This window comes from Streptomyces sp. NPDC007856, from assembly GCF_042868225.1.
Taxonomy (GTDB): domain Bacteria; phylum Actinomycetota; class Actinomycetes; order Streptomycetales; family Streptomycetaceae; genus Streptomyces.
The window spans coordinates 1-56735 of sequence record NZ_JBIAEC010000014.1; the positions used below are offsets into that span (position 1 = coordinate 1).

Annotated in this window: 49 protein-coding genes and 1 pseudogene (1 of these 50 running past the window's edge); 22 read left to right on the forward strand and 28 right to left on the reverse strand. The window is 71.4% G+C overall.

Going from position 1 to position 56735, the window contains the following annotated elements; genetic code table 11:
- The coding region (locus ACFYOH_RS29800; RefSeq protein ID WP_388631747.1) for a hypothetical protein at positions 1-199 on the forward strand (199 nt) is incomplete at its 5' end.
- Positions 200-402: 203 nt separating this feature from the next.
- On the opposite strand, the gene ACFYOH_RS29805 is transcribed toward ACFYOH_RS29800, so the two are convergent.
- Entirely contained in the window at positions 403-1410 is a 1008-nt protein-coding gene (locus ACFYOH_RS29805; RefSeq protein ID WP_388631750.1) for a stage II sporulation protein M, read from the reverse strand.
- Between the two features lie 143 nt (positions 1411-1553).
- Between ACFYOH_RS29805 and ACFYOH_RS29810 the strand changes: the two genes are divergently transcribed.
- Positions 1554-2564, forward strand: coding sequence for an RDD family protein (locus tag ACFYOH_RS29810; protein WP_388631752.1), 1011 nt, complete (start codon positions 1554-1556; stop codon positions 2562-2564).
- A gap of 96 nt (positions 2565-2660) precedes the next feature.
- Here the strand turns inward: ACFYOH_RS29810 and ACFYOH_RS29815 are convergent, their stop codons facing one another.
- Both ACFYOH_RS29815 and ahcY read right to left on the reverse strand, forming a co-directional pair.
- Entirely contained in the window at positions 2661-3275 is a 615-nt protein-coding gene (locus ACFYOH_RS29815) for a hypothetical protein (RefSeq protein ID WP_388631755.1), read from the reverse strand.
- 194 nt (positions 3276-3469) lie between these two features.
- Positions 3470-4927: an adenosylhomocysteinase gene (ahcY, locus tag ACFYOH_RS29820; RefSeq protein WP_388631758.1), complete on the reverse strand. Its 1458-nt coding sequence runs from the start codon at positions 4925-4927 to the stop codon at positions 3470-3472.
- Positions 4928-5398: 471 nt separating this feature from the next.
- On the opposite strand from ahcY, the gene ACFYOH_RS29825 reads away from it, so the two are divergent.
- Positions 5399-7660 (forward strand): fructose-specific PTS transporter subunit EIIC, encoded by a 2262-nt coding sequence (locus ACFYOH_RS29825; RefSeq protein WP_388631761.1) that lies wholly within the window; start codon positions 5399-5401, stop codon positions 7658-7660.
- Between the two features lie 140 nt (positions 7661-7800).
- Complete coding sequence (lepB, locus tag ACFYOH_RS29830; protein ID WP_388631764.1) at positions 7801-8493, forward strand: signal peptidase I; 693 nt, start codon at positions 7801-7803, stop codon at positions 8491-8493.
- 9 nt (positions 8494-8502) lie between these two features.
- On the opposite strand, the gene ACFYOH_RS29835 is transcribed toward lepB, so the two are convergent.
- The 6 genes from ACFYOH_RS29835 to ACFYOH_RS29860 all read right to left on the reverse strand — a co-directional run bounded on the left by ACFYOH_RS29835 (position 8503) and on the right by ACFYOH_RS29860 (position 14303).
- Entirely contained in the window at positions 8503-9483 is a 981-nt protein-coding gene (locus tag ACFYOH_RS29835; protein WP_388631767.1) for a cation diffusion facilitator family transporter, read from the reverse strand.
- A gap of 147 nt (positions 9484-9630) precedes the next feature.
- The gene (manA, locus tag ACFYOH_RS29840; protein WP_388631771.1) at positions 9631-10782 is read right to left on the reverse strand and encodes a mannose-6-phosphate isomerase, class I; all 1152 of its coding nucleotides are present in this window, start codon (positions 10780-10782) and stop codon (positions 9631-9633) included.
- Between the two features lie 102 nt (positions 10783-10884).
- The gene (locus ACFYOH_RS29845; RefSeq protein ID WP_388631773.1) at positions 10885-12012 is read right to left on the reverse strand and encodes an SIS domain-containing protein; all 1128 of its coding nucleotides are present in this window, start codon (positions 12010-12012) and stop codon (positions 10885-10887) included.
- Between the two features lie 60 nt (positions 12013-12072).
- Complete coding sequence (locus ACFYOH_RS29850) at positions 12073-12243, reverse strand: Trm112 family protein (protein WP_351032664.1); 171 nt, start codon at positions 12241-12243, stop codon at positions 12073-12075.
- 131 nt (positions 12244-12374) lie between these two features.
- Entirely contained in the window at positions 12375-13739 is a 1365-nt protein-coding gene (locus tag ACFYOH_RS29855; protein WP_388631776.1) for a phosphomannomutase/phosphoglucomutase, read from the reverse strand.
- A gap of 141 nt (positions 13740-13880) precedes the next feature.
- Positions 13881-14303, reverse strand: coding sequence for a DUF3499 domain-containing protein (locus tag ACFYOH_RS29860; RefSeq protein ID WP_388631778.1), 423 nt, complete (start codon positions 14301-14303; stop codon positions 13881-13883).
- Positions 14304-14737: 434 nt separating this feature from the next.
- Here ACFYOH_RS29860 and ACFYOH_RS29865 point away from each other — a divergent pair, with 434 nt between their 5' ends.
- Positions 14738-15190 carry a metallopeptidase family protein gene (locus tag ACFYOH_RS29865; RefSeq protein WP_388632357.1) on the forward strand — a complete coding sequence of 151 codons (453 nt, stop codon included), beginning with the start codon at positions 14738-14740 and terminating at the stop codon, positions 15188-15190.
- Positions 15191-15305: 115 nt separating this feature from the next.
- Here ACFYOH_RS29865 and ACFYOH_RS29870 read toward each other — a convergent pair whose 3' ends face one another.
- From ACFYOH_RS29870 to ACFYOH_RS29880, 3 genes are all read right to left on the reverse strand, one after another.
- Positions 15306-16832, reverse strand: coding sequence for a DUF5719 family protein (locus ACFYOH_RS29870; RefSeq protein WP_388631781.1), 1527 nt, complete (start codon positions 16830-16832; stop codon positions 15306-15308).
- Positions 16829-20527: a glycosyltransferase gene (locus ACFYOH_RS29875; RefSeq protein WP_388631784.1), complete on the reverse strand. Its 3699-nt coding sequence runs from the start codon at positions 20525-20527 to the stop codon at positions 16829-16831. Before ACFYOH_RS29875 ends, ACFYOH_RS29870 begins: the two co-directional genes overlap by 4 nt.
- A 193-nt stretch (positions 20528-20720) precedes the next feature.
- Positions 20721-20984, reverse strand: a complete 264-nt coding sequence (locus ACFYOH_RS29880; RefSeq protein ID WP_003975777.1) for a WhiB family transcriptional regulator — start codon at positions 20982-20984, stop codon at positions 20721-20723.
- A gap of 622 nt (positions 20985-21606) precedes the next feature.
- Between ACFYOH_RS29880 and ACFYOH_RS29885 the strand changes: the two genes are divergently transcribed.
- From ACFYOH_RS29885 to ACFYOH_RS29900, 4 genes are all read left to right on the forward strand, one after another.
- The gene (locus tag ACFYOH_RS29885) at positions 21607-22101 is read left to right on the forward strand and encodes a cysteine dioxygenase (protein WP_388631787.1); all 495 of its coding nucleotides are present in this window, start codon (positions 21607-21609) and stop codon (positions 22099-22101) included.
- Between the two features lie 33 nt (positions 22102-22134).
- Entirely contained in the window at positions 22135-23094 is a 960-nt protein-coding gene (gene cofD / locus ACFYOH_RS29890) for a 2-phospho-L-lactate transferase (RefSeq protein ID WP_388631789.1), read from the forward strand.
- A complete protein-coding gene (locus ACFYOH_RS29895) occupies positions 23091-24398 on the forward strand; it encodes a coenzyme F420-0:L-glutamate ligase (protein WP_388631792.1) in 1308 nt (435 codons plus the stop codon). Before cofD ends, ACFYOH_RS29895 begins: the two co-directional genes overlap by 4 nt.
- Before the next feature lie 88 nt (positions 24399-24486).
- A complete protein-coding gene (locus ACFYOH_RS29900) occupies positions 24487-25506 on the forward strand; it encodes a DNA-3-methyladenine glycosylase family protein (protein WP_388631795.1) in 1020 nt (339 codons plus the stop codon).
- Positions 25507-25840: 334 nt separating this feature from the next.
- Here ACFYOH_RS29900 and ACFYOH_RS29905 read toward each other — a convergent pair whose 3' ends face one another.
- Entirely contained in the window at positions 25841-26923 is a 1083-nt protein-coding gene (locus ACFYOH_RS29905) for a sugar phosphate nucleotidyltransferase (protein WP_388631798.1), read from the reverse strand.
- 186 nt (positions 26924-27109) lie between these two features.
- The gene (locus tag ACFYOH_RS29910; RefSeq protein ID WP_388632359.1) at positions 27110-28498 is read right to left on the reverse strand and encodes a peptidoglycan recognition protein; all 1389 of its coding nucleotides are present in this window, start codon (positions 28496-28498) and stop codon (positions 27110-27112) included.
- A 122-nt stretch (positions 28499-28620) separates the two neighbouring features.
- Here ACFYOH_RS29910 and ACFYOH_RS29915 point away from each other — a divergent pair, with 122 nt between their 5' ends.
- The 3 genes from ACFYOH_RS29915 (at position 28621) to ACFYOH_RS29925 (ending at position 32687) form a co-directional block, all read left to right on the forward strand.
- Positions 28621-29376 carry a TIGR03089 family protein gene (locus ACFYOH_RS29915; protein ID WP_388631800.1) on the forward strand — a complete coding sequence of 252 codons (756 nt, stop codon included), beginning with the start codon at positions 28621-28623 and terminating at the stop codon, positions 29374-29376.
- A 138-nt stretch (positions 29377-29514) separates the two neighbouring features.
- On the forward strand, positions 29515-30696 hold the full coding sequence (locus tag ACFYOH_RS29920; RefSeq protein WP_388631803.1) for an LCP family protein: 1182 nt from the start codon (positions 29515-29517) through the stop codon (positions 30694-30696).
- A 230-nt stretch (positions 30697-30926) separates the two neighbouring features.
- A complete protein-coding gene (locus tag ACFYOH_RS29925) occupies positions 30927-32687 on the forward strand; it encodes an LCP family protein (RefSeq protein ID WP_388631805.1) in 1761 nt (586 codons plus the stop codon).
- A gap of 117 nt (positions 32688-32804) precedes the next feature.
- Here ACFYOH_RS29925 and ACFYOH_RS29930 read toward each other — a convergent pair whose 3' ends face one another.
- Entirely contained in the window at positions 32805-33833 is a 1029-nt protein-coding gene (locus ACFYOH_RS29930; RefSeq protein WP_388631807.1) for a glycosyltransferase family 2 protein, read from the reverse strand.
- A 251-nt stretch (positions 33834-34084) separates the two neighbouring features.
- Between ACFYOH_RS29930 and ACFYOH_RS29935 the strand changes: the two genes are divergently transcribed.
- Complete coding sequence (locus tag ACFYOH_RS29935; RefSeq protein ID WP_388631809.1) at positions 34085-35473, forward strand: LCP family protein; 1389 nt, start codon at positions 34085-34087, stop codon at positions 35471-35473.
- Positions 35474-36046: 573 nt separating this feature from the next.
- Here ACFYOH_RS29935 and ACFYOH_RS29940 read toward each other — a convergent pair.
- A complete protein-coding gene (locus ACFYOH_RS29940; RefSeq protein ID WP_388631812.1) occupies positions 36047-36607 on the reverse strand; it encodes an acyl-CoA thioesterase in 561 nt (186 codons plus the stop codon).
- Between the two features lie 119 nt (positions 36608-36726).
- Between ACFYOH_RS29940 and ACFYOH_RS29945 the strand changes: the two genes are divergently transcribed.
- Both ACFYOH_RS29945 and ACFYOH_RS29950 read left to right on the forward strand, forming a co-directional pair.
- Positions 36727-38049, forward strand: coding sequence for an LCP family protein (locus tag ACFYOH_RS29945; protein ID WP_388631815.1), 1323 nt, complete (start codon positions 36727-36729; stop codon positions 38047-38049).
- Positions 38050-38668: 619 nt separating this feature from the next.
- Positions 38669-40294, forward strand: coding sequence for an LCP family protein (locus ACFYOH_RS29950; protein WP_388631818.1), 1626 nt, complete (start codon positions 38669-38671; stop codon positions 40292-40294).
- 111 nt (positions 40295-40405) lie between these two features.
- Here the strand turns inward: ACFYOH_RS29950 and ACFYOH_RS29955 are convergent, their stop codons facing one another.
- Positions 40406-40876: a DUF2690 domain-containing protein gene (locus ACFYOH_RS29955; protein WP_388631820.1), complete on the reverse strand. Its 471-nt coding sequence runs from the start codon at positions 40874-40876 to the stop codon at positions 40406-40408.
- Between the two features lie 189 nt (positions 40877-41065).
- On the opposite strand from ACFYOH_RS29955, the gene ACFYOH_RS29960 reads away from it, so the two are divergent.
- Entirely contained in the window at positions 41066-41785 is a 720-nt protein-coding gene (locus ACFYOH_RS29960; RefSeq protein ID WP_388631823.1) for an ABC transporter ATP-binding protein, read from the forward strand.
- A 228-nt stretch (positions 41786-42013) separates the two neighbouring features.
- Positions 42014-42172: a hypothetical protein gene (locus ACFYOH_RS29965; protein ID WP_388631826.1), complete on the forward strand. Its 159-nt coding sequence runs from the start codon at positions 42014-42016 to the stop codon at positions 42170-42172.
- 58 nt (positions 42173-42230) lie between these two features.
- Here ACFYOH_RS29965 and ACFYOH_RS29970 read toward each other — a convergent pair whose 3' ends face one another.
- Together ACFYOH_RS29970 and ACFYOH_RS29975 are read right to left on the reverse strand one after the other, a co-directional pair.
- Complete coding sequence (locus ACFYOH_RS29970) at positions 42231-42593, reverse strand: four-helix bundle copper-binding protein (RefSeq protein ID WP_388631828.1); 363 nt, start codon at positions 42591-42593, stop codon at positions 42231-42233.
- A 163-nt stretch (positions 42594-42756) separates the two neighbouring features.
- On the reverse strand, positions 42757-43914 hold the full coding sequence (locus ACFYOH_RS29975) for an acyl-CoA dehydrogenase family protein (RefSeq protein WP_388631830.1): 1158 nt from the start codon (positions 43912-43914) through the stop codon (positions 42757-42759).
- A 181-nt stretch (positions 43915-44095) separates the two neighbouring features.
- Between ACFYOH_RS29975 and ACFYOH_RS29980 the strand changes: the two genes are divergently transcribed.
- Positions 44096-45439 carry a UDP-glucose dehydrogenase family protein gene (locus ACFYOH_RS29980; protein ID WP_388631833.1) on the forward strand — a complete coding sequence of 448 codons (1344 nt, stop codon included), beginning with the start codon at positions 44096-44098 and terminating at the stop codon, positions 45437-45439.
- A gap of 108 nt (positions 45440-45547) precedes the next feature.
- Here ACFYOH_RS29980 and ACFYOH_RS29985 read toward each other — a convergent pair whose 3' ends face one another.
- Positions 45548-46054, reverse strand: a complete 507-nt coding sequence (locus ACFYOH_RS29985) for a CGNR zinc finger domain-containing protein (RefSeq protein ID WP_388631835.1) — start codon at positions 46052-46054, stop codon at positions 45548-45550.
- Positions 46055-46152: 98 nt separating this feature from the next.
- Here ACFYOH_RS29985 and ACFYOH_RS29990 point away from each other — a divergent pair, with 98 nt between their 5' ends.
- Together ACFYOH_RS29990 and ACFYOH_RS29995 are read left to right on the forward strand one after the other, a co-directional pair.
- Complete coding sequence (locus tag ACFYOH_RS29990; protein ID WP_388631837.1) at positions 46153-46512, forward strand: VOC family protein; 360 nt, start codon at positions 46153-46155, stop codon at positions 46510-46512.
- Positions 46513-46532: 20 nt separating this feature from the next.
- A complete protein-coding gene (locus tag ACFYOH_RS29995) occupies positions 46533-46925 on the forward strand; it encodes a VOC family protein (RefSeq protein WP_388631839.1) in 393 nt (130 codons plus the stop codon).
- A gap of 10 nt (positions 46926-46935) precedes the next feature.
- On the opposite strand, the gene ACFYOH_RS30000 is transcribed toward ACFYOH_RS29995, so the two are convergent.
- From ACFYOH_RS30000 to ACFYOH_RS30020, 5 genes and pseudogenes are all read right to left on the reverse strand, one after another.
- The gene (locus tag ACFYOH_RS30000; protein ID WP_388631842.1) at positions 46936-48030 is read right to left on the reverse strand and encodes a dipeptidase; all 1095 of its coding nucleotides are present in this window, start codon (positions 48028-48030) and stop codon (positions 46936-46938) included.
- A gap of 125 nt (positions 48031-48155) precedes the next feature.
- A pseudogene (locus tag ACFYOH_RS30005) lies at positions 48156-48436 on the reverse strand (MerR family transcriptional regulator); the annotation flags it as partial.
- Between the two features lie 333 nt (positions 48437-48769).
- Positions 48770-49957 (reverse strand): dipeptidase, encoded by a 1188-nt coding sequence (locus tag ACFYOH_RS30010; RefSeq protein WP_388631844.1) that lies wholly within the window; start codon positions 49955-49957, stop codon positions 48770-48772.
- A gap of 6 nt (positions 49958-49963) precedes the next feature.
- The gene (purE, locus tag ACFYOH_RS30015; protein ID WP_388631847.1) at positions 49964-50485 is read right to left on the reverse strand and encodes a 5-(carboxyamino)imidazole ribonucleotide mutase; all 522 of its coding nucleotides are present in this window, start codon (positions 50483-50485) and stop codon (positions 49964-49966) included.
- Positions 50482-51621, reverse strand: coding sequence for a 5-(carboxyamino)imidazole ribonucleotide synthase (locus ACFYOH_RS30020; RefSeq protein ID WP_388631850.1), 1140 nt, complete (start codon positions 51619-51621; stop codon positions 50482-50484). The genes purE and ACFYOH_RS30020 overlap by 4 nt, the downstream gene beginning before the upstream one ends.
- A 182-nt stretch (positions 51622-51803) precedes the next feature.
- On the opposite strand from ACFYOH_RS30020, the gene ACFYOH_RS30025 reads away from it, so the two are divergent.
- Complete coding sequence (locus tag ACFYOH_RS30025; protein WP_388631852.1) at positions 51804-52310, forward strand: GtrA family protein; 507 nt, start codon at positions 51804-51806, stop codon at positions 52308-52310.
- 6 nt (positions 52311-52316) lie between these two features.
- Here the strand turns inward: ACFYOH_RS30025 and ACFYOH_RS30030 are convergent, their stop codons facing one another.
- Both ACFYOH_RS30030 and ACFYOH_RS30035 read right to left on the reverse strand, forming a co-directional pair.
- Positions 52317-53588 (reverse strand): ATP-binding protein, encoded by a 1272-nt coding sequence (locus tag ACFYOH_RS30030; protein WP_388631855.1) that lies wholly within the window; start codon positions 53586-53588, stop codon positions 52317-52319.
- A 53-nt stretch (positions 53589-53641) separates the two neighbouring features.
- Complete coding sequence (locus ACFYOH_RS30035; RefSeq protein WP_020940464.1) at positions 53642-54319, reverse strand: response regulator transcription factor; 678 nt, start codon at positions 54317-54319, stop codon at positions 53642-53644.
- 503 nt (positions 54320-54822) lie between these two features.
- On the opposite strand from ACFYOH_RS30035, the gene ACFYOH_RS30040 reads away from it, so the two are divergent.
- A complete protein-coding gene (locus ACFYOH_RS30040) occupies positions 54823-56328 on the forward strand; it encodes an oligopeptide:H+ symporter (RefSeq protein ID WP_388631858.1) in 1506 nt (501 codons plus the stop codon).
- Positions 56329-56418: 90 nt separating this feature from the next.
- Here the strand turns inward: ACFYOH_RS30040 and ACFYOH_RS30045 are convergent, their stop codons facing one another.
- On the reverse strand, positions 56419-56735 hold the 3' portion of the coding sequence (locus ACFYOH_RS30045; RefSeq protein WP_388631861.1) for a hypothetical protein. The gene runs 961 nt beyond the window's last position; only the last 317 of its 1278 coding nucleotides appear in the window; the start codon falls outside the window, past its right edge — the gene reads right to left on this strand; its stop codon occupies positions 56419-56421.

Below are 56735 nucleotides of genomic sequence, written 5' to 3' on the forward strand. Positions count from 1 at the left end.
GCTGTTGAGTTCTCAAGGAACGGTCGCTTCCTTTGTACTCACCCTCTCGGGCTTTCCTCCGGGCGCTTCCCTTCGGTGTTTCCGACTCTATCAGATCTTTTCTCGATCCGATTTCCTCGGTGCTTTCCAGGTTTCCGCGCTTTCTCGCGGTTTCCTTTCCGGCGGTTCCGACTTTATCAGAAGTTCTTGGCCGGTCTGACCGGCCGCTCATTTCTGAGTAATCGGGAGACGCTTCTTCGAGATGTCGTTCACGACTTCTCTCGAAGCTCGTAGAGTCTAACCTTCGCCGGTGAACTTGTCCAGTTCCAGGCAACTGTTTGAATCTACCTCCCCACGCGACCCGTGTCAACGGGTCTTGCGGAGCGAAGAGGAGACTAGCAGCTCACAGGGGTGGAACGCACATCACGCCGCGGTGGGCAGCGAGGCGCTGCGGTCCGCCGCTTCTAGATCGCCGGTCTCACCTCCGCGTGCCGCTCGGCCGCCCAGGACGTAGACGTACGTCAGGAAGGCCAGCTCGGCCAGGACACCGATTCCGATGCGGGCCCAGGTGGGCAGGCCGGACGGCGTGACGAAGCCTTCGATGGCGCCGGAGACGAAAAGGACCAGGGCGAGTCCGATCGCCATGCCTACGGCCGCGCGTCCTTCTTCGGCGAGAGCGGTGCGCCGACTGCGGGGGCCGGGGTCTATGAGTGTCCAGCCCAGGCGCAGTCCCGTACCCGCGGCGACAAAGACTGCCGTCAGTTCAAGCAGGCCGTGCGGAAGTACCAGTCCCAGGAATGTGTCGAGTCGGCCGGCGGAGGACATCAGGCCGAAGCCGACGCCCAGGTTGAGCATGTTCTCGAAGAGGATCCAGAGGACAGGCAGGCCCAGGAAGACGCCCAGGACCAGGCACATCGCGGCTGCCTGCGCGTTGTTCGTCCACACCTGGGCGGCGAAGGCCGCCGCGGGATGGCTGGAGTAGTACGTCTCGTACTCGCCGCCGGGGCGGGTCAGGTCACGCAGTCGGCCGGGCGCCGCGATCGACGACTGGACGTCCGGGTGAGTGCCGATCCACCAGCCCAGGAGAATCGCGATGGCAGTGGAGACCAGTGCCGTGGGAACCCACCAGTGGCGGGCGCGGTAGACCGCGGCCGGGAAGTCCTGGCCCAGGAAGCGGCTGACGTCACGCCATGAGGCGCGGCGGGTGCCGGTGACGGCGCTACGCGCGCGTGCCACCAGTTGGCTGAGCCGTCCTGTCAGCTGCGGGTCCGGGGCGCTGGACTGGATGAGGGACAGATGGGTGGCGGTGCGCTGGTAGAGGGCGACGAGTTCGTCGGCCTCGGCGCCGGTGAGGCGGCGTCGGCGGCGGAGCAGGGTGTCGAGGCGGTCCCATTCGGCTCGGTGTACGGAGACGAAGACGTCCAGGTCCATCGGGTCTGCCTGCTCCTCGGCTGGTCGTCGACTGCTCGTCGGGGATGCTCTCGATCGCGGTCAGATAGTCGCACTGGGGCGCGATGTGCCCACAGCTTGGCAGACTTGCGCTTCCGGGGGCAGATCAGGGAAGGACGGCGGGCGTGAGTGAGCTGGTGACGGGCGAGGCGGTGGCGCTCGAACTGCGGCCGGCAAAGCTGCCGAGCAGGGCGCTGGCCGTGTTGCTCGATCTCGTGGTGGCCGTGGTCGCCTACGTCGTCGTCACCATCGTGGTGGTGATGTCGACGGCGTCGCTGGACGAGGCCGCGCAGGTGGCCCTGTCGATCGCGACGTTTCTGCTGGTGCTGGTCGGCGGGCCGATCGCGGTGGAGACCCTCAGCCATGGGCGTTCGCTGGGGAAGCTGGCGTTCGGGCTCCGCGTGGTGCGGGACGACGGCGGGCCGATCCGGTTCCGGCACGCGCTCGTGCGGGGCGCGATCGGTGTGGTCGAGATCCTGCTGACGTTCGGTGTGATCGCCTGCATCGCCTCACTGGTCTCGGCACGCGGCCGAAGGCTCGGTGACGTGTTCGCGGGCACGCTGGTCGTGCGTGAGCGGATACCGGCCGGTCGGGCCGGCTTTGTTCCACCGCCGCCTCCGTGGCTGGCCGGGCGGTTCGCCGAGCTGGATCTGTCGGCGGTGCCGGACGGGCTGTGGCTGGCGGTTCGGCAGTACCTGACCCGGCTCGGGCAGCTCGATCCGCAGGTCTCGGCAGGGATGGCCCAGCGGCTCGCCGCCGACCTCGCGGCGCGGACGGGGGCTGCTGTGCCGCGGGATCTTCCGGCGGCCGCCTTCCTGGCCGCCGTGGTGCACGAGCGGCAGTCGCGTGAGGCCCGGCAGGCTTTCGGCGCGATGGGATTCGCCCCACAGGCAGCCGCGCCCGGCGCACCGGCCGCTTTTCAGCCCCCGGTTTCCGCCCAGCCGCCATTCGCTGCTAAGCCGCCGGTTGCAACTCAGGCGCCCGCTGTGGCGGCCGGGTCGCAGAATCCCTCTCAGCCGGACCGGCCTCAGGGATGGGCTCAGCCGCCGCAGGCGCCGCTTCCGCCGTCGGCCGTACCTCCGCGGGACGAGCCGTCTGCGGACCGCCCGGCCACCGGTTTCGCACCACCGGCGTAGGAGGCGTTGAAGCGGCGGGTCCGCTCCTCTCCTTCCAGTCCTTCCAGTCGTCTTGTCGGGCGGGGACTGGCCCGGCGGTCTCTCGGGTCCCGGCGTTCAGTCGAACCTCGAGGGCGGTGACTGGAGGTCCTCCAGCTCGATCCCGGGTGCGGCCAGGACGACGTCCCCGGCGATGTGAACGGTGTGCCGCTCACCCGTGTCCAGGGCTGTGACCTGGTATTCGTCCACGGCCAGAGGGCCATTGTCAGTGGCGTGTGCTTCGCTGTTCACCAGGGCCCAGGACTGGTCCACGGTGCGGGGGGCGAGGACCGGGTCAGTGAAGGCGACCAGGCGTACACGGGTCGCGGCGGACGAGGGGGTGAGGCGCAGGAGACGGGCGGTGGCGATGAGGAACGCGGGGGACGTGCCGGTGAAGGCGTGGGCGCGCACATTGCCTTCGGTGGCATGGGTTCCGGTGGGATCGGTGCGGACCCAGGTGACGCCGTCGAGGGCGGCTCCGCGCACCTGCCACTCCCCGGCGTGGAGTTCGAGGCGGATGGGGCGGCCGAGGTCGTCCAGGGCGAGGTCGACCGAGCCGCGGTGATCGCCGGCGGGGCTGGTCAGCCGGGAGACATAGCGCCAGCCGGAGGGACCGGGGGCGCACTGGAAGTGTTCTTCGCCGAGGGGGGTGTGATCGTGCGGATCGTGGAGCGAATAACGGCCGCGGGGCATGGGGGTCCTGGGTCTTCGACGGGCTGACGGGTCCGGCCGGACCGCCGGTTCCTCCGGTGCTGTCCGGGCGGGACCCGCCAAAGGGGCAGGCCCCCGGCACGGGGGTGCGGGGGCCTGCCTCGGGGTCCTGCTGCCGGGGAGCACGCTGGTGCACCGGTGTGCTCCCCGGCGGGCGGGACTACGGAGTCGCCGGCTCAGTAGCGGTAGTGGTCCGACTTGAACGGGCCGTCGACCTCCACGCCGATGTACGCGGCCTGCTCCGGGCGCAGCTTGGTGAGCTTGACGCCGAGCGCGTCCAGGTGGAGGCGGGCGACCTTCTCGTCGAGGTGCTTGGGCAGCACGTAGACGCCGGTCGGGTACTCGTCGGGCTTGGTGAACAGCTCGATCTGGGCCAGGGTCTGGTCCGCGAAGGAGTTGGACATCACGAACGACGGGTGACCGGTGGCGTTGCCCAGGTTCAGCAGGCGGCCCTCGGACAGCACGATGATGACCTTGCCGTCCGGGAACTTCCAGGTGTGGACCTGCGGCTTGACCTCGTCCTTGACGATGCCGGGGATCTTGGCGAGGCCGGCCATGTCGATCTCGTTGTCGAAGTGACCGATGTTGCCGACGATCGCCTGGTGCTTCATCTTCGCCATGTCCGACGCAAGGATGATGTCCTTGTTGCCGGTGGTGGTGATGAAGATGTCGGCGGTCTCCACGACCTCGTCCAGGGTGGTGACCTGGTAGCCGTCCATCGCCGCCTGCAGGGCGCAGATCGGGTCGATCTCGGTGATGATCACACGGGCGCCCTGGCCGCGCAGCGACTCGGCGCAGCCCTTGCCCACGTCGCCGTAGCCGCAGACGACGGCGGTCTTGCCGCCGATCAGGACGTCGGTGGCGCGGTTGATGCCGTCGACCAGGGAGTGGCGGCAGCCGTACTTGTTGTCGAACTTCGACTTGGTGACGGAGTCGTTGACGTTGATCGCCGGGAAGAGGAGGGAGCCCTCGCGCTGCATCTCGTACAGGCGGTGGACACCGGTGGTGGTCTCCTCGGTGACACCGCGGATCTCCGAGGCCAGCTGGGTCCACTTCTGGGGGTTCTCGCCCAGGGTGCGGTGCAGCAGCTGGAGGATGACGAGGTGCTCGTCGGACTCTGCGGTGTCCAGGGCCGGGACCTCGCCGGCCTTCTCGTACTCGACGCCCTTGTGGACGAGGAGGGTGGCGTCGCCGCCGTCGTCCAGGATCATGTTCGGGCCGCCGGTGACGGTGTCCGGCCAGGTCAGCGCCTGCTCCGTGCACCACCAGTACTCCTCCAGGGTCTCGCCCTTCCAGGCGAAGACCGGGACGCCCTGCGGGTTGTCGGGCGTGCCGTTCGGGCCCACGGCGATGGCGGCGGCCGCGTGGTCCTGGGTGGAGAAGATGTTGCAGGAGGCCCAGCGGACGCGGGCGCCGAGGGCGACCAGGGTCTCGATGAGCACGGCGGTCTGCACGGTCATGTGCAGGGAGCCGGTGATGCGGGCGCCGGCGAGGGGCTGGGCCTCGGCGTACTCCTTGCGGATCGCCATCAGGCCGGGCATCTCGTGCTCGGCGAGGGTGATCTCCTTGCGGCCGAACTCGGCCAGCGAGAGGTCGGCGACCTTGAAGTCCTGTCGGTTGTCGACAGTCGTCATTGCGAGCTGCTCCTCGGTGTCGGATCGAGGTGGGGGTACGGCTGGTCTGCGCGGCGGCGGACACACGGGTGCCCGAGATGAGGACACTGGCATGCCCACGTGCGCGCAGCGCAGTCCGTCGGAGGCCCTCTCTCCCTCGGTCGGTCCGCGAGGGACCGCCCGACCGCCATCAGCAGCGACGTCTGGCTCCGTCCCAAGCTACACCGGACGGCCCGTTCGGCCCCAGTCCGCCTCCGTGCGGTTCGAGCCGTCCGGAAGGCGGTTTCGGAGGGTGGGGAGAGGGCAGGAGCGGGCTGGCGGAGGTGCGAATGACCGCGGGGCGGGAGTCCAAGGACCGTAACAAAAGGGGACTTTCACGCCCTTGGGTCTGGGGCGGGGTGGTGCAGGATGCAGGGGACCGGGGCCGTCCGGTCCGCTCGCGGGAGTGTCCGGGACGGTGCCTCGTAGCGACGAAGGTGTGAGGAGACAGACGTGACGAGTCCGGCCGGCCCTCCCTCCACGGGTGGCCGCGATGACGAGCGGCGGCAGGTGAAGCTGCTGGCGGTGACGGCATGCCCGACCGGCATCGCGCACACGTACATGGCGGCGGAGAGGCTCGCGCAGGCCGCGGCGAGCCGTGGCATCGAGATGAAGGTGGAGACCCAGGGATCCATCGGGGCCGAGAACGTCCTCGACGACAACGATGTCAGAAGCGCGGACGGGATCATCGTCGCCGCCGACAAGGACGTCGACCTGAGCCGTTTCGCCGGCAAGCGGGTGCTGACGGTCGGGGTCGCCGAGGGCATCCACCATCCCGAGCAGCTGATCGAGCGGGTGCGGTCGGCGCCCGTGCAGGCGCCCGACGGTACCGTGAGCGGTTCGGCGGCGGTGACCTCCGGTGGTGGCCGGGAGCGGGGGCCGGTGTACAGGGCGCTGATGAACGGCGTGTCGTACATGATCCCGTTCGTGGTCGTGGGCGGTCTGCTGATCGCGGTGTCGCTCGCGCTCGGCGGCCATGCCACGTCGAGGGGCTATGTGATCCCGGACGGCACCTTCTGGGCGCATGTCAACGCGATCGGCGGGATCGGCTTCCAGCTGATGATCCCGGTCCTGTCCGGCTACATCGCCTATGCGATCGCCGACCGGCCCGCGCTGGTGCCGGGCATGATCGGCGGCTGGATCGCGAACACGGGCGCGCTGTACGACTCCAAGGCGGGCGCGGGCTTCATCGGGGCGATCGTGACCGGGTTCCTCGCCGGGTATCTGGTGCTGTGGATCAAGAAGGTGCGGGTGCCGAAGTTCGTGCAGCCGATCATGCCGATCATCGTGATCCCGATCGTCGCCACGACGGTGCTCGGGCTGTTCTTCGTCTACGTCATCGGCAAGCCGATCTCCTGGGTGTTCGAGCATCTGACGAGTTGGCTCGGCGGGATGACGGGGACGAGCGCGATCCTGCTCGGCGCGATTCTCGGGCTGATGATCGCGTTCGACATGGGCGGGCCGGTGAACAAGACGGCGTTCCTGTTCGGGGCCGGGCTCATCGCGAGCGGCAACCAGACGGTGATGGGCATGTGCGCCGCCGCGATCCCGGTGATGCCGCTCGGGCAGGGACTGGCCACGCTGATCCGTCGGCGGCTGTACAGCGAGCAGGAGCGGGAGACGGGGCTCGCGGCGCTGTTCATGGGGTGCTTCGGTATCTCGGAGGGCGCGATTCCGTTCGCGGCGGCGCGGCCGGCGCAGGTGATTCCGGCGAACATGCTGGGCGGGGCGGTGGCCGGTGCGGTTGCGGGGCCGGCCGGGGTGAAGGATGCGGTGCCGCACGGGGGACCGATCGTGGCGGTGCTGGGTGCGGTGAGTGGGGTGCCGATGTTCTTCGTCGCCGTGGTGATCGGTTCTGTGGTGACCGCGCTCGTGACCGTGGGTCTGGTTGGGGTGAGTGGGCGCCGGGGGCGGGCTGTTCCTGTCGGCGCGGGTTCAGGAGTGGTGGGGATCGGGTTCCCGCCTGCACCACTCGTGCGGCAATCGTCGTCGGGTACGGGTGGCGCCGGTGGGGGGTTCTCGCCGTCGACGGGTGCCGAAGGCGTCGGTGAGGGGCCTCCCGGGTCGGGGCAGGTGCCTGCGGGGGTGGTCGTGGCTGGGCGGGCCGGGGCGGGGGCCTCGGGGGGCGGTGCTGGTGCCGTGGTCTCCGGGGGCTCGGTCCGGGTGGGCGCCGTTGACGACTCCGAGGAAGCGGAGCAGCCGGAGGGAGCCCAGGGCGCCGGGCAGGCTGGAGATGCTGCGGCTGAGGGGGATGGGTCCGTGGTGCTGTCCGGCTACCTCGGTGAGCGGACCGTGAAGGGCGCGCTCCGGGCGGTGGAGAAGGAGGCCGCTGTCCGGGAGATGGCGGAGTTGCTCGCGCGGAGCGGGCGGGTCTCCGATGTGGACGAGCTGGTGGCGACCGCGCTGCGGCGGGAGGAGCAGGGGACGACCGGGCTCGGTGAGGAGATCGCGATCCCGCACGCCAAGACGGACGCGGTGACCGCCCCGGTCGTCGGCTTCGCGCGTTCCGCCGAGGGGGTCGAGTGGGGCTCGCCGGACGGTACGAAGGCCCGGCTGGTCTTCATGATCGCCGTACCGGAGGCGGCCGCGGGCGACGAGCATCTGCGGATCCTCGCGCTGCTCTCCCGCAAGCTGATGGATCCCGGTTTCCGGGAGCGGCTGCTGGCGGCGCCGGACGGGCGCGGGGTGCTCGACGTGCTCGGTGAGGCCGGGTGAGCCGACGCGGCTGAAGGGAGCGGTGGGGGCGGGAAAGGGTGCGAGTATCCCCCACCGACAAATCCCCCCGCCGCACAGCCCGTTCACGAGGTGGCGCTATTCTCCGCGGCCTTGGATGGGTCGCTCGGGGAGGAAGAGGCATGGCGGGCGGAAGACGGGGGCGGGGGCTGGGGATGGCGGCGGTTGTGGTGGGGGTGTTGGGGCTGGTGCTGGCCGTCGGGGGCTTTGGGTGGCTGCGGGAGGCGTACGGGGTCTCCACCGTGGGTGGCAACAGCATGAGGCCGACGTACGGACGGGGTGACCGGGTCGTCTGGGAGCGCGTCGGCGGGAGCGAGGTGCGGCGCGGTGACGTGGTGGTGTTCACGCCGCCGGAGTCCTACGGGTTCGACGGGCCCCTGATGAAGCGGGTCGTCGGCGCGGGTGGGGACCGGGTGCGGTGCTGTTCGGTCGCGGGTTCGCGGGAGCGGATGACCGTGAACGGGAAGCCGGTCGAGGAGCCGTATGTGTACGGCGGCGACGCCGACGGCGTGCACCGGCCGTATGACGTGAAGGTCCCGGAGGGGCGGCTGTTCCTCCTCGGTGACTATCGGGCGGACTCCCAGGACTCGCGTTTCCACCTGGACGAGCAGGGCGGGACGGTGTCCGCGGACGCGGTGCTGGGCCGGGTGACGGACGACCGCACGGTCCCTGCCCTGCTGGTGGCGGCCCTCTTGCTCGGCGGGGTGCTGCTGCTCACCGGCATCGGCCTGGGCATCGGCTTCCTCGCCGTACGGCGGCGGAGGGTGCCGGAGCTGCCGCAGATGCCCTGGCCGGTGTCGCCGAGCGGGAGCTGAGGTCCCGGCTCAGTGGCCGGCGGCGTGCGGGGTCGGGCCGCCCGGGGTGGCCTCCGGGTCCGGGCCCTTGGCTGCCTCGGCCTCGCTGTAGATGTCCGGTTCCAGGTAGATGACGCGGGCGATGGGGACGGCGGCGCGGATGCGGGCCTCGGCGGCGTTGATGGCGCCGGCGACCTCGGCGGCCGTGTCGTCGTGCTGCACGGCGATCTTGGCTGCGATCAGCAGCTCCTCGGGGCCGAGGTGGAGCGTGCGCATGTGGATGACGCCGGTGACCGTTTCGCCGTCGACGGTCGCCTCCTCGATCTTCTTGATCACGTCCAGGGCCGCCGCCTCCCCGAGCAGCAGAGACTTGGTCTCGGCGGCCAGGACCAGGGCGATGCAGACGAGCAGGACACCGATGCAGACCGTGCCGATGCCGTCCCAGACGCCGTCGCCGGTGAGGACGGCGAGACCGACGCCGAGCAGGGCGAGGACCAGACCGATGAGCGCGCCGAAGTCCTCCAGCAGGACGACGGGCAGCTCGGGGGCCTTGGCGCGGCGGATGAACTGCGCCCAGCTCAGTCTGCCGCGCAGCTCGTTGGACTCCTTGATGGCCGTGCGGAAGGAGAAGCCCTCGGCGATGACCGCGAAGATCAGGACGCCCACCGGCCAGTACCAGTGCTCCAGTTCGTGCGGATGGCTGATCTTCTCGTAGCCCTCGTAGATGGCGAACATGCCGCCGATGGAGAACAGGACGATCGAGACGAGGAAGGCGTAGATGAAGCGCTCGCGGCCGTAGCCGAAGGGGTGCTGCGGGGTCGCCTCGCGCTGGGCCTTCTTGCCGCCGATGAGCAGCAGGAACTGGTTTCCGGAGTCGGCGAGCGAGTGGACGCCCTCGGCGAGCATCGAGGAGGAGCCGCTGAACGCGAACGCCACGAACTTGGATGCCGCGATCGCGAGGTTGGCGCCGAGTGCCGCCACGATCGCCTTCGTACCGCCTGACGCGCTCATGAGTCCGCGTTGTCCCTTCGCCTCTGAGGCCCTCGGAGCCCCCGTACGTCCACGCCGCCGGGCGCGCCCCGGCTTTGCCCGGCCTTTGCCGTGGGCCATTCTTGCAGCCCGGCCGGGCTCCGCCGCGTCAGGTATCCACAACCCCGGTCATACGATCACAGTGGCACGGAAGAGTGTGCCCGTGCCCGAGATCTCCGCCGTCTCGCCGGCCGGGACGAAGACCGACTGACCCGGGCTCAGCTCGTGTTCGCCGGCGCGGACCGAGCCGGCCGTGCAGAGCAGGATCTGCGGGGTGTCGAGGGTGAGGTCGTGGGCGGCGCCGCCCTCGGCGAGGACGTACCGGGAGAGGCGGAACTCGTCGATCGGTGTGTCGTAGACCTCCTCGCCGGCCGGGGAGGCCTCGGGGCGCAGTACGCCCGGGTCGCCGGCCTCGAAGCGGACGACGCGCAGGAGTTCGGGGACGTCGACGTGCTTGGGGGTCAGGCCGCAGCGCAGGACGTTGTCGGAGTTGGCCATGATCTCGACGCCGAGGCCGCTGATGTAGGCGTGCGGGATGCCGGCGCCGAGGAACAGGGCCTCGCCGGGCTGCAGGCGGACGTGGTTCAGCAGCATGGCCGCGATGACGCCGGGGTCGCCCGGATAGTGCTGGGCGAGCTCGGCGTAGGTGGTGTAGTCACCGCCGAGGCGGGCGCAGGCGGCGCTCGCCTCGGCGACCGTCTGCGCCATCTCCTCCGGGTCGGCGGTGAGGATCGCGGTGAGCACCTCGCGCAGGGCCGCGTCCTCGGGGCGTGCGTGCAGCAGGTCGACGTACGGCTTGAGTGAGGCGACGCCGAGCCCGTCGAGCAGGTCGGCGGACCGGACCGGGTCGCGGAAGCCGCACAGGCCGTCGAACTCGGTGAGCGCGCAGATCAGTTCCGGCTTGTGGTTGGCGTCCTTGTAGTTGCGGTGCGGGGCGTCGACCGGGATGCCGCGGCGCTCCTCGTCGGCGTAACCCTCCCCGGCCTGCTCCAGGTTGGGGTGCACCTGGAGGGAGAGGGGCGCGCCGGCGGCGAGGATCTTGAGGAGGAAGGGCAGGCGCGGACCGAACTTCGCCACGGCGGCCTTGCCCAGCTCTGCCTCCGGGTCCGCGTCGATGACCTCGACCAACGTCCCGCGAGCGGTGCGCGAGGGGGCTCCGGGGTGTGCGCCCATCCACATCTCCGCCTGCGGTTCACCGGTCGGCTCGACGCCGAGGAGGTGCGGGATGGCGGTGGTGGAACCCCAGGCGTAGGGCCGGATGGTGTTGTCGAGGCGGTCCATGTGTCTTCTCTGTCTCCGTACGTACGGCTGCCCGGCCGGCGTCGGTGACGGCGCCGGTTGCCGTGCTGATGGTGGGCGCGGGTCTTCCGGCCCGTAGCCAGATCAGGCCCTCGAAGCGAGCGCCAGGTAAACGGCGGCGAAATCCGTGACGGCGATCAGTTCAGCGAGGGACTCCAGTTCGCCGCCCTCCTCAGGTTCGAGTTCGCTGATCGGCGTGTCATGGCTGAGGGCCACGTCACGGGCGGCGGGGGCGGCCGTGAGGCCGCTGATCGGGCGGTCGCGGAGCAGCACCACGCGCGCGTGCAGCGCGGGCGGCTCCTCGACGCGGTCGCGGAAGAAGTCGTCGGGGTCGGCGCTGGCGGCCAGCGGGCCGGCCAGCAGGGCGCTGTGCGCGGAGAGCGCCTCGGGGAGTTCGGCGACGAGCGCGGGGCGGCCGGCGAGTTCGGCGAGGGCGGCGGCGAAACGGTGGCCCGCGGGGCCCGCCGAGGGCCCTTCCGTCCACACCACGGGGAGCGCGTCGGCGAGTTCGGCGGCGAGGGTCTTGGCCGGGTTGCTGTAGGTCGCGATGGCGGGGCCGCAGCGTTCGGCGATGTGGTCCAGGCGGTCGGCGACCTTCTCCAGGGCGTCCGGCGGGGCGCTGATCAGCCCGACCCGGTCCAGCAGCGCCAGCAGCGGGGTGAGCAGCGCCCAGAAGACGCCCGGGGAGGACGCGGCGAGCGGTTCCTCCTGGTCGTACGGCGCCGTCGCCATCGGTACGAACAACCCGTGGGCGCCGGTGACCGCCTCCGCGAGCGGGGTGCCGGCCGGGGCCACGGCGACGACCGAGCAGCCGCGGCGGTAGGCCTGGTCGGTGAGGAGGGACAGGCTCGGTTCGGTGCCGTCCGGGGTGGCGACCAGCAGGAGGTCCACGGAGCCGGCCCAGCCCGGGAGCTCCCAGCGCAGGGCGCCCGCGGCCGGGGCGACGCCCGTTGGGGCCAGGCGGACCACGGGGCTGCCGACGCCGGCCAGGGTGCCGAGCAGGTCGGCGGTGTGGGTGGCGGCGGCGCCGGGGCCGGCGATGAGGACGGCGCGGGGGCGGCCGTCGGGCTTGAGGTCGCCGACGCCGGCCTCGATGGCGTGCCGGGCGGCGGTGCGGACGCGGGCGCCGGCCTCGGCGGCGCCGCGCAGCAGGCCTCGGCGGTCGGCCTCGGCGAGGCCCTCCGGGGTGTCGAGCAGCGATTCGTCCAGCATGGGCGGTTGCCTCCGAGCGCCGGGGTCCTGTGTGGGTTGTCTACGCCGTGAGAGGCGTCGTCACTGGGGGCGGCGGGCCTCGTCCACGAGGAGGACCGGGATGTCGTCGCGGACGGGGTAGGCGAGGCCGCAGTCCTGGCCCGTGCAGATCAGCTCGGTGTCCTGCTCCTTGAGGGGGGCGTGGCAGGCCGGGCAGGCGAGGATCTCCAGGAGGCCGGCTTCGAGCGGCATGGGCTGTCCCTTCGAGGGCGGGTGTCTGTCTGTGGATGTGCCTGGTCAGCGTACCGCTGGTGGACGGGCTGAGCCGGGCTGCCAGTACCGTCCAGGGGGCACCGCCCCCTGGACGCCCTTTGCCCTGCGGCTCAGCCCCTGATGATCGACAGGGCCTCGTCCCTGATCCTGGTCATCGTGGCCTCGTCCTTCGCCTCGGCGTTCAGGCGGAGGAGGGGCTCGGTGTTGGAGGGGCGGACGTTGAACCACCAGTCGGCGGCGGCGACGGTGAGGCCGTCGAGGTCGTCCAGGGTGACGTCGGCGCGGTTCTCGTACGCGGAGCGGATCGCGGCGAGGCGGTCGGCCTGGTCGGCGACGGTGGAGTTGATCTCGCCGGAGCCGACGTAGCGGTCGTACTGCGCGGTGAGGGCGGACAGCGGGCCCTCCTGGCCGCCGAGGGCGGCCAGGACGTGCAGGGCGGCCAGCATGCCCGTGTCGGCGTTCCAGAAGTCCTTGAAGTAGTAGTGCGCGGAGTGCTCGCCGCCGAAGATCGCACCGCTGCGCGCCATCTCGGCCTTGATGAAGGAGTGGCCGACGCGGGTGCGGACCGGGGTGCCGCCGTTCTCCTTCACGACCTCGGGGACCGTACGGGAGGTGATCAGGTTGTGGATGATCGTGCCCTTGCCGCCGTTGCGGGCGAGTTCGCGGGCGGCGACCAGCGCGGTGATCGCGGACGGGGAGACCGGGTCGCCGTGCTCGTCCACGACGAAGCAGCGGTCGGCGTCGCCGTCGAAGGCGATGCCGAGGTCGGCGCCCTCCACCGGGACGCGCTTCTGCAGGTCCACCAGGTTGGCCGGGTCGAGCGGGTTGGCCTCGTGGTTGGGGAAGGTGCCGTCCAGTTCGAAATACATCGGGACGAGGGTCAGGGGCAGGCCGGCGAAGACCGAGGGGACCGTGTGGCCGCCCATGCCGTTGCCGGCGTCGACCACGACCTTCAGCGGGCGGATGGAGGTCAGGTCGACGAGCGAGCGGAGGTGCGCCGCGTAGTCGTCCAACGTCTCACGGGTGGTCAGGGTTCCCGGCTGGGCGACCGGCTCGGGTGCGCCCGACTCCAGCCACCGCTCGACCAGTTCGCGGATCTGCGTGAGGCCGGTGTCCTGGCCGACCGGGGCGGCGCCCGCGCGGCACATCTTGATGCCGTTGTACTGGGCCGGGTTGTGGGAGGCCGTGAACATCGCGCCGGGCAGGTTCAGGGCGCCGGAGGCGTAGTAGAGCTGGTCGGTGGAGCACAGCCCGATCTCGGTGACGTCCACGCCGCGGTCCGCCGCGCCGCGCGCGAAGGCGCGGGTCAGGCCGGGGGACGAGGGCCGCATGTCGTGGCCGACGACGATGGCCGCCGCACCCGTCACCTCCGCGAAGGCGGCGCCGAAGAGCCCGGCCAGTGACTCGTCCCACTGATCCGGAACCACTCCACGTACGTCGTACGCCTTCACGATCTGCGACAGATCAGCAGCCACGGCCAACCCTCCTGAAAGTCCTATGGGTGCCCACAAACTACCCGTCCGGGGTAAGGGCCAGGTGTGCGGACACCAGGTGGAGGCCCAGTCGTAACCAGGGGCGGGGTGCCGTGCGCCGGCTTGACGGGCGGAGCGGTGGGCTCAGTTGTCAGGGGAGCGCAGGACCCGCAGGTGGCCGCGGCGGGCGACCTCCATGGGGTCCGCCGTACGGCCTCCGCCGCCCGCCCCGGCCGCGCGCTCCTGGGGACGGGCCGCCTCGCGCACGGCGTTCGCGAGCGCTTCCAGGTCGTCTCCGCTGGGCCGCGCGGGGGCGGAGCCGTCGAGGAGGCGGACGACCTCCCAGCCGCGGGGGGCGGTGAGGCGTTCGGAGTGCTCGGCGCACAGGTCGTAGCAGTGCGGCTCGGCGTAGGTGGCGAGCGGGCCGAGGACCGCGGTCGAGTCGGCGTAGACGTACGTCAGCGTCGCGACGGCAGGTCGGCCGCAGGCGGTGCGCGAACAGCGACGTACAGGGCTCACGACGTTGGACGGTACCGCACTCTTGAGCGGGCCGCGACGACTCTCCACCAGGTCACTCCACCGTGTCGGGCTGTGAAACACCCCACACACTCCTTCGAGGAGGCCGCCTTGACCTGCATGGACGGATTCTCGGCGGGTTTTGGGCGCGACTCGATACGGTCATGACTCGGCACAAACACCGTCAATTGCCTTGAGTTCGGCGGTCTTGGAGGGTTACGGAAACGAGCCAGACGTTGGCTGGAACGGTCAACCTGCGACACGGGGTGAAGAGGGCCGGTCGGAGCCGAACGGGGCCGATCGGGGGCGGGCTGATCGGCGGGGACGTGATCGGCTGCGGGGAGCCTTGATCGGCCGGGGATGCGCTCGCCCGCATGGCCGATCGGGTGTGGCGGGTCGGACGTGCCTGGGCGGGGTGGGGTGAGGGGTGGGTTGCCGTGTGGGGTCGGGCGGGGGGAGCGTGCGGGGACTACGCTTCCCCAGTGATGGACAACCGTGTACCGCCCCGTGCCGCCGGCCCCGGGCCCCGTCGCCGTGATCGTCACGGAAGGGGCATGCGAGGGCCGATCGCGCCGCCGCAGGTGCCGCTGGCGGCCAGTCGTGCCGATGCGTTCGCGGACCTGGTGCAGGACTCCGTGGAGCGTCTCGAGCGGCGGTGGCCCCAGCTTGCCGACATCGACTTCCTGGTGCTGGAGGTGCCCCGGCTGGAGGGGCGGGGTGAGCAGGTGTGGAGTGACGAGGCCGTCCCGTTGGGCGGGGTCGTCGCCGCGCGGGACGGGCGGCGGGCGCGGGTGGTCGTGTACCGGCGGCCGGTGGAGATCCGGACCAAGGGGCGGGACGAGCGGGCCGCACTGGTGCACGAGGTGGTCGTGGAGCAGGTCGCCGAGCTGCTCGGGCTGACGCCGGAGACTGTGGATCCGCGGTACGGGGAGGACTAGTCCCCGCGGGGCCCTGCGGGGCTACGGCGCCGGCAAGGTGGGCGCCGCCCCAGCCGGCACGACTGCCCGCAGCTGCGGGTACAGCGCAGCCGACGGCGCCACGAAACGTCACCCCTCACTTCTGCAGGACCGACAGGTCCTGCGTCGTCCTCGGTACCGCCACCATGCCCCGGTCGTTCGGGAGGGTCTGGATGGTGAAGCCGGGGATTCCGGATTCCGTGGCGGAGAGGGTGCGGGAGGCGTAGACCGGGCCGCCGGAGACGGTTTCGACGGTGAGGGCGTAGGTGCCCTGCAGGCCGGAGGGGACGGGGACGGGGACGTCCTCCGTGGTGCCGGACTTGATCGTGAACGTCTTCGTCGTCGCCGTGCCGCCCTCGCTGCCCGCCGACGCGGTGACCTTGACCGTGGCGGTGGCGGTGGGCGCGGACAGCGCGAGAGTCGTGCCCTTGGCGCTGTTGTCGGCCGAGGTCGCGCGGGTGCCGACGGGGGCCGTGGCCGGGATGTAGGCCGTTTCCTGTTTGTCGCCCTTGCCGCGGACCACCCGGAGGGCCGCCACCACCGGGACCGACTGGTCCGTGGGGGTCAGTACCAGGGAGCCCGCCTCGCCGCGGGTCACCGCGCCGAGGTCCGCCGTGGTGGTCATGCCCGACTTCACGTGCAGGGTCTCGTTGCCCGCCGGGGTGATCAGGCCGCCCGGTGAGGCCAGGCGGATCTTCAGGTCGGCGTCGTCGCCGCCGGGCGTGAAGGCGATCAGCCGGACGTCGGTGGCGTCCTTCGGGATGCCGGGCAGGACCAGGCTGCCGGCGGGGTCGGCGGCCGCGGCGAGCCAGTCGCCGCCCGTCTTGTCGTCCAGGGCCTGCACCGACGCGCCGACCCGGCCGCTGCGCACACTGACGTGCACGGTCAGGTCGGCCTGCTGTGCGTCGGTGAGGGTGGAGAGCAGGATCGGCTTGCTCGCGTGCGGCGGGATGGTCTGGTTCTCGCCGAGCGGGGACTTGATCGCGCCGTCCTTGCCGTACAGCTCGATGTCGACGACCGCGGCGGAGTCGTCGGGGTTGGTCAGGTGGACGTAGTCGGTGCGGCCGGTGGCCGTGCTGGCGCCCGGGAACCAGAAGTCGGTGTCCGCGGCGGCGCAGTTGACGCCCTGCAGGCCGCGGCCGGTGCCGGCGGCGACCTGGGTGGTCTCCTGGACGGTCCAGCCGGGCGCGAACTTCCCGTCCGCGGTGCCGATGAGCGCGGGCGCGTCGGCGCCGGAGGTGTCTCCGGTGGCCGGGGTGCCCGGCGCCTTCGGGGTGAGGACGGGCTGGTCCGCCGTCTTCTTCCCGCCCTTGGACCCCTTCGAGCCCTTGCCCGTCTGCGAGTTGCCCGTGCCGTCCGCCGAGTTCTCGCCGGCTGCCTGGAGTTGGGCCTTTCCGCCGCTCGCCGCGCCCTGGGTGACGGGCGTGAACGATGTGTACGACGTGCCGGCGATGTCGGAGATGCTCGGCGCCGGGCACAGCAGGCTCGTGCGCTGCACGGGGAGGTTCGCGGCCGCCTCGGGGGCGGCGGCGCCGGAGGCGGACGGGCCGTCGAACGCGGCGAACGCGGTGACGGCGGCCAGCGCGCTGCCGGCGGCGATCAGGGACAGGGTGGTGCGGTTCACTGCTGGCTCCCGTCGGGGCGCTCGCTGCCGGTGCCGTGGGGGTGCTGGGCCGGGTCGTAGCCCTGCTGGGCGGGGTCGTAGACCGGGTTGTAGCCCTGCTGGTAGCTCGTCGGCTCGTACGGCATCTGGTCGGCCGTACCGCCGTAGGCGTAGGGGTCGTACTGGCCCTGGCCCTGGCCCGTCTGGTACGGGTCGGCGGCCGGGTACGCCTGCTGGTCGTAGCCGGAGGGCGGGTACTGGCCGCCGTTCTGGTACGGGTCGGTTCCGTAGCCCGGGTATCCGGCGTCCACGTACGTCCCCTGGTCCCACTGAGCGTAGGACTGCTGGTGAGGTACGGCGGCCCGGGGATCCTCCGGCAGGGGCGGTGCCGCCGGCTGGTCCTCGCCGGCCTGCTCCTCGCCGGCCATTTCCTCGCCGGCCATTTCCTCGGCCTGGGCACGCAGGCGGCGGGCGCGGCGGCCCTCGCCGGCGGTCGCCTGTGCGGGCAGCGGTTCCTCCTCGGGCAGGTCGTCGTCGACGTCGCGGCGACGGCCCGGCAGGGCGAGGACGACCAGGACCACGGCGAGCGCGCCCTGGGCCCACAGCCAGGCGGTGTGGGTGATCGGGTCGGTGTAGGTGACGTCCAGCCTGCCGCCGTCGGCGGGCAGTTGGAAGCCCTGGGCCCAACCGTCGAGCGTGGTGCGGGTGAGCACACGGCCGTTCAGGGTGGCCGTCCAGCCGTCGGAGGCGCTGTCGGCGAGGCGCAGGACGCGGCCGGCCGGGCCGGCGGGAACGGTCGTGTGGATCTCCACCGGTCCGGCGCTGACCGGCTGGGCCGTGCCCGAGCCGCCGGCGGGGACGATGGCGGCCCGCGAGACCTCCTGGTCGACGCGGTACAGGGCGCCGCCGTTCTGCTGGCTGAGCCGGCTCAGGCCGGGGGTGGTGTCGAGGACGCGGGTGATGTCGCGGGGCGCGCCCTTGTGGACGAGGACGTACCGCACGGCGAAGCCGCCGAGTTCGTCGGCCTGGTCGGCGCCGGAGCCGGCGACGAGGTTGGCGACGACCTTGTCCAGCCGGGTGTTCTCGCCGTCGGCGGCGCTGATCTCGGCGTCGCCCATGCGGGCGCCGGAGCCGCGGACCAGGGTGTAGCGCACGCGCGCGGTGGAGTCGCTGTCCAGGATCAGGGTGCGGGCCCGGTCGCCGGTGGTGGAGTCCTCGGCGACGAACGCGGGCACCTGGGTCGGGTCGCGGCGCTCCAGGGGGCCGTCGGCACCGCGGATCATCCAGCCGGCGGCGACGAGCAGCGGGCCCGCGGCCGAGGCGAAGGCGATCAGGGCGGCGACGGGCTGGCGCCAGCCGAAGCTCTGCTCGGCCACCCGCGCGCGTGCGCCGTCGGCGCCGAGGGCGGCGGCGGCCAGCAGGGCGATGCCGTACACGAGCGTGGCCGGTCCGGCCCAGGCGGACCGGTTGGACAGGGCGGCGAGGACGAGGCCGACCAGGGCGACGGCCCACGCGGTGCGGATGCCGAGCTGCCGCTCGGAGCGCAGGAGTGCGCCAAGGGCGGCGAGCACGATGCCGATGAGCATCAGGCCGTGCACGGTGCCGGGGCCGCCCGGGCTGGCGCCGAGCAGGTCGAGCGCGGAGGCGGCCGAGGTGCCATAGGCCAGGCCGGCTTCCTTGAAGAAGCCGGTCGGGAGCAGCGTCAGCGACCACGGGGCGAGGACCAGCAGCGGAGTGCCGAGCTGGGCGAGGAAGCGCAGGGCGTGGGCGACGAGGTCGCCGCGGCGCAGGACGAGCACGCCGATGCCGAGGAGCAGCGCGATGGGCCAGACGATCGGCGTGAAGGCGGTGGTGATGGTCAGCAGCAGCGCGTACGCCCAGGTGGCGCGCCAACTGCCGCGTGCGCCGGAGCGGTTCGCGAGGCCGCTCGCGGCGATGCCGGCGCGCGCGATGAGCGGCAGCAGCACGGCGAGCACGGCGGTGCCGATGCGGCCGCCGGCCAGGGCGCCGGTGGTGGCGGGCAGGAAGGCGTAGGCGATGGCCGCCCAGGCGCGCAGCAGCCGGGAGGTGACCAGCGGCCGGGAGGCGAAGTAGGCGGTGAATCCGGCGAGCGGTACCGAGGCGACCAGCAGGACCGTCATCGCGAGTCCGGTGGAGCCGAACAGGATCGCGGCGAGGGTCGCGATGATCGCGAGGTAGGGCGGTGCGGAGGGGGTGCCGCCCGCGCCGACCGGGTGCCAGGAGTCGGCGAAGTGCGACCACAGCTCGCCGGAGCCGGCCGGGGCGGGCAGCAGGGCGCCGCCCGCGAGCGCGCCGCCGCCGAGCAGGGCGCGGCAGGCGGCCAGGGACATCAGCAGCAGCACGAGGAAGAGCACGGGGCCGGGCCTGCGGGCGATCCGCTTGAGCCGGGCGAACTGCTCGACCTCCAGGAAGTCGGCGTCGTCGCCGCCGGGCCCGGACTCCACGGCGCCGCCGTGCCGGCCGGCCCGCAAGGTGTCGTCGGAGCCGCTGGTGAAGTTGGCGGCGAGCTGTTCCACGGTGGCCCGGACGGTGGCGCCGGGCGGCGGGAAGAGCTGACGCAGTTCGCCCTTGTCGATCTGCGAGGGTCCGCGGCGGCGCCGGGCGGCGATGATCCGCTCGGGGCGCAGCAGGACGCCCAGCAGGCCGCGGATCTCGTCCACTGCCTGGCCGGGGACCTTGCCGACGAGATAGGCGACGGTCCGCAGGACGGTGCCGAAAACGAGCCGCAGCAGCGCCCAGGGCAGCGCGGCGCCGCGGGTGTTGACGAGCAGGGTGTAGACGGCGCCGGCCTTGTCGACCTTGTGCGGGGAGGCGGCGGTGCGGCCCACGCAGTCGACGGTGCGGCGCTCGCGGGAGGCGGCCTCGGCGTGCCGTACGACGGCGTCGGGGGCGATCAGGACGCGGTGGCCGGCGGTGTGGGCGCGCCAGCACAGGTCGACGTCGTCGCGCATCAGCGGCAGCCGGCGGTCGAAGCCGCCGAGCTGTTCGAAGACGTCGCGGCGGACGAGCATGCCGGCACTGGAGACGGACAGCACGGTGCGCACGTGGTCGTGCTGGCCCTGGTCCTGTTCACGGCGGTCCAGGCCCGTCCAGCGGCGGCCGGAGTTGGCGATGGAGACGCCGACCTCCAGCAGCTGCCGGCGGTCGTACCAGCCGCGGAGCTTGGGGCCGACGACCGCCACGTCGTCGCGGCCGAGTTCGAGTTCGTTGTCGACGACGCGCAGCAGCTCGGCGAGGGCGTCGGGATCGGGGGCGCAGTCGTCGTGCAGCAGCCAGAGCCACTGGATGGGTTCGCCGTACGGCAGTTCGGGCAGGTCGTAGGCGTCGTCGCGCCAGGTGCGCGTGACGGGGTCCCAGCCGCTGGGGCGCTTGAGGTACGGCAGCTCTTCCGGGGTGAGGACCGGGGCGGTGCGGATCGCCTCCTCGACGGCCTGGCCGAAGCCGGTGCGGCGGGCGAGGTGCAGCACGTTGGCGTCGCCGAGGGCGTCGGTGAGCAGCCGGGCGGAGTCGTCCGCGCTGCCGGTGTCGGCGGCCACCGCGTACTGCACGGGGCGCTCCTGGGAGAGCAGCCCGGCGAGCGCGTCGGGCAGCCAGCGGGCGCCGTCATGGGAGACGAGGACCGCGGTCACCACGTGGCGCGGGAACTCAGGTGTGGCAGCTTGCTCTTGGGCTGCCGTGTGGCTGTGCACGGACATCGAGGTACGGGCCCCGGTTCGATGGACTGCGGTGGACGCCCGCGCCCTCTCGGGGGGCCGAGGGGACAGCGTGGCGTCTCGGACGAGCGACCACACTATCGGCTGGCCATCAGGACGGCCCGCCGCCTGTGGATAACCCACCGGCGACGGGCCGTTCGTGACGTTCTGGTGTGGATACGAGTGCGTGGAGTGGTCAGACGGCGGCCTTCTTGAGCCGGCGGCGTTCCCGCTCGGACAGGCCGCCCCAGATGCCGAAGCGCTCGTCGTTGGCGAGGGCGTACTCGAGGCACTCGGAGCGGACCTCGCAGGCGAGGCAGACCTTCTTCGCCTCTCTGGTGGAGCCGCCCTTCTCGGGGAAGAAGGACTCGGGGTCGGTCTGGGCGCACAGCGCGCGCTCCTGCCAGCCGAGTTCCTCGTCCGCGTCGTCGACCAGCAGTTGCTGCACCAGCTCGGTCATGTGCGCCCCTCGTCTGTCTTTCGCGTCCCCGTGTGCGTTGCCGTTACCGATTTCGGCTGAACGACACGAGTGAAATTACAAGTGTGCTGCTCCGGGCGAGTCAAGCCGAGATCTGCTATTGAGCCCGTTATTCACTCTGCGGAACCAAGGCCGTGCGGAAAGTGTTCAAATCGCCATAAACCGTGGCATGCAGACGAGGCCCGGAGGGGCGTCCGGAACCCGTACGGACATCTATACGGAGAAGGACGCCGTGACGTTCGATCGCGTTCCGCGAGGCTTGAGCGCCCGGATGTGCCCCATGTGTCCCGCCATCCTGGTGAACAAACCTTTCATCTCCAAGATGCACCGGATGGGGTGAAACCCGTCCCACATACCGGGCGTCGAGTTGACACCGCGGGTGTGAACCGATGTCCTAGTGGGCATGCTCGCGAACCTGGCACTCACCTCGACCCGCACCGCCGGGTCCCTCGGTGCTGCCCGGTCCCGCTGTAGCTGTTGTCGCTGTTGCAGCTGTTGAGCCACACCTTGCTCCAGTTGTAGGCCCGTGTCCCGAGCGACCGGGCTTCCGCTTTCTCCGCTCTCCGTTCCCTCCGGCCTTCTCCACCGAGGAACCACCCCACCCATGAACAGCGACAACGACCTCCAGATCGCCGGCGACATCCTCGAAGTCCCGCACCTGCTCCAGCCGCCGCGCGAGCACCCGGCCACCGTTGCCGAGTTCGTCGGCCTCGCCCGCCGGATCGCCGCCGACCGCTCCCAGTGGGCACACCTCGTGCGGTACGACGCGACGACCCGCTGGTACCACCGGCTGCGCACCGGCCCCGGCTACGAGGTGTGGCTGCTGTCCTGGGTGCCGGGTCAGGGCAGCGGGCTGCACGACCACGGCCGCTCTTCCGGTGTCCTGACCGTCCTGGAGGGCACGCTCACCGAGCGCACCGATCGCGCCACGCGCGCGTTGACGGCGGGAGCACAGCGGGTGTTCGCGCCAAGGTACGTCCACGAGGTCGTCAACGACACCCTGGAGCCGGCGGTCAGCCTGCACGTGTACCACCCCGGTCTGACCGAGATGCCGATGCACACCTCCCCGCACTGCGAGGCTCGTCCGGTGACTGCCTGACGCGTTGTCGTACCCGCCTGCAACACTTGGGCCATGCGCATTGTGGTTCTGGCAGGCGGCATCGGTGGTGCCCGGTTCCTGCGCGGTCTGAAGCGGGCCGTACCGGACGCGGACGTCACGGTCATCGGCAACACCGGCGACGACATCCACCTCTTCGGGCTGAAGGTCTGCCCGGACCTGGACACGGTGATGTACACGCTGGGCGGCGGCATCAACGAGGAGCAGGGCTGGGGGCGGTCCGACGAGACCTTCCACCTCAAGGAGGAACTGGCGGCCTACGGGGTCGGGCCGGACTGGTTCGGCCTCGGCGACCGGGACTTCGCCACGCACATCGTGCGCACGCAGATGCTCGGCGCGGGCTATCCGCTCAGCGCCGTCACCGAGGCGCTGTGCGACCGCTGGAAGCCGGGCGTGAAGCTGATCCCGATGACCGACGACCGCGTCGAGACGCACGTCGCCGTGGAGGTGGACGGCGAGCGCAAGGCGGTCCACTTCCAGGAGTACTGGGTACGGCTGCGGGCCTCCGTCCCCGCCGAGGCCGTGGTCCCGGTCGGCGCCGAGCAGTCCAAGCCGGCCCCGGGTGTGCTGGAGGCCATCGCCGAGGCGGACGTCATCCTCTTCCCGCCGTCCAACCCGGTCGTGTCGATCGGCACCATCCTCGCCGTGCCCGGCATCCGGGAGGCCATCGCGGACGCGGGCGTGCCCGTGGTCGGCCTGTCCCCCATCGTCGGGGACGCTCCGGTGCGCGGCATGGCCGACAAGGTGCTCGCCGCGGTCGGCGTGGAGTCGACGGCCGCCGCGGTCGCCGAGCACTACGGCTCCGGACTGCTGGACGGCTGGCTGGTCGACACCGTGGACGCGGCCGCTGTCGAGCGGGTCGAGGCGGACGGCATCCGCTGCCGGGCCGTACCGCTGATGATGACCGACGTCGACGCGGCCGCGCAGATGGCGCGGGAGGCGCTGGCGCTGGCCGAGGAGGTGCGGGAAGCGTGAGCGAGGAGCGCCCGGAGTACACGGTCCGGGCCCTGTCCGGCATTCCCGAGGTGCAGCCGGGCGACGACCTCGCCAAGCTGATCGCCACGGCCGAGCCGGCTCTGGCCGACGGGGATGTGCTGCTCGTCACCTCCAAGATCGTCTCCAAGGCGGAGGGCCGCGTCGTCGAGGCGGCCGACCGGGAGGCGGCCATCGACGCCGAGACGGTCCGGGTGGTGGCCCGGCGCGGCGCCCTCAGGATCGTGGAGAACCGGCAGGGCCTGGTGATGGCCGCCGCCGGGGTCGACGCCTCCAACACCCCCGCCGGCACCGTGCTGTTGCTGCCGGAGGACCCGGACGCGTCCGCGCGCGCGATCCGCGACGGCCTGCGCGCCGCCCTCGGCGTCGACGTCGGTGTGGTCGTCACCGACACCTTCGGGCGGCCCTGGCGTTCGGGGCTCACGGACGTGGCGATCGGCGCCGCCGGCGTACGCGTGCTGGACGATCTGCGTGGCGGCACGGACGCGCACGGCAATCCGCTCAGCGCCACGATCGTCGCCACGGCGGACGAACTGGCCGCCGCCGGCGACCTGGTCAAGGGCAAGGCGGCGGGCCGGCCGGTCGCGGTGGTGCGCGGCCTGCCGCATGTGCTGGCCCGCGAGGACGGCGAGGGCGCGCGGGCCCTGGTGCGGACCGCGCGGGACGACATGTTCCGGCTCGGCACGTCCGAGGCGGTCCGCGAGGCGGTGACCCAGCGGCGTACGGTCCGGGCGTTCACGGACGAGCCCGTGGACGCAGGCGCGGTACGGCGCGCGGTGGCGGCGGCGGTGACCGCGCCGGCCCCGCACCACACCACGCCCTGGCGGTTCGTGCTGCTGGAGTCGGCGGAGTCGCGGGTACGGCTGCTGGACGCGATGCGGGAGGCCTGGATCGCCGACCTGCGCCGGGACGGCACGAGCGAGGAGTCCATCGCCAAGCGGGTGCGGCGCGGGGACGTCCTGCGCAACGCGCCCTGTCTGGTGGTGCCGTGCCTCGTCATGGACGGCTCGCACCACTACGGGGACGCGCGGCGGGACGGCGCCGAGCGGGAGATGTTCGTCGTCGCGATGGGCGCGGGCGTGCAGAACCTGCTGGTCGCGCTGGCCGGGGAGCGGCTGGGCTCGGCGTGGGTGTCGTCCACGATGTTCTGCCGGGACGTGGTGCGCGAGGTGCTCGACCTGCCCGCGGACTGGGAGCCGATGGGCGCGGTGGCCGTCGGGCATCCGGCCGAGGAGCCGAGACCGCGGCCGGAGCGGGACGCGGGGGCGTTCATAGAGGTGCGGTGAGTTCCGTCGTACGCGGCCCTGGCCCGCGTACGACCGCCTAGTCTCGAAGGACGCACCGGCTCCCCCAGTACTTCACAGGACCTCATTCGTGGCAGGACGTTTCGCTCAGCGCCCCACGCGCACGACCGTGCGCGGCGGCCATGCCGGCGTGCCCGCGGGCGCCGCCGGGATACCGCGGCAGGCTGCCGCTCCGGCGCGGGTACGGCGTTGGGTGCCGGACGGGCCGCTCGACCTCGGGCTGGTGCTCGGCCCGCTGCGGCGCGGGCCGGCCGACCCCACCTTCCGGGCCACCGCGGACGGATCCGTGTGGCGGGCCAGCCGTACGCCCGCCGGGCCGGGCACGCTACGGGTGCGGGCGTACGGCGGTGAGGTGCTCGGCGAGGCGTGGGGGCCGGGGGCGGAGTGGCTGTTGGACCGGCTGCCCGAGTGGCTCGGCGCGGCAGACGAGCCGCAGGCGTTCGTGCCCCGGCACCGGGTCGTGGCCCTGGCACGGCATCGGCGGCCGGGCTTGCGGCTGACGCGGACCGGGCTGGTGCTGGAGTCCTTGATCCCCTCGGTGCTGGAGCAGAAGGTCACGACGGATGAGGCGTACCGGGCGTGGCGGTTGCTCGTGCGGAAGTTCGGGGAGCGCGCGCCCGGGCCGGCGGGGGCCGCGGAACGGCCGATGTTCGTGATGCCGGCGCCGCGGACCTGGGCGCTGATTCCGTCCTGGGAGTGGCATCGGGCCGGGGTCGACAACAAGCGGGCATCGACGATTCTGCGGGCCGTACGGGTCGCTGCGCGGCTGGAGCAGGCGGTGGGGATGCCGGCGGTCGAGGCTCAGGGGCGGTTGGAGGTCGTGCCGGGGGTGGGGCCGTGGACGTCGGCGGAGGTGGTGCAGCGGAGTCACGGGGCGGCGGATGCGGTGACGGTCGGGGATCTGCATCTGCCGGGGATCGTGGGGTGGGCGTTGGCGGGGGACCGTCATGCCGACGACGCGGTGATGCTGCGCTTGCTGGAGCCGTATGCCGGGCAGCGGCATCGGGCGGTGCGGTTGATTCTGCTGAGCGGGAACGTGCCTGCGCGCAGGGCGCCGAAGATGCCTCGGGTGGACATCGGGCTGCTGTGAGCTGCGCGGTGCTGCCGCTGGGCGACGCGGCGTTTGGCTTGCCCACGCTTACGGGGTGCGCTGCGCTGCCGCTGGACAACGCGACGTTTCACTTGCCCACGCTTACAGGGTGCGCTGCGCTGCCGCTGGACAACGCGACGTTTCACTTGCCCACGCTTACAGGGTGCCGCTGCGCCCACCCGTGCCGCCCCAGCGGCACGACTGCCCGCAGCTAAGCGGACGGCTGCGCGACCCCCCTACCGCCCTCACCGTTCCCTCATCGCCTCGCCGCCCCCGAACCCCCATCGGGGTCCGGGGGCGCAGGTCCCGTGGAGGGTGGGCCGGGCGGCAGGCGTTACTGGTCGGAGGAGAAGCGCACCGCGCCCGCCGGGATGCGAGCGTCGCACCACACGCGTACTCCCTCGCGGAGCTCGTTGTCGGCGCCGATGATCGCGCCGTCGCCGACGACCGTGCCGGTGAGGACCGTGCGTTCGCCGACGCGGGCCCTCGTGCCGATGAGGGAGTCGGTGATGACCGCGCCGGGTTCGATGACGGCGCCCGGGAGGATGGTCGAGCCGGAGACCCGCGCCCCCTCGGCCACGAACGCGCCCTCGCCGACCACGGTGCCGCCGGTCAGCTTGGCGTCCGGCGCCACCGTCGCCGTAGGAAGGATCAGGCGGTCGCCGCAGCGGCCGGGGACCGCCGGGGACGGGGCGCGGCCCAGGACCAGGTCGGCCGAGCCGCGGACGAACGCCGCCGGGGTGCCGAGGTCCAGCCAGTACGTGGAGTCGACCATGCCCTGCAGATGGGCGCCGGCCGCGAGGAGGTCCGGGAACGTCTCGCGTTCCACCGACACCGGCCTGCCCAGCGGGATCGTGTCGATGACCGAGCGGCGGAAGACGTACGCTCCCGCGTTGATCTGGTCGGTGACGATCTCCTCCGGCGTCTGCGGCTTCTCCAGGAAGGCGCGGACGCGGCCGGTCTCGTCCGTGGGGACGAGGCCGTAGGCCCTCGGGTCCGTCACCTTCGTGAGGTGGAGGGAGACGTCCGCTCCGGTCGACCTGTGGGTGTCGACCAGGGCCCCGATGTCCAGGCCCGTCAGGATGTCGCCGTTGAAGATCAGCACGGGCTCGTCGGGGCCGGAGTGCAGGCGCGAGGCGACGTTGCGGATGGCGCCGCCCGTGCCGAGCGGCTCCTCCTCCGTCACGTACTCGATGTGCAGCCCCAGAGAGGAGCCGTCGCCGAAGTACGGCTCGAAGACCTCGGCCAGATAGCTGGTGGCGAGGACGATGTGGTCCACGCCCGCCGCTTTGGCGCGCGCCAGCTGATGCGTGAGGAACGGCACCCCGGCGGCCGGGACCATGGGCTTGGGCGTGTGCACCGTGAGGGGACGCAGCCGGGTGCCTTTGCCGCCGACCAGGAGGATCGCTTCTGTCACCTGTCGTCTCTGCTTCCTGCCGGGACCGGCCGAACTACTCGTTTCATTCGTTTCGGCCGGTCAGTGTATGCAGACCGTAGCGGCGGCGCCCTTGACAACCACGCGGTTTCCCACGAGATCGGTGAGAGAACGGTGTGAGAGCGGCGCGGCCCCCGAAGACTGCGCCGAGCGCGCGCCCCGGCCGGCTCAGCGCCCCTGGTAGCGCGCCGCGCTGGAACGGACCTTACCGAGCTCGGCGTAAAGCCGTTTGCCGGGGCACTCGGTGGCGGATCCGTCCCGATGGCCGGAGATCACGTTCAGTCGTACCTTCTTACCTTTGGGGTAGAGGTTGCCACCGCCCGACGTGAGATATGTCTTGCCACGTGGATCGGCCCCGTAGAGACCGAGCTTCCACGCGGTGAGCCGGGCGACGGCCCGCACCGCGGCCCCGGACGGCTTCACCGCACCGTACGAGCCGATCACGGCGATGCCCATGCTGTCGCTGTTGAAGCCGAGGATGTGTGCGCCGCGGACCGCCTTCGCCACGCCGCCGGCCCGGCCCTCGTAGATGGTTCCGCACTTGTCGACGAGGAAGTTGTAGCCGATGTCCCGCCAGCCCATGCTCGTGACGTGGTAGCGGTAGATACCGCGGATGACGGAGGGGGCCTGGGCACACGTGTACGTGTTGCCCGAGTCCGTGTGGTGTACGAAGGCCGCCTTGACCTTCTTCGTGTAGACGAAACCGGGTTCGCGCAGTGACTCGTCCGCGCCCCAGCCGCGCCGGGTGACGATCCGCGGGCGCGGCCCGATGTACGGCTTGCCCCCCACCGGGCCTTGCAGGCGGGCGAGTTCCCGCTCGGTGGCCCGCGTGCCCAGCGCCGGGATCTCCAGGGCGCCGAAGTCGGCCAGGTCGGTGTTGACCGCCGAGGCCGCGCCTGCCGCGTCCGGGTCCAGACCGGTGGGGGACGGATCGGCCGGCGCGTCCCCGGGCGGCGCCTCCTCACCGGGGTCGACGAGTTCCAGGTGCAGACCGGAGGGCAGCGGGGGCGTCGGTTCCACCGTACGACCGCGCCGCACGCCCCCGCCGGCGGCGCGGACCCGTACGTCCACGCCGTCGGAGTCGCCCACCCACAGCGGTGCGGTCGCCCCGCGGACCCGTCGCGCGTCCCGTTCCGCCGTACCCGGGTCGGCGCCGTGGCCGGCGTCGTGTGTCTCGACGTCCCGCCAGCCGGACCACTCCCGCGTCCGCGCCGACCGCGTCCGCACCTGGACCCGGCCGCGCAGTTCGGCGTCAGGGTCCTCCCAGACCACCCCGAGCAGCGAGAAGTGCTCGCCGTCGGGCCGGTACAGGCCCTGCTCCGGGGCGGTGCCGAGGACCCGCTCGCGGGAGAGGGGGACGAGGGGCAGCGAGCGGGTGCCGCCCGGGACCCCGGCCTCTGCCGTTCGTGCGGGTGCCGCGGATGCGGCGGCCGCGGGCGGGGACAGCAGCGGAAGCGCGAGGGCCGCGGCGCAGGCGACGCCGACCGAGGGGGCGGCGATCGACCGGGCGCCGATGGACCAAGCCAGGAATCCACGCATGGTCATGATCTTGGACATACTCATACAGATCTGTCCAACGGTGAGGCGACGGTGAACTGACGGTCCGTCGGAGACCGTTCCGCCGAACCGGTGGCCCCACCGCACGCTGCGCACGCCCGCCCACGCGTACCCTTTCCCGGGTGAACGCCACCGATCGCACCCCTGCCGACCTGCTGGCTTCCGCGCTCGCCGCGGACCCCGGCCGCCCGCTGGTGACCTTCTACGACGACGCCACGGGCGAACGCGTCGAACTGTCCGTGGCCACCTTCGCCAATTGGGTGGCCAAGACCGCCAATCTGCTTCAGGGCGACCTCGCCGCCGGGCCGGGCGACCGTGTCGCGCTGCTGTTGCCGGCGCACTGGCAGACGGCGGTGTGGCTGCTGGCGTGTTCCTCGGTGGGGGTGGTGGCGGATCTCGGCGGGGATCCGGCCGCGGCGGACGTCGCCGTCAGCGGGCCGGATGCGCTGGACGCGGCGCGGGCGTGCGGCGGGGAGCGCGTGGCGCTCGCGCTACGGCCGCTCGGCGGGCGCTTTCCCCAGACCCCGGCCGGGTTCGCCGACTACGCCGTGGAAGTGCCGGGGCAGGGGGACCGGTTCGTGCCGTTCGCCCCGGTGGATGCGGAGGATCCCGCGCTGATCGTCGCGGGGGCGGAGTTCAGCGGGGCCGAGGTTGTCGAGCGGGCGCTCGCGGATGCGCCTTCCTTCGATCTGACGGGGCCTGGATCGAGGTTGCTGTCCGGGCTGTCGTACGACACCTGGGAAGGGGTCAGCGCGGGGCTGTACGCGCCGCTGGCCGCCGGAGGGTCCGTGGTGCTGTGCCGGCATCTGGACCGGCTGGACGAGGAGGCTCTCGCCAAGCGCATCGAGAGTGAGCGGGTGACGGCGGTGCGCCGCTGAAAGGCGCGGTTCCCCGCATCCCCCGGCCAGTCGCGGTTCCCCCGATCGGCCTAGTAAAGGGCGCTTCCCCCACCCTCCCCCGCCATGGTCGTAAGAGCAGGACGTGACGCTCGTACGCCGTGAAAGGGTGCCCCACCCGTGACCGACACCGTTGGCAAGCCCCTCGGTCCCGGTCTGGGGGCCTCCGCCACCGGCACAGGGCTCCTACGGCGGCATCGGCGGCGGTGGGTGAAGGCGACGGCGCTGGGTGTGGCCGCGCTCGTCGTGGCGGGCGTCGGGGCCGGCTGGGCCGTCTACGCCAAGCTCAGCAACAACATCACCGCCGACGACGCGGCCGCCCGCGAACTGGAGCGGTACGAGCGGGAGCGGCCCACGGAGCTGGTGCGGGGCGCGCAGAACATCCTGCTGATCGGGTCGGACACGCGGGCCGGGGAAGGGAACTCCGCGTACGGGCGGGATCTGGGCAGCGAGCGGTCGGACACCACGATCCTGCTGCATCTGGCCGCCAACCGGCGCAGCGCCACCGCCGTCTCCCTGCCGAGGGATCTGATGGTGGACATCCCCGGCTGCCGGCAGCAGGACGGCAGCCGCAGCGAGCCGGTGTTCGCGATGTTCAACCACGCCTTCCAGGTGGGCGGTTCGGCGTGCACGATACGGACCGTCGAGAAGCTGACGAACATACGGATCGACCATCACGTGGTCGTGGACTTCAGCGGGTTCAAGAAGATGGTGGACGCCGTCGACGGGGTGCAGGTCTGCCTGAAGGAGCCCATCGACGACAAGGCGGCCCTGTTGAAGCTGCCCGCGGGCAAGGTCAGGCTCAACGGGGAGCAGGCGCTGGGATTCGTGCGGGCCCGCAAGTCGCTGGGCGACGGAAGCGACACCGAACGGATGGAACGCCAGCAGCGGTTCCTCGGCGCGCTGGTGGACAAGGTGCAGAGCAACGACGTTCTGCTGAACCCGGTGAAGCTGTATCCGGTGCTGGACGCGGCGACCTCCGCGCTGACCACGGACCCGGAACTGGCCAGTCTGCGTGGCTTGTACCAGTTGGTGCGCGGGCTGCGCGACATCCCCGCCGAACGGGTGCAGTTCCTGACCGTGCCGAGGGAGTCGTACATCTACGACAGCAATCGTGACCAACTCGTGGAGCCGGAAGCCGAGAAACTGTTCGCGCGACTGCGGGCCGATCAGCCCGTGGCGGTGGCCCGGCAGACGCCGCAGGAGGCCACAGGGACGGACGGCGGGCCCGACGGCAAGAGCGACCCGTCCCCCGCGCCGACGTTCCGCGGGAACACCGCCGCCGAACACACCTGTGAGTAATGCGCACATCAAAACGCCGAACTTACGTCCGGGAAATGCGGCGGATTGCCCAGTTGTAGGCACGGGGAATTTGTCAGCGGCGTCGCTTGACGCTGAACTGGGCGGATAGTGTGAGCGATCCGGTGCACCTGGCCGCGAGGTCCGACCTGGGTCGTGCACTGTTTCACCGAGACCCGAGCGTCTTTGAGGGGGAAGGCGCCGCGTGGCCCCGACGGAGGATTCGGACAACCGTGGACGCGCAAGGCCGTGGGCGGGCGGACAACATCGATCCCGCCGACCAGTGGGTGCTCAATCCGAACACCGGTGAATACGAACTGCGACTGGGCACTTCCGCACCGCAGTCACCGGTTCCCGGTCCCCGTAGACCCGCCGCCCGGGACGGCGTCGGCGCGCCGCGCCGCCGTGACGAATCGGCGCCCGGCGGGACCCGCGAGCCGCGCCAGGCGCGCGGCGGTGACGTACCGCCCTCGCGGTCGGCCCGGCGCCGGGGCGGTGAGCCGGAGCCTCCGCAGGGGCGCAGGGCCGCCCGGCGTCCGGTGAAGAAGAAGTCGAGGGTGAAGAAGGTGCTGGCGTGGACCGCCGGCGGGACGGCCTTCACGCTGGTCGCCATCGGCACCGCCGGCTATCTCTACCTCAAGCACCTCGAGGGCAACGTCACCACGACGGACGTCGGCAGCGCGGGCAAGAGCGGCTTCAGCAAGGACGACGCCTTCAACATACTGATCATCGGCACCGACAAGCGGACCGGGAAGGGCAACACGGGCTACGGCGACGCCAACAGCGTCGGGCACGCGGACACCAACATCCTGCTGCACGTCTCCAAGGACCGGACGAACGCGACCGCGCTGAGCATTCCGCGCGACCTGATCGTGAACGTGCCGGACTGCCCGACCAAGCAGGCCGACGGCTCGACCAAGGTCATTCCCGGCTCCGACAACGTCCGCTTCAACACCAGCCTCGGCCAGCTGGGCCGCGACCCCGGCTGCACCATGCGCACGGTCGACCAGCTCACCGGCATCACGGTCGACCACTTCATGATGGTGGACTTCAACGCGGTGAAGACGCTGACGGCCGCGGTCGGCGGCGTGGACGTCTGCCTGGCGCACGCCGTGAACGACTCGGGCTCGCATCTGAAGCTGTCCGCGGGCAAGCACAACATCCAGGGCGAGCAGGCGCTGGCCTTCGTCCGCACCCGGCACAGCTGGGGCAACCACGGCGATCTGGACCGCATCAAGGTCCAGCAGCAGTTCATGTCCTCGCTGATGCGCAAGATGTCCTCCAGCGACACCCTCTCCAGCCCGACCAAGCTGATCAGTCTGGCGGAGGCGGCCACGAAGGCGCTGACCGTCGACAAGGGCATCGGTTCGGTGAGCACGCTCAAGGACGTGGCGCTGGAGCTGAAGAAGGTGCCGACGAAGAACATCTCCTTCGTGACCGTGCCCGTGCTCGACAACCCGGCCGACGGCGTCTACCACAAGACGGTCGTCGTCAACCCGAGTGCCGCCCCGCCGGTCTTCGACGCGATCAAGAACGACGTCTCCTTCACCGAGGTGAAGAAGAAGCAGAAGGAGGCGAAGGACGCGCAGGCCGCGCTCCTGAAGGGCAGCAGGTCCGCGCCCTCCGACGTGCGGGTGCGGGTCCTGAACGGCGGTGCGGTCGGCGGCAGCGCGCAGCAGACCCTCGACTGGCTTCAGACCAAGGAGGGCGTGCTCAAGTCCGAGAACGCGGGCAACGCACCGGCCGCACTGAGCAAGACCACGCTGGAGTACGCCCCGGACCAGGCGGCGCAGGCACGGGAGCTGGCCCACCTCATGGGCCTGCCGGGCTCCGCGCTCAAGCCCGGCAAGAGCGTGATCAACTCGCAGGGTCTGCCCGCGATGACGCTCACCCTGGGCAAGGACTTCAAGGGCGCGGGCGTGTCCCTCACCGCTCCGGTCAAGGCGCCGACGATCGACAAGTCGACGGCGAACGAGGTCAAGTGCGCCAGCTAGGCACTCGGGCACAGCTGCGGGCCGTGCGGCGGCGCGGTGCGCCGACGGCATGAAAGAGCGGCATGAAAGAGCCAGGGCCCTCCCCACGGGAAGGGCCCTGGCTCTTTCGTACGAAGGTCAGTTGGCGGCGAGAACCGCCGGCCGCCGTGACGCGATGACCTTGCGCGCCAGCGACTTCGGGCTGGTCAGAAAGCCCCAGCCCCACGACATGTGCATGGTGGCCAGGGCCACCGGGATCTGCAGCCGGGCCTTCGCGGACAGTCCCTTGCCCGCCGGGACCGAGCCCGCGACGATCGCCGCCAGATAGCCGCCGGGGACGACCAGGGCCCACGGGGTGAGCACCGCGCCGACGACGATTCCGGCCGCGATCGCGCAGAGGGCCGTCGGCGGGGCGAGGTAGCGCAGGTTGATGGAGCCGGAGTGGTAGCGGGCCACGACGTGCCGCCAGCGGCCGTAGTCCTTGTACTGCTTGGCGAGGGCCCGGACGGAGGGCCGCGGCCGGTACGAGACCTTGAGCTCGGGCGAGAACCAGATCAGGCCGCCCGCCTCACGGATGCGGAAGTTCAGCTCCCAGTCCTGGGCGCGGATGAACTCCTCGTTGTAGCCGCCCTGCTGCTCCAGGGCCTCGCGGCGGAAGACACCGAGGTAGACGGTCTCGGCGGGCCCGGCCTCGCCGCCCGTGTGGAAGGCGGCGTTGCCGACCCCGATCCTCGAGGTCATCGCGGCGGCGACCGCGTGCTCCCAGTCGTTCTCGCCCTCGGCGTGCATGATGCCGCCGACGTTCTGCGCGCCGGTCTCCTCCAGGAGCCGGACCGCGGTGGCGATGTAGTTCGGCGAGAGCATGCCGTGGCCGTCGACGCGGACCACGATCGGGTGCCGGGAGGCCTTGATCGCAGCGTTCAGCGCCGCGGGGGTGCGGCCGGTCGGGTTCGGGACGGTGTGCACACGCGCGTCCTCCGCCACGAGCTGGGCCGCGATCTCGTCCGTGCGGTCCGTGGACGGACCGAGGGCGATCACGACCTCCATCTCGCCGGCGTACTCCTGCGCGAGGATCGCTTGGACGGCCCCGCGCAGATGCCGCTCCTCGTCGAGGACCGGCATGATCACGGAAACAGCGGGGAGCCGCACGTCGGGCTTGGCGTTCATAGGGGGCTCACGTTACCGCGAACGGGGGACACCGGTGCGCGCCGCCGGGGCGTGGGGCCGGGCTGGAGATCGTATCGGCCTACCGTGCTCACGGATCCCACGTACGGCGTCGTCCGGAGGTGTCCCCCTTGGCAAGCCCGCCCCGGTCCCCCGCGCGTCCGCAGCGCCGACCGCAGCCGCCCCGCCGTGTGCCGCGCCCGCAGCAGCGGCCCGTGCGGTCGGTACGGCCGCCACGGCGGCCCCGCTGGGCCATGCGGGCGGTGAGCACGCTGTCCGTCGTCGTGCTCGCCTCCGCCGGGATCGGGCACGCGGTGATCAGCAGCCTGGACGCGGGGATCTCCCGGGTCGACGCCTTCAAGGACATGAAGAACCGGCCACTCGCGGGCCACGGCATGAACATCCTGCTGGTCGGCACCGACGGCCGCGACAAGATCACCGAGCGGGAGCGGCGGGCGTACCGGCTGGGCGGGGCGCCCTGCCACTGCACGGACACGATGATGATCGTGCACATCTCGGAGAACCGGGAGCGGGCCACCGTGGTGAGCCTGCCGCGCGACTCCTACGCCGAGGTGCCCGCGAGTGCCGACCCTGCGACCGGGAAGCAGCACCCGGCGCATCCGATCAAGCTCAACGCCGCCTACTCCGAGGGCGGCCCCCAGCTGACCGTCCGCACGGTCGAGAGCATGACCCATGTGAAGATCGACCACTATCTGGAGGTCGACTTCACCAGCTTCATGAAGACGGTGGACGTCCTCGGCGGAGTGACGGTGTGCACGCCGACCCCGCTGAAGGACGCGTACAGCGGGCTCGACCTCAGCCCCGGCACGCACACCCTGAACGGCGGGCAGGCGCTGCAGTACGTGCGGGCCCGGCACGTCGACGCGACGAGCGACCTGGGCCGGATGAAGCGGCAACAGCGGTTCCTGGCCGCGCTGATCGAGCGGGCCACCTCCTCCGGGATGCTGCTGGACCCGATGCGGTTCCGGGACGTGACCCGCGCGGTGCTCGGCTCGGTCCGCGCCGACGAGGGCTTCGGCACCGACGAGCTGCTCGACCTGGGCCGGGCCATGCGGAACTTCTCCCCCTCCTCCTCCGAGTTCACCACCGTGCCCATCGGGCAGGTGAACTACGGCGTCAAGGGCATCGGCTCGACCCTGAAGTGGGACCAGGCCAAGGCGGACCAGCTGTTCGCCGCCCTGCGCGACGACAAGCCGCTCACCGTGGCCCCGCCCCCGCACCCGCACCGCCCTCAGGCGCACGTGCCGCCTCCTGCCACCATCGACGTGGACCCCGGACAGGTCCGGGTCCAGGTGGCGAACGGCACGGGCACCGCCGGACTCGGCAAACGCCTCGACGCGGCGCTCGCGGCGACCGGCTTCGCCGCGACGCACCAGCCGGTGACGGCCGCCCGCGTGCCGCACACCGTCATCTCCTACGACCCCCGCTGGTACCGCTCGGCCCGCGCCCTGGTTGCCGCCCTGCCGGGGGCAGGGCTGCGCGCCGTACCGGGCCAGGGCCCGCTGCTGAAGGTGGTCGCCGGGGCGGACTTCAAGGACGTGCACCGGGTGCACTTCGAGGACCCCGCCCAGCCGCAGCAGACAACCGTGCGCGGCAGCGAGGTGGTGTGCTCGGGCGTCTAGCCCACGAGGCGCACTTGACCTGGTCGGCCGTGTGCGTCGGGACGGACGGGGGCTTGGCGGGACCGGTGAGGGGGATGCCCGCGCCCCGGAAGTCGGCGCCGAGCCACAGCACGATCGCCGGGAGTCCCTGATCGTTGGTCTCGCTCCGGCCCGGTTCCAGCGCGGCGGCCGGCAGCCCCATGAGGTCGGCCACGAAGGCGAGCGTGCCGCTGGTCCACAGCAGAACCCTTTTCCGAGGGACTTCCGGCCGGCCTTCTTTCCGGTCCCGCGCCGGGCACGGCCGCCGGCACGGCTGCCGGCTCGGCCCGCCGTGCGGCGAGGGCCGGGCCCCCGGGACTCCCCCGCGCCATCCGGTGCCGACCGGGGCCCCGGCACCTCCGGCCGGCCGGCGGACGGGGCCGGCCGCAGCTCGTACTCGCCCGTGTGCGGGTTGCGCACCCACTGGTCAGCGGGGTCGAAGCCGTCGCCGCGATCCAGGCCTGACGTGCGCACGCCATATCCGCACAGATCACCGACAGCGGACGGCCGTGACCTTTCCCACTCTCCTACAACCCCTGAAAGAGGCGGGAGTTGCTAGTCCTCGAAGCCCTCGGCCGCACGCTTCTCGCGCAGCTCGCGAATGGCCCGGCGGCGGGCCAGGCGGTGGGTGCGGCGGATCTGGGCCTCCTGGTAGCGGCGGCGGTCCCGGTCGGTCTCCGGGATCACCGGCGGCACCCGGCGCGGCTTGCCGTCGGCGTCGACGGCCGCGAAGACCAGATAGGCGGAGCCGACCTGGGTGGGCGGGGCCGACTCGTTCCAGCGCTCGGCGAGGACCCGGACGCCGACCTCCATGGAGGTGCGGCCGGTCCAGTTCACCTGTGCCTTCACATGGACCAGATCACCGACGCGGACCGGCTCCAGGAAAGCCATCTCGTCCATGGAGGCCGTGACGGCAGGACCGCCGGAGTGCCGGCCCGCCACGGCGCCCGCCGCGTCGTCGACCAGCTTCATGATCACCCCGCCGTGCACCGTCCCCAGCAGGTTGGTGTCGTTATGGGTCATGATGTGGCTGAGGGTGGTGCGCGAGGCGGATGTCGGCTTGCCCGGGATATCCGGTTCGATGTCCGGTTCCGCGTCCGTGGCCTGGTCTGTCATGCCCTCCACCTTATGCCGAAGTGACAATCGCGGATTTTGTGTCGGCTTCGCAACAGCGGCGCTGTTATTTTCCGACAGCCCTTGTAAGCCTCACACCGAGGCCCTGCACACTGGGGCGCATGAATGACTGGCCCGAGGGATGGTCCGACGACAACCGCGGCCCGCGCTACGGACGCGGCAGTGCCGGCGCACAGCCGGAGAGCGCCCGCGTCATGCGTCAGGTGCGGCGCGGCCCGGCGGTACCGCCCGGGCAGCGCTCCTACGGCGACCCCGGCCCGGCGGCGCCGCCGTACGGGGCCGGAGTCCCGCAGCAGCCGACGTACGTCGACGGCCAGGGATACGACGACGGCGCCGGTTACGACAGCGGCTACAACACCGGGCAGGTGTACGGCGGCGGTGGGCGACCCGGCGGTTTCGTGCCCAACGACAACGACGCGGACCCGGAAATCGACCGGTACCGGCCGCGCCCGAACTGGCGGCGCCGGATCAAGTGGACCGTGATCACGCTGGCGACCGTGCTGGTCGTCACATCCGTCGCGACCTACTTCTGGGCCGACTCCAAGCTGCGCCGCGAGGTCGACCTGTCCAAGGTCATCGACCGGCCGGCGTCGGGCGCCGGCACCAACTACCTGATCGTCGGCTCGGACAGCCGTGAGGGCATGTCCAAGGCGGACGAGAAGAAGCTGCACACCGGCGCCGCCGAGGGCAAGCGCACGGACTCGATGATGATCCTGCACGTCGGCGACAACGGCGACACGCTGATCTCGCTGCCGCGCGACTCGAACGTCACGATCCCGTCGTTCCAGGGCTCCACGTCCGGCAAGATCCGCCCCGCCATGGGCCAGAACAAGCTGAACGCGGCGTACGCGTACGACGGCCCGACGCTGCTGGTCCGCACGATCGAGTACAACACCGGTCTGCACATCGACCACTACGTCGAGATCGGCTTCCAGGGCTTCGCCAACATCGTGGACGCGGTCGGCGGTGTCGAGATCAACATCGACAAGGGCTTCAAGGACAAGTGGTCCGGCGCCGACTTCAAGGCCGGCAAGCAGACGCTGAACGGCCAGCAGGCCCTCGCCTTCGTCCGCACCCGGCACGCGTTCGCCGCCTCCGACCTGCAGCGCACCAAGAACCAGCAGAAGTTCCTGTCGGCCCTGGCCCACCAGGTGGCCACGCCGGGAACGGTCCTGAACCCCTTCAAGTTCTACCCGACCATAGGTGCGGGCCTGGACTCCCTGATCGTCGACAAGGACATGTCGCTGTGGGACCTGGGCTCGATGTTCTGGGCGATGAAGGGCGTCCAGGGCGGTGACGGCACGTCCATGAACATGCCGATCTCCGGCTCCGCCGGCGGCAACCTCGTCTGGGACAAGGCCAAGGTCAAGACGCTGGTGAACGAGCTGAACAACGACCAGAAGGTCACCGTCTCCGGCAACTAGGCACTCGTCCACGGCGGGGTAAAGCATCGATCAAGGCGCGCTGTTCATTCCCCCGATACCGGACGAATCGACCGGATGTGTGAGTCCGGGGTTTGTCAACGCCGTGTCCAGCCGCTGAACTGTGCGGACAGTGTGTGCGATCCGGCGCGGAACGACCGTGCCGTCGTACGCCGTTCGACCGACTGTATCGAGGGGCTTGGGGGGCGACTCGTCGCGCGGCCCGGCGGAGGACGAAGCGACCGTGGACACACAAGGCCGTGGACGGGGTGACGGCAGCGCCGCGTCGGTCCGGCGGAACACCGCGGCGACCGGCACGGCCCGGGCGAAGCACCCTCCCGGCCCGATGGGGCAGGTGCGTGAACTCGCGGCGCTCCCGGGCCTTTCGGCGTCCGCCGGCGAAGACACATGCGCCTCGTGACGCAAGGGCCCGGTTCTGCGTCTAACTGAGCGCGGCGTCGCCACGGCACGGGCCGGGGCCGGCCCCGCGCTTCGGACTGTGCCCGGTCACCGCGGCACACGACCGACACACAAACGACAAGGGCGCCGTACGCCTCCGCGGAGGGCGGTGGGCGCGCAACGAAGCCGCGGTGTAAGGGTGCCGAGGGCGGGAGGGCAGGAGATGACACGCAGCAGCGTGGACCAGGAGGGGGCGGTACCGCGTGCTCGGCACACCGGTGAAACCGATGTGGAGGGCGAGCCGGAGGGCGGGCGCCGTGACCGCCGGCGCAACCGTGGCCACGAAGGTCGCACGGAGCCCGGATCACCGCGCCCCAGACGCCGGATACTGCGCTGGTCGGCGTTGACCCTGGCGGTCGTCATACTCGGCACCGCCGCCGCGGGTTACCTCTACTACGAGCATCTCAACGCCAACATCCAGAAGGACAAGCTGAACCTGGGCGACTCGGACGTGCCCGAGGCGACCCCGAACGCGGCCGGCCAGACGCCGCTGAACGTCCTGCTGATCGGCTCGGACAGCCGGAACAGCGCGAAGGACCTCCAACTCGGCGGGTCCAAGGGGGATGTGGGCCGCGCGGGCCTCGCGGACGTGCAGATGCTGGTGCATGTGTCGGCCGACCGCACCAACATGTCCGTGGTCAGCCTGCCCCGCGACACGATGATCCCGATCCCCAGGTGCACCGACCCGCACGACGGCCACAAGTACCCGGCCCTCTCCCTGGCCATGTCCAACGAGTCGCTGGCCCGCGGCGGCCCCGGCTGCACCGTCGCCACCTGGCAGAGCCTCACCAACATCCACATCGACCACTTCATGATGGTCGACTTCTCCGGCGTGGTCGACATGGCGGACGCCATCGGCGGCGTGCCGGTCTGCGTCAAGCAGAACGTCTGGTCGCACACCTCGGACGGGCACGGCTCCGGCCTGAAGCTGAAGGCGGGGACGACGTACGTCAAGGGCGAGCAGGCCCTGCAGTGGCTGCGCACCCGCTACGGCTTCGAGGACGGCAGCGACCTCGGCCGTACCCACGCCCAGCACATGTACATGAGCGCGATGGTGCGCCAGCTGCGCAAGAACGCGACGCTGACCAACCCCGGCGCGATGCGCGGTCTGGCGGAGACCGCGACGAAGGCCCTCAAGGTCGACGAGGGCCTGGGGACGATCGCGAAGCTGTACGACCTGTCCGAGGAGTTCAAGAAGGTCCCCACCAAGCGCATCACGATGACGACGCTGCCGACCGTGGAGTGGTCGCAGAACCGTGCCCGGCTCGTGCCCGCGCCCGGGGACGCCGACCAGCTCATCTCCATGGTCCGCGACGACACCCCGCTGGACGGACGCGGCGTGAAGCACAAGACCGAGGAGCAGCCGAAGACCCCCACGGACCCGGACGGCAAGATCGCGGTGCAGGTCCGCAACGGCACCGGATCGAACGACGCGGCCCCCACGCCCCAGCGGGCGAGCGGGGTCGTCCAGATCCTGCAGGGCAGGGGGTTCACCCAGGCCACGGCGGACACCACGCCGGCCTCGGAGTCCAGGACCACCGTCCTGTATCCCAGCGCCGACCTCGAAGGGGACGCCGAGGCGGTGGCCAAGGCACTCGGGATCCCGCTCAAGCAGGTGCGCAAGTCGACCGACGTCTCCGGCGTCACGCTGGTCGTGGGCGCCGACTGGCGCACCGGCACCGCGTACACGGCGCCCACCGAGCCGACGAAGGCGCCGTCCACGGCGGCCGTGCTCCCCGGCGACAAGAAGGACGCGTGCATGACCGTCCAGAAGGGCTTCACCTGGTGAGGAAGGCGCGATGACCGGGCAGCCCCGGTCACCGCACAGGCCGCGCGTACGACGACGGGGCCGCGACTCCGCGAGGAGTTGCGGCCCCGTAGGCGTGCTGCGCGGCGGTGATCAGTACGCGGCGGTACGTATCTGCATCTCACCGCTGACGCTGTCCATGTAGCCCGTGGCGTAGGACGCCATGCCCTTGTCGTACACCTGCGGGGTGTAGCACTGGGTCTGACCCTGCGTGATGGTGCAGCTGTAGGTGCGTCCGTCGTTGTTGCGGGTGACGGTCGCGACCGAGCAGGCGTACCCGGCGGAGGCGTTTCCGCACGCACCCTGCGGGTTCTTGAGGGTGAGCCGGGCCCAGGCCGTGTGACAGGTCAGGCTGTGGCGCAGCTCGATGGTGCCGTGGGTGCCGACGCTGTTCGTCATCGGCGCGGACTCGACCGTGGTCCCGTCGTCGGCGCAGCCGGTGGACGCCGGGCTGGTGCCGTCGCTGGTGTACGCCTGCGCGCCACCGGTGGCGGCGATGACCGACAGGGCGACGCCGCCGAACACGACGGCGGTGCGGGCGAGGGCTCGCTTCTTCAGGTTCATGACTTTCTCCTGCGCATGCCGGGAGACCGGCCGGCGCATCATCAGAAGCCGCTCGGACAGTCGTAGTCGGGAAGAGCTGTGGTGCTGAGAGCCGCGGTGGTCAGCTTCCGTGGTCGCGCAGCCTGCGCCCGGTCATCGCGTATCCCCCGTCAGTCCCCACAGGTCGATCACAGGATCGACCGGAAGATCATGACCTATGGCCATGCCCACGGCAAACGCTACAGCCGTCCACAGGACGGGCAACGGCCGTTCACGGATGTGGAGATTGGGGCGGCATCCCCTATCTGCTATCTGCCGGTGCAGGTGACGCGCGCCGGGACCTGGGACAACCGGCTCGACGGACAGAACGTACGGATGACCATCACGGCCGCCGCCACGACCGGCGACCGGCCCACGGCCGGCCGCTACGAGTTCAGCGGCACCGATGTCTCCGCCCTCCGGGAGCACGAGCGCACGGCGCTGCGCGGCCGCCGGGCCGGTTTCGTCTTCCAGTCCCTCCACCTGCCGGCGCACCGTACGGCCACCGAGAACGTGGCCCTGGCCCAGCTGTACGTCACGACCGACCGCGGCGCCCACACCGACCGGGCCGTCGCGGCGCTGCGCACCGTGGGCCTCGGTCACCGGCTGGACGCGCTGCCGCCCACCATGTCCGGTGGCGAACGCCAACACGTCGCCGTGGTGCGGGCGTTGGTCAACCGTCCCGAACTGATCCTCTGTGACGAACCCACCGGCAACCTCGACTCCGCGACCTCGGCGCACGTGATGAACCTGCTCGAAGAACTCCACGCGGCGGGACTCACCGTCGTGGTCATCACCCACGACCCCGCCGTGGACGAACGGGCCCGGCGCGTGCTGACCATCCGCGACGGCCGGATCCTCACCGACACCGACCGGCGGGCGGCCGCGTGACCGGGGGCCGGTTCACAGCCGTGGTCCGGCGGGCCGGGCGGGACCGGCGACCGTCGTCGGCGCCCCCGTCCCGGCTGCTCGTGCGCGACATGTTCGCCGAGTCCCTCGCCGGCCTGGTGCAGCGGCCCGGCCGCTCGGTGCTCACGACGCTGGGCACGGTCCTCGGCGTGGGCGCCTTCGCTCGGCACACTCGGCGGACTGATCGGCACGGCGATCGGGGTGTGCACGGTGGTCACCGTCGCCCTGGTGCGGCCCTGGACCGCCATCGGGGACCCGATGACCGTCCTGCCCGCCCCGCTCGTGGGCTCCGTCGTCGGCCTGCCGGCGGGCCTCTACCCCGCGCTGCGGGCGGCCCGCATCGAGCCGCTGGAGGCGCTGCGGCAGTGACCGTCCGAGGGCACCCGTCCGGGTGCCCTCGCCCCTTTCCGGCTCTCGGCGGCGAGGCTCACATGCCGGCGCCCGCCATCGCACGGCAGGTCTCCGAACAGCGGCGACACGCCTCCGCACAGCGCATCATCTGCTGGTCGTCGCGCATGGACATACACGCCTCGGCGCACATCTCACACACCTTGGCGCAGAGCGTGCACATCTCGGCGGACATGGGCGAACGGCGCATCATCATGTCGGCGCACATGCGGGTCATCTCGGAGCAGTCCATCAGGGCCCGCATGACCTGCATCTGCTGCTGGCCGCCCTTCTGCATGCAGGAGCTCATGGTCTCCTCGCAGACGCTGTGGCAGTTCATGCAGGCCTCGACGCACTCCTGCATCTGCTGGGTGAGCGCCGGCATCATCTGGGACTGGGTCATGACTCCTCCTCGGAGGGCGGGGGCCCGGGGCAGACCCCGTATGCTTCCGTCCTACGTCGCCCCGGCCCCGCGCGCATGTGACCGACCGGTCGTAAGGTGCGGCGCAGCAGCAGAAAGGCGCCCCGCAGGGCGCCTTTCCGAACAGACCCGAAGATCCTTACCGCTAGGGCAGGTTGCGGGCCATGACGATCCGCTGGACCTGATTCGTGCCTTCGTATATCTGGGTGATCTTGGCATCGCGCATCATGCGCTCCACCGGGTAGTCGCGGGTGTAGCCGTAGCCGCCGAGGAGCTGGACGGCGTCGGTGGTGACCTCCATCGCGACGTCCGAGGCGAAGCACTTGGCGGCGGCGCCCAGGTAGGTGAGGTCGGCGTCGCCGCGCTCGGAGGCGGCCGCGGCCTGGTAGGTGAGGGCGCGGGCCGCCGAGATCTTCATCGACATGTCGGCGAGCATGAACTGGATGCCCTGGAAGTCGGCGATCGGCTTGCCGAACTGCTTGCGCTCCTGGACATAGCCCTTGGCGTAGTCGAAGGCTCCCTGCGCCACACCGAGCGCCTGGGCGGCGATGGTGATGCGGGTGTGGTCCAGGGTCTTCATGGCCGTCATGAAGCCGGTGCCCTCCTCGCCGATCATGCGGTCGGCGGGGATGCGGACGTTGTCGAAGTAGACCTCGCGGGTCGGGGAGCCCTTGATGCCGAGCTTCTTCTCGGGGGCACCGAAGGAGACGCCCTCGTCCGACTTCTCGACGACGAAGGCGGAGATGCCCTTGGAGCGCTTGGCCGGGTCCGTGACCGCCATCACCGTGTAGTACTCGCTCACGCCCGCGTTGGTGATCCAGCGCTTCACGCCGTTGAGGATCCAGTGGTCGCCGTCGCGGACTGCCTTGGTCTTCATGCCGGCCGCGTCCGAGCCCGCCTCCGGCTCGGAGAGGCAGTACGAGAACATCCCGTCGCCCTTGGCGAGCGGGGTCAGGTACTTCTTCTTCAGCTCCTCGCCGCCGGAGAGGATCACCGGGAGGGAGCCGAGCTTGTTCACGGCGGGGATGAGGGAGGAGGACACGCAGGCGCGAGCCACCTCCTCGATCACGATCACCGTGGCGAGCGCGTCGGCGCCGGCGCCGCCGTACTCCTCGGGGACGTGCACCGCGTGCAGGTCATTGGCGACGAGGGCGTCGAGGGCCTCCTGCGGGAAGCGGGCCTCCTCGTCCACCGCCGCAGCGTACGGCGCGATCTTCGCCTCGACCAGGGAACGGACGGCGTCGCGGAGCATGTCGTGCTCCTCCGACGGGCGGTACAGGTCGAAGTCAGCCGATCCGGCCACGGTCTCTCACGCTCCAAAGACGCAGTGATACTGACGCTAATTACCGTTAAGTAACTCAAATTTTAGAGGGCCGCCCGCAGCACGCCTACGTGAGCTACACGACAGCGGGGAAATTGCCCTTCGAGGCGCCCGACTATGCTCAGGGGCCGCAACACCGACGTACCCGAGCTGGAGCGCATCCATGAGCCTGAAGATCACCGTGATCGGCACCGGCTACCTCGGCGCCACACACGCCGCGGCCATGGCCGAGCTCGGCTACGAGGTGCTGGGACTCGACGTCGTACCCGAGAAGATCGCCATGCTGGAGCGCGGCGAGACCCCCATGTACGAGCCGGGGCTGGAGGAGCTGCTGCGCAAGCACGTGGCCGGCATCGAGGGCTCCACGGGGCGGCTCCGCTTCACCACCGACTGGGCCGAGGTCGGCGCCTTCGGTGACGTCCACTTCGTGTGCGTGAACACCCCGCAGCGGCACGGGGAGTACGCGGCCGACATGTCGTACGTCGACTCCGCCGTCTCCTCTCTCGCCCCGCATCTGCACGGCCCGGCCCTGGTCGTCGGCAAGTCGACCGTGCCGGTGGGCTCGGCCGAGCGGCTGGCCCGCTATCTCGCCGAGCACGCCCCCGCGGGCGGCGACGCCGAGCTGGCCTGGAACCCGGAGTTCCTGCGCGAGGGCTTCGCCGTGCAGGACACCCTGCACCCGGACCGGATCGTGGTGGGCGTGGGCAGCGAGCGCGCCGAGAAGCTGCTGCGGGAGGTGTACGCGACGCCGATCGGCGAGGGCACGCCGTTCGTGGTGACCGACTTCCCGACGGCCGAACTGGTGAAGACGGCCGCGAACTCCTTCCTCGCGACGAAGATCTCCTTCATCAACGCGATGGCGGAGGTGTGCGAGGCCGCGGGCGGTGACGTGGCGAAGCTGGCGGAGGCCATCGGGCACGACGACCGGATCGGGAAGAAGTTCCTGCGCGCCGGGATCGGCTTCGGCGGCGGCTGTCTGCCGAAGGACATCCGGGCGTTCATGGCGCGGGCGGGCGAGCTGGGCGCGGACCAGGCACTGACCTTCCTGCGCGAGATCGACTCCATCAACATGCGCCGGCGCGGGCAGATGGTGGAGATGACCCGGGAGGCGCTCGGCGGCGGTTCCTTCCTCGGCAAGCGGGTCGCGGTGCTCGGCGCCACGTTCAAGCCCGACTCGGACGACGTGCGCGACTCGCCCGCGCTGAACGTGGCCGGCCAGATCCACCTCCAGGGCGGCCAGGTCACGGTGTACGACCCGAAGGGCATGGCCAACGCCCGGCGCGTGTTCCCGACCCTCGGGTACGCCGACTCCGCGCCGGACGCCGTACGGGGCGCCGATGTCGTCCTGCACCTCACCGAGTGGCGGGAGTTCCGCGAGCTGGACCCGGCGGCGCTCGGCGAGGTCGCGGCGGCCCGGCTGATCCTGGACGGCCGCAACGCACTCGACCCGGAGCTGTGGCGCCGGGCGGGCTGGACGTACCGGGCGATGGGCCGCCCGACCGCATAACCCACCGGACAGGTGACGCCGGTTCGGCCGAGGCTCAGTCGGCCGAACCGGCGTCTTTCCGCATTCTGCACCACCGGACACATACGTGGCCGGTGAACTGTCTGTGTCTTACCCCTCCTTGGCCCGGTACCGGCGCATTTTCGCCCGCGCCCCACACACCTGCATGGAGCACCAGCGGCCGCGTCCGGCCGGACTGCGGTCGTAGTACGCCCAGTGGCAGGTCTCGGACTCGCAGGCCTTCAGCCGCATCCAGGTGCCCTGCGTCAGCCCCTCGGCGACGGCGGCGGCGACCCGGGAGAGCAGCGGGGCGTCCGGGGCGGGGGCGAGGGCCGCGGAGCCGTCGCGGTCGTCCACGGCGACGTACAGGGGGGCGCGGGACAGCAGCGCGCCCAGCGGGGTCACCCCGCGGTGCGGCGCGTGCCCGGCGTGCGCGAGCAGCGTGACCCGCAGCGACTCCCGCAGCTCCCGCGCCTCCGCCAGCCCGTCCTCGGCGATCCCGAAGCGCGCCCAGCCCTCCTCCGTGTCCAGCGTGTCGGCGCCGCTCTCGATGTCCAGCGTGTTGACCAGGGACTCGACCAGCGCCAGGGCTCCGGGGGCGGCCGATCTCTCATTCATGGTTGCGACGTTACCCCCAATGCGGGAGCATGCAGTAACCGTTACCGGTTGCCCGACTCTACGGGTAACCCTGTCCGTGACGACTTACGGAGGTAGTCATGGCTCTCGCCAAGTTCGGTGTCGTGGTACTGGACTGTCCCGACCCCCGTGCGCTGGCCGGCTTCTACGCCGAGGTGCTGGGCGGCACGGTGGAGGGGGACGGCGAGTGGGTCGACCTGAAGGTGCCCGGGGGGACGGCACTGGCCTTCCAGCAGGCGCCCGGGCACGTGCCGCCGAAGTGGCCCGCGCCGGACGACTCGCAGCAGTTCCACCTGGATCTGGTCGTGGAGGACCTGGACGCGGCGGAGAAGGGGGTGCTGGAGCTGGGCGCCAAGCCGCTGGACGCGGAGGACCGCGAGCGGACCTTCCGTGTGTACGCCGACCCGGCTGGGCACCCGTTCTGTCTGTGCGCCTGCTGAGGCGTCCGAAGGAGGACATCATGGCGTCCGTCGCCCGGTTCCGCTCCGTCGTGCTCGACTGCCCCGATCCGCATGCGCTGGCCGCCTTCTACGCGGCGGTGGCCGGGGGCACCCCGGACGCCGAGGACGACGACTGGGTCGTCCTGCGGGTGCCGGACGGGCCGCGGCTGGCCTTCCAGCGGGCCGAGGGGTACACCCCGCCGGAGTGGCCGCGCGCGGACCGCAACGGTCAGCAGTTCCACCTCGACTTCGACGCGGGCCGGACCTGGGCGGAGATCGACGTGGCGCATGAGCGGGTGCTGGCGCTGGGCGCCCGGCCGCTGGATCTGGAGGACCGGGAGAAGAAGGACTTCCAGGTGTACGCCGACCCCGCCGGGCATCCGTTCTGCCTGTGCCGGATCGACCACCCGTGACCCGGGTGAGCTAGGGGGTGTGCAGCTCGCCGATCCTCGCGTTCGACGCCTCCCGGCGGTGCTGGGCGGCGCGGGCCGTGAAGTCCGCGCTGCGCAGCACCCGTTGGACGTTGCCCCAGGTCAGCAGGGACAGCTCGCTCTCGGACCAGCCGCGCCGGAGCAGTTCGGCGATCAGGTGGGGGTAGCGGGAGGTGTCGGCGAGGTCGCGGGGGTGGGCGGCGCCGGAGTCGTAGGTGCCGGACAGGCCCACGCACTCGGCGCCGGCCACGTCGCGGACGTGGTCGAGGTGGTCGGCGACGTCCTGGACCGTCGGCCCGGTCTGCTCGGCGGTCAGCGGCACCATGCACAGGCCCTTCGCCGCGCCCAGCGCCGCGAGCAGTCCGTCGGGCAGGTTGGCCGGGTGGGGGCGCAGGGCGCCGGCGGCGGAGCGGGTGCACAGCACGGGCGTCTTGGACAGCGCGAAGGCACGTTCGGCGGTGGCCCCCGAGGCGGCGGAGACATCGGCGAGCACCCCGAGCCGGTTCATCTCGCGCACCACCTCCTCGCCGAACCGGGTCAGGCCCGTCTCCCCCGCCCAGACGGTGCCGGCGAGCGTGAGCACGCGCAGGCCGAGGGCGTGCAGGACGCGCAGGATGCCGAGGGAGTCGTCGAGCGCGGTGGCGTGGGCGGGGCCCAGCACCACGGCGACCCGGCCGCAGTTGCGGGCGTCGATGATCTGCCCGGCATTGCCCACCAGGCGCAGTCCCTCCGGGTGGGCCTCGATCACCGCGCGCGCCTGGTCCAGCTGTTCCAGGGTCGCGGAGACCGCACGGTCGCCGCCGGGGCCCTCGGGCAGGTGCAGCGACCAGAACAGCACGCCCACGTGCCCCTCGCGCATCCGGGGTATGTCGGTGTCGACGGCCGCCTCGCCCAGCTCCAGGTCGTACCAGGACAGATGACGCAGGGCCCAGGGCAGTCCGCTGTAGCCGTCGGCGACCGGGTGGGCGGCCAGCAGGGCGTGGGCCCGCTCCAGGGACGCGGACTCCGAGGGGAAGGGGTCGTCCGGCAGGCCGTCACCCTCGTCGACCTCGGTCGGGGAGGGGATGTCGTCCTGGAGGTCGGCCATGGCGGGCTCCGTACGTCGTCGTTGCCTACGCGGTCGTGAGCTACGTCGGGCTGGGGCGTATCGCCACGGTCGCACGGAGGGGAGGATGGCTTCCTGGTGAGTGGGGCGTTCGGGGGTACGGCCGGTCAGGCGTCCCGGGGCGTGCGGATCACCTCGTCCAGGGTCTCCCGGACGGGGAGACCATGCGGTCGATCCGCGCGCGCTCGGCGGTCAGGTCCCGCACCAGGCGCGGGGTGGCGATCGCGGAGGGCCCGCCGTCCCGGTCGCGCATGCAGGGCAGCGGCTGCCGGATCTTCCCGCTGCGCAGCCCGGCCGCGTACAGCTCCTGGATCCGGATGACCCGGTCGACGGCCGTCTCCGGGCAGTCGCGGTGGCCGCCGGGGGTGCGCTCGGCGGTGAGCGGCCCTGGGTCTCCGTCCGAAGGGGCTGGACCTCGCCCATCTGCACCCGGTGCGCTCCGACCCGGCCACCGGCTGGTACCGGCGGATCCAGGCGGCCTGGCCCGGCGTCCTGATCGGCAACCCCGACCTGAGCGAGCTGTCCACGCAGGCCGTCACCCGGGCCGCGCGGGAGATGCCGGCGGCCGGCGCCGATCTGGTGGCGCTCGGCCGGCCGTTCCTCGCCAACCCGGACCTGGTCACCCGGTGCGCCTCGGCGCACGGCTCGACCCGGTCCGGGACCGGTACTTCATGTACGTGGGCGGGGCGGCCGGCTACAACGACTACCCCGCCCCGGCGGATCAGGCGGGAGCGCCGTCCAGCGACTCGATGGTGGCGTTGGACGGGGCGCGGGTCGCCTGCAGGTCACGCGCCACGTCCTCCGCAGCGCCCAGCACCCGTACCGCGTTCTGCCAGGTCAGCTTGGCCAGGTCGGCCTTGGACCAGCCGCGGTCCAGCAGTTCGGCGAGCAGGTTCGGGTAGCCGGAGACGTCGCCGAGGCCGTCCGGGGTGAAGGCGGTGCCGTCGTAGTCGCCGCCGATGCCCAGGTGGTCGATGCCGGCGACCTCACGCATGTGGTCCAGGTGGTCCGCGACCGTGGACACCGTGGCGACCGGGCGCGGGTTGCGCTCCTCGAAGGCTTGGTGGATCTTCATCGCCTCGGAGCCGGTGTCGAGGTGGTGCAGACCGTGGGCGCGCAGGTTGTCGTCGGCCGCGGCCGTCCAGTCGACGGCCGCCTGGAGCACGAACTTCGGCACGAAGGTCACCATCGCCACCCCGCCGTTGGCCGGCAGGCGCTCCAGCACGTCGTCGGGGATGTTGCGCGGATGGTCGCACACGGCCCGCGCGGAGGAGTGCGAGAAGACCACCGGCGCGGACGTGGTGTCCAGCGCGGCCCGCATGGTCGAGGGGGCCACGTGGGAGAGGTCGACCAGCATGCCGAGGCGGTTCATCTCGCGGACCACCTCGCGGCCGAACGCGGACAGACCGCCCACCTTCGGCTCGTCCGTGGCGGAGTCCGCCCAGTCGTTGTTGTGGTTGTGGGTGAGCGTCATGTAGCGCACACCCAGCTCGTACAGACCGCGCAGGGTGCCGAGGGAGTTGTCGATGGAGTGACCGCCCTCCGCGCCCATGAGGGAGGCGATACGGCCCTCCGCGCGCGCCGCCTCCATGTCGGCGGCGGTCTGCGCGGCCCGCAGATCGGCGGGGTGCCCGGCGATCAGCTGCCGTACGCAGTCGATCTGCTCCAGGGTCGCCGGCACCGCCCCGGGCCGGTCCGAGGGCACATACACCGACCAGTACTGCGCCCCGACCCCGCCCGCGCGCAGCCGGGGGATGTCGGTGTGCAGGTGGTCGTCCTGGCGTACGGCGATGTCGCGGGCGGCGAGGTCGTAGCGGACCTGCTGGCGCAGCGCCCACGGCAGGTCGTTGTGGCCGTCGACGACCGGGAACTCGCGCAGCAGGGACCGTGCTTCGTCCAGTGAGGTCATTGCCTGTTACTTCCCGAAGCCGAACCCGCTCGACCCCTCGACTTTCGAGCGCAGCCGCTTGCCCTTCTCGGTGGCCTGGTCGTTGAGGTCCTGCTGGAAGTCGCGCATCTTGTGCAGCAGGTCCTCGTCGTGCGCGGCGAGGATGCGGGCCGCGAGGAGACCGGCGTTGCGGGCACCGGCGACGGAGACGGTGGCGACGGGCACGCCGGCCGGCATCTGCACGATGGACAGCAGGGAGTCCATGCCGTCCAGGTACTTCAGCGGCACCGGCACACCGATGACCGGCAGCGGGGTGACGGAGGCGAGCATGCCCGGCAGATGGGCGGCACCGCCCGCCCCTGCGATGATCACCTTCAGTCCGCGGTCGGCGGCCTGCTCGCCGTAGTTGATCATCTCGCGGGGCATGCGGTGCGCGGAGACGACGTCGACCTCGTAGCCGATCTCGAACTCGTCCAGGGCCTTGGCGGCGGCCTCCATGACGGGCCAGTCGGAGTCCGACCCCATGACGATGCCAACAACGGGGCTCATTCGGTGATCGTGCCTCTCAAGTAGCCGGCAGCGTGACGGGCGCGCTCCAGCACGTCGTCCAGGTCGTCGCCGTAGGTGTTGACGTGGCCGACCTTGCGGCCGGGCTTCACGTCCTTGCCATACATGTGGATCTTGAGCTTGGGGTCGCGGGCCATGCAGTGCAAGTACGCGGAGTACATGTCCGGGTAGTCGCCGCCCAGGACGTTGACCATCACGGTCCACTGGGCGCGCGGGCGCGGGTCGCCGAGCGGCAGGTCGAGGACCGCGCGGACGTGGTTGGCGAACTGCGAGGTGATCGCGCCGTCCTGGGTCCAGTGGCCGGAGTTGTGCGGGCGCATCGCCAGCTCGTTGACGAGGACGCGGCCGTCGCGGGTCTGGAACAGCTCGACCGCGAGGTGCCCGACGACGCCCAGCTCCTTGGCGATGGTCAGGGCCATCCGCTCGGCCTCGAGGGCGAGGGATTCGTCCAGGGCGGGCGCGGGGGCTATGACCGTGTCGCAGACGCCGTTCACCTGCCGGGACTCCACCACCGGGTAGGCCACGGCCTGGCCGTGCGGGGAGCGTACGACGTTGGCGGCGAGCTCGCGGACGTAGTCGACCTTCTCCTCCGCGAGGACCGGGACGCCGGCCCGGAACGGCTCGCTGGCCTCCTCGGCGGTCTCCACGACCCACACGCCCTTGCCGTCGTAGCCGCCGCGGACGGTCTTCAGGACGACCGGGAAGCCGTCGCCCTGGGCCGCGAACCGGACCACGTCCTCCGGGTCGGCGACGATCCGGTGCCGCGGGCACGGGATGCCGATCGCGTCGAGCTTCGCGCGCATCACGCCCTTGTCCTGGGCGTGCACCAGCGCGTCGGGCCCCGGACGCACGGGGATGCCGTCCGCCTCCAAGGCTCTGAGGTGCTCGGTGGGTACATGTTCGTGATCGAAGGTGATCACATCACAACCGCGCGCGAACTCACGCAGCGTGTCCAGATCGCGATAGTCGCCGATGACGACATCGCTCACGACCTGGGCCGCCGAGTCCTGAGGGGTGTCACTGAGAAGCTTGAACCTGATGCCCAACGGGATGCCCGCCTCGTGCGTCATACGCGCGAGCTGCCCCCCGCCGACCATGCCGACTACCGGGAACGTCACACCCCTAGCGTATCGGCCACGCCGGGACGGCCGGATCGCGTCCCTCTCACAGACTCTTACCAGCCGCTTTCCGCCCTCTTTCCGATCTGTTTCCTGGTCTTGGCCTTGTGCACAGGCGGGGCACGGTTCGTCTGGATAGCATGGCTGGGCCGACGAAACCTACGGACAGGAGCTGCACAGCCATGGAACCTCGTTCCTCGGGGCTGCAACGGCTCGTACGCGAGGTGGCCAAGTTCGGCACCGTCGGCGTTGCGGGCATCTTCGTCAACCTCGGCGTGTTCAACCTGGTCCGCCACGTCTCCGACCTGCCGGTGGTGCGCGCCAGCATCATCGCGACCGTGGTCGCCATCGCCTTCAACTACGTGGGCTTCCGTTACTGGACTTACCGGGACCGCGACAAGGGCGGCCGGACCAAGGAGCTCACGCTCTTCCTCCTCTTCAGCGCCATCGGCCTGGTGATCGAGAACGGCGTGCTGTACGCGGCGACCTACGGCTTCGGCTGGGACAGCCCGCTGCAGAGCAACGCCTTCAAGTTCGTCGGCATCGGCGTCGCCACCCTCTTCCGCTTCTGGTCGTACCGCACCTGGGTGTTCCGGGTGCAGCCGTCGCAGGAGGCGGAGTCGATCCTGGTGGCCGAGTCGAAGAGGCCGCACTCCGAGCCGAAGCCGAAGTCCCAGCGGGTTCCGTAACCCGGTTCAGCGCACCGTCGGCCGGTCCTCCTCCGCCTTGCGAGTCGGCGGCGTGCGGGACAGGAACAGACCGAACACCGGCGGCTGAGCTTGCAGCAGCTCAAGGCGGCCGCCGTCGGCCTCCGCGAGGTCGCGGGCGACGGCCAGGCCGATCCCCGTGGAGTTCCGTCCGCTGATCGTCCGCTCGAAGATCCGCGCGCCGAGGTCGGCCGGGACCCCGGGCCCCTCGTCGGTCACCTCGACCACGGCCTGGTTGCCGGTGACCCGGGTGCGCAGCGCGACGGTCCCGCCCCCGTGCATGAGGGAGTTCTCGATCAGCGCCGCCAGCACCTGGGCGACCGCCCCCGGCGTGCCGACGGCCTGCAGATGCCGCTTGCCGGAGCTGACGATGGCCCGGCCGGCGCTGCGGTAGGCGGGCCGCCACTCGGCGAGCTGCTGCTGGATGACCTCGTCCAGGTCGAAGGTGACGGCGGAGCCGGTGCGCGGGTCGCGGGAGTTCGTCAGCAGCCGCTCGACCACGTCCGTGAGCCGCTCGACCTGGGTGAGCGCGACGTTCGCCTCCTCCTTCACGATGTCCGGGTCGTCCGTGAGGGTGATCTCCTCAAGGCGCATGGACAGCGCGGTCAGCGGGGTGCGGAGCTGGTGGGAGGCGTCGGCGGCCAGCCGCCGCTCGGCGGTCAGCATGCGCCCGATCCGCTCGGCGGAGGAGTCCAGCACATCGGCGACCCGGTCCAGCTCGGGGACGCCGTACCGCTTGTGCCGCGGGCGGGGATCGCCGGAGCCGAGCCGCTCGGCGGTCTCCGCGAGGTCGGTCAGCGGGGAGGCGAGCCGGTTGGCCTGACGTACGGCGAGCAGCACCGCCGCGACCACCGCGAGCAGCGCCACCAGGCCGATGATCAGCAGGGTACGGCCGACCTCGCGGGTCACCGAGGAGCGCGGCTCCTGCACGGTGACGGTCTCGCCCTCCTCGCCCTGCTGGGTGGCGCGGATGACATCGCCCCGCGGCTTGGTGCCGATCTCTATCGGCGCCTGCCCCGGCATACGGATGACCGCGTACTGCTCCTTGCTCACCGGATTGCGCAGCACGTCCGCGTTGACCTTCTCCGCGGCGAGGAGCCGGCTGTCGACGATGCTGGCCAGCCGGATCGCCTCGGAGTCCACGCGCTCCTGGGCGCTGTTGCTGATCGTCCGGGACTCGACGATCACCAGGGAGATGCCGAAGACGGCGATCACCACGAGGACGACGGCGAGGGTGGACTGGATGAGACGTCGGCGCATGTTCCGTTACCTGAGGTGATCGCTGGCCCTGGGAAGGGCCCCCGGGGAGGGGCTCAGCTCTTCTCGAAGCGGAAGCCCACTCCACGCACCGTGGCGATGTAGCGGGGGTTCGCCGCGTCGTCGCCGAGCTTCTTGCGCAGCCAGGAGATGTGCATGTCGAGGGTCTTGGTGGACGACCACCATGTGGTGTCCCAGACCTCGCGCATCAGCTGGTCGCGCGTGACGACCCGGCCGGCGTCCCGCACCAGGACCCGGAGCAGGTCGAACTCCTTGGCCGTGAGCTGGAGTTCCTCGTCGCCCATCCACGCCCGGTGCGACTCGACGTCGATCCGCACCCCGTGCGTGGCCGGCGGCTGCTGCGGCTCGGCGGCACCGCGCCGGAGCAGGGCCCGTACCCGGGCGAGCAGTTCGGCGAGCCGGAAGGGCTTGGTGACGTAGTCGTCGGCGCCCGCGTCCAGGCCGACGACGGTGTCCACCTCGTCGGCGCGCGCGGTCAGGATGAGGATCGGCACGGTGTGGCCGTCGGCCCGCAGCCGGCGGGCGACCTCCAGGCCGTCCATGCCCGGCAGGCCCAGGTCCAGTACGACCAGGTCGACGCCGCCCTGCATTCCGGCGTCGAGCGCGGTGGGACCGTCCTCGCGCACCTCGACCTCGTAACCTTCCCGGCGCAGGGCGCGGGCCAGCGGCTCCGAGATGGACGCGTCGTCCTCGGCGAGCAGTACACGGGTCATGCAGTGATGGTAGACCGCCCGCGCACGGTGCTGGGGTGTGATCGCTTCCAGGAACTCTTACCTTCGTACGCCGTCGGCACGGCGTTGGTATGAACCATCGCTCTGGGGATGCGATCGTAGGAAAGACCTTCGATTCCGGTCCCGCGGTTCCCCCGACACCTGTGATCCGCGTCTCAAGTCCTTCCATATCCGGCAGTGTCCTGTCTTAAAGTGACCTGAACGCCTGTAGTACACCAGGGGACCTTCGGCGGGCAGATGACGCTGAGGGTCTCTTTTGTGTGCGGGCTGATCAAGATCAGCCTTGAAAGGAATGACCTCTGGCCGGGCTCCGCAGCGCATCGCCGCGCGACGGGGCGTGGATCCCGGTGGTCGCCGTCCATCGCCTCCGAGACCCGGATGCGGAATCCCCTCGGGCGTTGGGGCGGACGACCGACCGTTCCGGTGCCGGCCCCCGCCGGGCGCGCAACGCTCCACAAGCGCGTCCCGACCAGCAAGGAACGACCATGGCGTCCAGCCTGACGAAGGACTCGGTCCGCCCGGGCACCCCCGGGTCCGAGAAGACCTTCTTCGGCCACCCCCGCGGCCTGGCCACTCTCTTCATGACCGAGATGTGGGAGCGTTTCTCCTACTACGGCATGAGGGCTCTGCTCCCGCTGTACCTGGTGGCTCCGGGCGGCCTGCACCTGAGCGCGGGCACGGCCACCGCGATCTACTCGGTGTACGTGTCGCTCGTGTACCTGCTCGCCCTGCCCGGCGGCTGGGTCGCGGACCGATTCCTCGGCCCCCGCAAGACGGTCGCCGTCGCGGGCATCGTCATCATGCTCGGCCACCTCTGCCTCGCGCTGCCCGTGGCCGCCAGCTTCTTCGTCGGCCTGGGTCTCGTCGCCATCGGTTCGGGTCTGCTGAAGGCCAACATCTCCACGATGGTCGGCCACCTCTACAAGGGCCCGGACGACCCGCGCCGGGACGGTGGCTTCACCCTCTTCTACATCGGCATCAACCTCGGTGCCTTCGCCGCTCCGCTGGTCATCGGCACCGTCGGTGAGAACGTCAACTGGCACTTCGGCTTCGCGCTGGCCGCGCTCGGCATGGCGCTGGGCCTGGCCCAGTACCTGCTCGGCGGCCGCCACCTGAACCCGAAGAGCAGCGAGGTCCCGACCCCGCTCACCGCCGCGGAGAAGTCCGCCACCCTGCGCAAGGGCCTGATCTGGCTCGTCATCGCCGCGGTCTTCTACGGCCTCGTCGGCGGCACCGGCCACTTCACCCTGAACTGGGCGCTGATCCCGCTCACCCTGATCGGCCTGATCGTCCCGATCCTGGTCATCGCCCGCATCCGCCGGGACAAGGACCTGGACTCGGCCGAGAAGTCGAAGGTGTCGGCGTACATCTGGTTCTTCGTCGCCGCCGCCGTCTTCTGGATGATCTACGACCAGGGTGGCTCGACCCTGTCGCTCTTCGCGGACAGCTCGGCCAAGAACTCGATCGCCGGCTGGACGTTCCCGGTCTCCTGGTACCAGTCGGTCAACCCCGTCATGATCATGGCGCTGGCGCCGGTCTTCGCCTGGCTGTGGCTGTGGCTGAACCGCCGTGGCAAGGAGCCGAGCACGATCGTGAAGTTCGCCTCCGGTCTGGTGCTGATCGGTGCGTCCTTCTTCCTCTTCCTCGCTCCGCTGTCGATCGCCGAGGGCGGTCACAAGGCCGCGGCGATGTGGCTGGTCGCGATCTACTTCGTGCAGACCGTCGGTGAGCTGACGCTGTCTCCGGTGGGTCTGTCCGTCACGACGAAGATGGCGCCGAAGAAGTACGCCTCGCAGATGATGGGCGTCTGGTTCCTCGCGGTCACCGCGGGCGACTCGGTCACCGCGCTGGTGTCCAACCCGGCCATCGGCGGCGTCAACCTCGACAAGATGGGCTTCGTCGCCCTGGAGGCCGTGCTCGCCGTCGTCGCCGGTGCGGCGGTGTGGATCTACCGCAAGAAGGTCAACAAGCTGATGGGCGACGTGCACTAGTCGTCCGGGCCTGGCTCGGAGAGGGCCGCCGCATCCCTGTGGATGCGGCGGCCCTCTTTCATGTCAGGAGGGTCGGTGAGGTCAGGAGGGTCAGCGTGCCCTTCGTTTCGGCATGAACGTGAACACCGCACCGCCCAGCAGGATCGCCGTGCCCGCCACCAGGCCGAGGGCCTTCAGGGCGCCGTGGTCGCTCGCGCCGGTCTGGGCGAGGCCGCCGGAGCCTGAGGTGCTGCCCCCGCCGCTCGTCGAGCCGCCGGAGGTGGACGTGCCTCCGGACGCGCCGCCCTGCTGCCGGCTGGTGTCCAGGGTGAGCGAGACCTCCGTCTTCGTCGGCGTGCACGTCGTGGTGGTACCGAGCGCCTTGACCGTCAGGACGCCCGGGGACAGCGTCGAGGTGCCGCTCGCGC

Excerpts from the sequence above, each read along its gene's own strand:
- ACFYOH_RS29805 (WP_388631750.1), bottom strand. The coding sequence starts at position 1,410 with ATGGACCTGGACGTCTTCGTCTCCGTACACCGAGCCGAATGGGACCGC.
- ACFYOH_RS29815 (WP_388631755.1), bottom strand. The coding sequence starts at position 3,275 with ATGCCCCGCGGCCGTTATTCGCTCCACGATCCGCACGATCACACCCCC.
- ahcY (WP_388631758.1), bottom strand. The coding sequence starts at position 4,927 with ATGACGACTGTCGACAACCGACAGGACTTCAAGGTCGCCGACCTCTCG.
- lepB (WP_388631764.1), top strand. The coding sequence starts at position 7,801 with ATGGCGGGCGGAAGACGGGGGCGGGGGCTGGGGATGGCGGCGGTTGTG.
- ACFYOH_RS29835 (WP_388631767.1), bottom strand. The coding sequence starts at position 9,483 with ATGAGCGCGTCAGGCGGTACGAAGGCGATCGTGGCGGCACTCGGCGCC.
- manA (WP_388631771.1), bottom strand. The coding sequence starts at position 10,782 with ATGGACCGCCTCGACAACACCATCCGGCCCTACGCCTGGGGTTCCACC.
- ACFYOH_RS29845 (WP_388631773.1), bottom strand. The coding sequence starts at position 12,012 with ATGCTGGACGAATCGCTGCTCGACACCCCGGAGGGCCTCGCCGAGGCC.
- ACFYOH_RS29850 (WP_351032664.1), bottom strand. The coding sequence starts at position 12,243 with ATGCCGCTCGAAGCCGGCCTCCTGGAGATCCTCGCCTGCCCGGCCTGC.
- ACFYOH_RS29865 (WP_388632357.1), top strand. The coding sequence starts at position 14,738 with ATGGACAACCGTGTACCGCCCCGTGCCGCCGGCCCCGGGCCCCGTCGC.
- ACFYOH_RS29875 (WP_388631784.1), bottom strand. The coding sequence starts at position 20,527 with ATGTCCGTGCACAGCCACACGGCAGCCCAAGAGCAAGCTGCCACACCT.
- ACFYOH_RS29880 (WP_003975777.1), bottom strand. The coding sequence starts at position 20,984 with ATGACCGAGCTGGTGCAGCAACTGCTGGTCGACGACGCGGACGAGGAA.
- ACFYOH_RS29885 (WP_388631787.1), top strand. The coding sequence starts at position 21,607 with ATGAACAGCGACAACGACCTCCAGATCGCCGGCGACATCCTCGAAGTC.
- cofD (WP_388631789.1), top strand. The coding sequence starts at position 22,135 with ATGCGCATTGTGGTTCTGGCAGGCGGCATCGGTGGTGCCCGGTTCCTG.
- ACFYOH_RS29910 (WP_388632359.1), bottom strand. The coding sequence starts at position 28,498 with ATGTCCAAGATCATGACCATGCGTGGATTCCTGGCTTGGTCCATCGGC.
- ACFYOH_RS29930 (WP_388631807.1), bottom strand. The coding sequence starts at position 33,833 with ATGAACGCCAAGCCCGACGTGCGGCTCCCCGCTGTTTCCGTGATCATG.
- ACFYOH_RS29935 (WP_388631809.1), top strand. The coding sequence starts at position 34,085 with ATGCGGGCGGTGAGCACGCTGTCCGTCGTCGTGCTCGCCTCCGCCGGG.
- ACFYOH_RS29940 (WP_388631812.1), bottom strand. The coding sequence starts at position 36,607 with ATGACAGACCAGGCCACGGACGCGGAACCGGACATCGAACCGGATATC.
- ACFYOH_RS29945 (WP_388631815.1), top strand. The coding sequence starts at position 36,727 with ATGAATGACTGGCCCGAGGGATGGTCCGACGACAACCGCGGCCCGCGC.
- ACFYOH_RS29950 (WP_388631818.1), top strand. The coding sequence starts at position 38,669 with ATGACACGCAGCAGCGTGGACCAGGAGGGGGCGGTACCGCGTGCTCGG.
- ACFYOH_RS29955 (WP_388631820.1), bottom strand. The coding sequence starts at position 40,876 with ATGAACCTGAAGAAGCGAGCCCTCGCCCGCACCGCCGTCGTGTTCGGC.
- ACFYOH_RS29960 (WP_388631823.1), top strand. The coding sequence starts at position 41,066 with ATGACCTATGGCCATGCCCACGGCAAACGCTACAGCCGTCCACAGGAC.
- ACFYOH_RS29970 (WP_388631828.1), bottom strand. The coding sequence starts at position 42,593 with ATGACCCAGTCCCAGATGATGCCGGCGCTCACCCAGCAGATGCAGGAG.
- ACFYOH_RS29980 (WP_388631833.1), top strand. The coding sequence starts at position 44,096 with ATGAGCCTGAAGATCACCGTGATCGGCACCGGCTACCTCGGCGCCACA.
- ACFYOH_RS29985 (WP_388631835.1), bottom strand. The coding sequence starts at position 46,054 with ATGAATGAGAGATCGGCCGCCCCCGGAGCCCTGGCGCTGGTCGAGTCC.
- ACFYOH_RS29990 (WP_388631837.1), top strand. The coding sequence starts at position 46,153 with ATGGCTCTCGCCAAGTTCGGTGTCGTGGTACTGGACTGTCCCGACCCC.
- ACFYOH_RS29995 (WP_388631839.1), top strand. The coding sequence starts at position 46,533 with ATGGCGTCCGTCGCCCGGTTCCGCTCCGTCGTGCTCGACTGCCCCGAT.
- ACFYOH_RS30000 (WP_388631842.1), bottom strand. The coding sequence starts at position 48,030 with ATGGCCGACCTCCAGGACGACATCCCCTCCCCGACCGAGGTCGACGAG.
- ACFYOH_RS30010 (WP_388631844.1), bottom strand. The coding sequence starts at position 49,957 with ATGACCTCACTGGACGAAGCACGGTCCCTGCTGCGCGAGTTCCCGGTC.
- purE (WP_388631847.1), bottom strand. The coding sequence starts at position 50,485 with ATGAGCCCCGTTGTTGGCATCGTCATGGGGTCGGACTCCGACTGGCCC.
- ACFYOH_RS30025 (WP_388631852.1), top strand. The coding sequence starts at position 51,804 with ATGGAACCTCGTTCCTCGGGGCTGCAACGGCTCGTACGCGAGGTGGCC.
- ACFYOH_RS30030 (WP_388631855.1), bottom strand. The coding sequence starts at position 53,588 with ATGCGCCGACGTCTCATCCAGTCCACCCTCGCCGTCGTCCTCGTGGTG.
- ACFYOH_RS30035 (WP_020940464.1), bottom strand. The coding sequence starts at position 54,319 with ATGACCCGTGTACTGCTCGCCGAGGACGACGCGTCCATCTCGGAGCCG.
- ACFYOH_RS30040 (WP_388631858.1), top strand. The coding sequence starts at position 54,823 with ATGGCGTCCAGCCTGACGAAGGACTCGGTCCGCCCGGGCACCCCCGGG.